The 57,671-nt window shown below is 64.0% G+C and carries 48 protein-coding genes and 1 pseudogene; 19 read left to right on the top strand and 30 right to left on the bottom strand.

The annotated features are described in order from the left end of the window. Positions 1-11: 11 nt before the first annotated feature. The 9 genes and pseudogenes from ACXX81_RS19720 to cbiE form a co-directional block, all read right to left on the bottom strand. Positions 12-2,120: a TonB-dependent receptor gene (locus ACXX81_RS19720; protein ID WP_458572244.1), complete on the bottom strand. Its 2,109-nt coding sequence runs from the start codon at positions 2,118-2,120 to the stop codon at positions 12-14. 148 nt (positions 2,121-2,268) lie between these two features. Then, the gene (locus ACXX81_RS19715) at positions 2,269-3,651 is read right to left on the bottom strand and encodes a PepSY-associated TM helix domain-containing protein (RefSeq protein WP_458572243.1); all 1,383 of its coding nucleotides are present in this window, start codon (positions 3,649-3,651) and stop codon (positions 2,269-2,271) included. Positions 3,652-3,782: 131 nt separating this feature from the next. Beyond that, entirely contained in the window at positions 3,783-4,172 is a 390-nt protein-coding gene (locus ACXX81_RS19710) for a DUF2946 domain-containing protein (protein ID WP_458572242.1), read from the bottom strand. 11 nt (positions 4,173-4,183) lie between these two features. Further along, positions 4,184-4,657, bottom strand: a complete 474-nt coding sequence (locus ACXX81_RS19705; protein ID WP_209988063.1) for a copper chaperone PCu(A)C — start codon at positions 4,655-4,657, stop codon at positions 4,184-4,186. Positions 4,658-4,704: 47 nt separating this feature from the next. Then, positions 4,705-5,100: a DUF2946 domain-containing protein gene (locus tag ACXX81_RS19700; RefSeq protein ID WP_458572241.1), complete on the bottom strand. Its 396-nt coding sequence runs from the start codon at positions 5,098-5,100 to the stop codon at positions 4,705-4,707. A 97-nt stretch (positions 5,101-5,197) separates the two neighbouring features. Beyond that, positions 5,198-5,485 carry an addiction module antidote protein gene (locus ACXX81_RS19695; RefSeq protein ID WP_458572240.1) on the bottom strand — a complete coding sequence of 96 codons (288 nt, stop codon included), beginning with the start codon at positions 5,483-5,485 and terminating at the stop codon, positions 5,198-5,200. A 3-nt stretch (positions 5,486-5,488) separates the two neighbouring features. Further along, positions 5,489-5,644: pseudogene (locus ACXX81_RS19690) on the bottom strand (type II toxin-antitoxin system RelE/ParE family toxin); the annotation flags it as partial. Then, the gene (locus ACXX81_RS19685; RefSeq protein WP_231422425.1) at positions 5,645-6,364 is read right to left on the bottom strand and encodes a cobalt-precorrin-6A reductase; all 720 of its coding nucleotides are present in this window, start codon (positions 6,362-6,364) and stop codon (positions 5,645-5,647) included. Continuing rightward, the gene (gene cbiE, locus ACXX81_RS19680; protein ID WP_322212532.1) at positions 6,361-7,566 is read right to left on the bottom strand and encodes a precorrin-6y C5,15-methyltransferase (decarboxylating) subunit CbiE; all 1,206 of its coding nucleotides are present in this window, start codon (positions 7,564-7,566) and stop codon (positions 6,361-6,363) included. Before cbiE ends, ACXX81_RS19685 begins: the two co-directional genes overlap by 4 nt. A 38-nt stretch (positions 7,567-7,604) precedes the next feature. Between cbiE and cobG the strand changes: the two genes are divergently transcribed. The 5 genes from cobG to ACXX81_RS19655 all read left to right on the top strand — a co-directional run bounded on the left by cobG (position 7,605) and on the right by ACXX81_RS19655 (position 12,934). Then, the gene (gene cobG, locus ACXX81_RS19675) at positions 7,605-8,942 is read left to right on the top strand and encodes a precorrin-3B synthase (protein ID WP_458572239.1); all 1,338 of its coding nucleotides are present in this window, start codon (positions 7,605-7,607) and stop codon (positions 8,940-8,942) included. Next, on the top strand, positions 8,935-9,561 hold the full coding sequence (locus tag ACXX81_RS19670) for a precorrin-8X methylmutase (protein WP_458572238.1): 627 nt from the start codon (positions 8,935-8,937) through the stop codon (positions 9,559-9,561). The genes cobG and ACXX81_RS19670 overlap by 8 nt, the downstream gene beginning before the upstream one ends. Next, complete coding sequence (locus ACXX81_RS19665) at positions 9,561-10,292, top strand: precorrin-2 C(20)-methyltransferase (protein ID WP_231422429.1); 732 nt, start codon at positions 9,561-9,563, stop codon at positions 10,290-10,292. Before ACXX81_RS19670 ends, ACXX81_RS19665 begins: the two co-directional genes overlap by 1 nt. Next, positions 10,292-11,929 (top strand): precorrin-3B C(17)-methyltransferase, encoded by a 1,638-nt coding sequence (gene cobJ, locus ACXX81_RS19660; protein WP_458572602.1) that lies wholly within the window; start codon positions 10,292-10,294, stop codon positions 11,927-11,929. Before ACXX81_RS19665 ends, cobJ begins: the two co-directional genes overlap by 1 nt. Positions 11,930-12,154: 225 nt before the next feature. Continuing rightward, a complete protein-coding gene (locus ACXX81_RS19655) occupies positions 12,155-12,934 on the top strand; it encodes a hypothetical protein (protein ID WP_209988080.1) in 780 nt (259 codons plus the stop codon). A 425-nt stretch (positions 12,935-13,359) separates the two neighbouring features. Here the strand turns inward: ACXX81_RS19655 and ACXX81_RS19650 are convergent, their stop codons facing one another. From ACXX81_RS19650 to ACXX81_RS19595, 12 genes are all read right to left on the bottom strand, one after another. Beyond that, positions 13,360-16,131: a hybrid sensor histidine kinase/response regulator gene (locus ACXX81_RS19650; protein WP_209988082.1), complete on the bottom strand. Its 2,772-nt coding sequence runs from the start codon at positions 16,129-16,131 to the stop codon at positions 13,360-13,362. Between the two features lie 100 nt (positions 16,132-16,231). Continuing rightward, on the bottom strand, positions 16,232-17,524 hold the full coding sequence (gene purD / locus ACXX81_RS19645) for a phosphoribosylamine--glycine ligase (RefSeq protein ID WP_209988085.1): 1,293 nt from the start codon (positions 17,522-17,524) through the stop codon (positions 16,232-16,234). A gap of 167 nt (positions 17,525-17,691) precedes the next feature. Then, positions 17,692-19,299, bottom strand: a complete 1,608-nt coding sequence (gene purH / locus ACXX81_RS19640; RefSeq protein ID WP_458572237.1) for a bifunctional phosphoribosylaminoimidazolecarboxamide formyltransferase/IMP cyclohydrolase — start codon at positions 19,297-19,299, stop codon at positions 17,692-17,694. Positions 19,300-19,380: 81 nt separating this feature from the next. After that, a complete protein-coding gene (gene fis, locus ACXX81_RS19635; RefSeq protein WP_003221275.1) occupies positions 19,381-19,701 on the bottom strand; it encodes a DNA-binding transcriptional regulator Fis in 321 nt (106 codons plus the stop codon). Next, on the bottom strand, positions 19,698-20,711 hold the full coding sequence (gene dusB, locus ACXX81_RS19630; protein ID WP_231422431.1) for a tRNA dihydrouridine synthase DusB: 1,014 nt from the start codon (positions 20,709-20,711) through the stop codon (positions 19,698-19,700). The genes fis and dusB overlap by 4 nt, the downstream gene beginning before the upstream one ends. Before the next feature lie 186 nt (positions 20,712-20,897). Then, a complete protein-coding gene (locus ACXX81_RS19625) occupies positions 20,898-22,094 on the bottom strand; it encodes a DUF3426 domain-containing protein (protein ID WP_458572236.1) in 1,197 nt (398 codons plus the stop codon). 30 nt (positions 22,095-22,124) lie between these two features. Next, the gene (gene prmA / locus ACXX81_RS19620; RefSeq protein WP_231422433.1) at positions 22,125-23,003 is read right to left on the bottom strand and encodes a 50S ribosomal protein L11 methyltransferase; all 879 of its coding nucleotides are present in this window, start codon (positions 23,001-23,003) and stop codon (positions 22,125-22,127) included. A 293-nt stretch (positions 23,004-23,296) separates the two neighbouring features. Then, positions 23,297-24,658: an acetyl-CoA carboxylase biotin carboxylase subunit gene (accC, locus tag ACXX81_RS19615; protein WP_046033970.1), complete on the bottom strand. Its 1,362-nt coding sequence runs from the start codon at positions 24,656-24,658 to the stop codon at positions 23,297-23,299. 17 nt (positions 24,659-24,675) lie between these two features. After that, entirely contained in the window at positions 24,676-25,137 is a 462-nt protein-coding gene (gene accB, locus ACXX81_RS19610; RefSeq protein WP_015373672.1) for an acetyl-CoA carboxylase biotin carboxyl carrier protein, read from the bottom strand. Positions 25,138-25,161: 24 nt separating this feature from the next. Beyond that, the gene (aroQ, locus tag ACXX81_RS19605; RefSeq protein WP_015373673.1) at positions 25,162-25,617 is read right to left on the bottom strand and encodes a type II 3-dehydroquinate dehydratase; all 456 of its coding nucleotides are present in this window, start codon (positions 25,615-25,617) and stop codon (positions 25,162-25,164) included. A 307-nt stretch (positions 25,618-25,924) separates the two neighbouring features. Then, complete coding sequence (locus ACXX81_RS19600) at positions 25,925-26,968, bottom strand: methyl-accepting chemotaxis protein (RefSeq protein ID WP_416350668.1); 1,044 nt, start codon at positions 26,966-26,968, stop codon at positions 25,925-25,927. Positions 26,969-27,939: 971 nt separating this feature from the next. Beyond that, entirely contained in the window at positions 27,940-29,610 is a 1,671-nt protein-coding gene (locus ACXX81_RS19595; RefSeq protein ID WP_458572235.1) for a diguanylate cyclase, read from the bottom strand. 300 nt (positions 29,611-29,910) lie between these two features. Here ACXX81_RS19595 and ACXX81_RS19590 point away from each other — a divergent pair, with 300 nt between their 5' ends. The 5 genes from ACXX81_RS19590 to ACXX81_RS19570 all read left to right on the top strand — a co-directional run bounded on the left by ACXX81_RS19590 (position 29,911) and on the right by ACXX81_RS19570 (position 35,158). Continuing rightward, on the top strand, positions 29,911-30,978 hold the full coding sequence (locus tag ACXX81_RS19590; RefSeq protein ID WP_209988107.1) for a DUF2333 family protein: 1,068 nt from the start codon (positions 29,911-29,913) through the stop codon (positions 30,976-30,978). Between the two features lie 2 nt (positions 30,979-30,980). Then, positions 30,981-31,517 (top strand): NUDIX hydrolase, encoded by a 537-nt coding sequence (locus ACXX81_RS19585; protein WP_458572234.1) that lies wholly within the window; start codon positions 30,981-30,983, stop codon positions 31,515-31,517. 183 nt (positions 31,518-31,700) lie between these two features. Beyond that, a complete protein-coding gene (locus tag ACXX81_RS19580; protein ID WP_209988113.1) occupies positions 31,701-32,072 on the top strand; it encodes a translation initiation factor Sui1 in 372 nt (123 codons plus the stop codon). Between the two features lie 142 nt (positions 32,073-32,214). After that, positions 32,215-34,128 carry an arginine decarboxylase gene (gene speA, locus ACXX81_RS19575; RefSeq protein ID WP_003233168.1) on the top strand — a complete coding sequence of 638 codons (1,914 nt, stop codon included), beginning with the start codon at positions 32,215-32,217 and terminating at the stop codon, positions 34,126-34,128. Positions 34,129-34,264: 136 nt separating this feature from the next. Beyond that, positions 34,265-35,158, top strand: a complete 894-nt coding sequence (locus ACXX81_RS19570; RefSeq protein ID WP_458572233.1) for an alpha/beta hydrolase — start codon at positions 34,265-34,267, stop codon at positions 35,156-35,158. Here ACXX81_RS19570 and ACXX81_RS19565 read toward each other — a convergent pair. After that, a complete protein-coding gene (locus tag ACXX81_RS19565) occupies positions 35,103-36,440 on the bottom strand; it encodes an MATE family efflux transporter (RefSeq protein ID WP_322212542.1) in 1,338 nt (445 codons plus the stop codon). The genes ACXX81_RS19570 and ACXX81_RS19565 overlap by 56 nt on opposite strands. Positions 36,441-36,913: 473 nt before the next feature. On the opposite strand from ACXX81_RS19565, the gene ACXX81_RS19560 reads away from it, so the two are divergent. After that, positions 36,914-41,809 (top strand): alpha-2-macroglobulin family protein, encoded by a 4,896-nt coding sequence (locus ACXX81_RS19560; RefSeq protein ID WP_458572232.1) that lies wholly within the window; start codon positions 36,914-36,916, stop codon positions 41,807-41,809. 57 nt (positions 41,810-41,866) lie between these two features. Here the strand turns inward: ACXX81_RS19560 and ACXX81_RS19555 are convergent, their stop codons facing one another. Then, positions 41,867-42,160, bottom strand: a complete 294-nt coding sequence (locus ACXX81_RS19555; protein ID WP_003233162.1) for a hypothetical protein — start codon at positions 42,158-42,160, stop codon at positions 41,867-41,869. Positions 42,161-42,369: 209 nt separating this feature from the next. Between ACXX81_RS19555 and pbpC the strand changes: the two genes are divergently transcribed. The 5 genes from pbpC to ACXX81_RS19530 all read left to right on the top strand — a co-directional run bounded on the left by pbpC (position 42,370) and on the right by ACXX81_RS19530 (position 47,121). After that, complete coding sequence (gene pbpC / locus ACXX81_RS19550) at positions 42,370-44,685, top strand: peptidoglycan glycosyltransferase PbpC (RefSeq protein WP_458572231.1); 2,316 nt, start codon at positions 42,370-42,372, stop codon at positions 44,683-44,685. A 159-nt stretch (positions 44,686-44,844) separates the two neighbouring features. Continuing rightward, positions 44,845-45,153 (top strand): MazG-like family protein, encoded by a 309-nt coding sequence (locus tag ACXX81_RS19545; RefSeq protein WP_003233158.1) that lies wholly within the window; start codon positions 44,845-44,847, stop codon positions 45,151-45,153. Then, the gene (locus ACXX81_RS19540) at positions 45,146-45,895 is read left to right on the top strand and encodes a methyltransferase domain-containing protein (RefSeq protein WP_209988128.1); all 750 of its coding nucleotides are present in this window, start codon (positions 45,146-45,148) and stop codon (positions 45,893-45,895) included. Before ACXX81_RS19545 ends, ACXX81_RS19540 begins: the two co-directional genes overlap by 8 nt. A 24-nt stretch (positions 45,896-45,919) precedes the next feature. Next, positions 45,920-46,540 (top strand): DUF4136 domain-containing protein, encoded by a 621-nt coding sequence (locus ACXX81_RS19535; protein WP_209988130.1) that lies wholly within the window; start codon positions 45,920-45,922, stop codon positions 46,538-46,540. A gap of 23 nt (positions 46,541-46,563) precedes the next feature. Further along, positions 46,564-47,121 carry a DUF4136 domain-containing protein gene (locus ACXX81_RS19530; RefSeq protein WP_209988133.1) on the top strand — a complete coding sequence of 186 codons (558 nt, stop codon included), beginning with the start codon at positions 46,564-46,566 and terminating at the stop codon, positions 47,119-47,121. Between the two features lie 63 nt (positions 47,122-47,184). On the opposite strand, the gene ACXX81_RS19525 is transcribed toward ACXX81_RS19530, so the two are convergent. After that, positions 47,185-48,033: a MaoC family dehydratase gene (locus ACXX81_RS19525; RefSeq protein ID WP_458572230.1), complete on the bottom strand. Its 849-nt coding sequence runs from the start codon at positions 48,031-48,033 to the stop codon at positions 47,185-47,187. 2 nt (positions 48,034-48,035) lie between these two features. Next, on the bottom strand, positions 48,036-49,379 hold the full coding sequence (locus ACXX81_RS19520; RefSeq protein ID WP_231422441.1) for a 3-oxoacyl-ACP reductase: 1,344 nt from the start codon (positions 49,377-49,379) through the stop codon (positions 48,036-48,038). 105 nt (positions 49,380-49,484) lie between these two features. On the opposite strand from ACXX81_RS19520, the gene ACXX81_RS19515 reads away from it, so the two are divergent. Both ACXX81_RS19515 and ACXX81_RS19510 read left to right on the top strand, forming a co-directional pair. Beyond that, the gene (locus ACXX81_RS19515) at positions 49,485-50,762 is read left to right on the top strand and encodes an acetyl-CoA C-acetyltransferase (protein ID WP_458572229.1); all 1,278 of its coding nucleotides are present in this window, start codon (positions 49,485-49,487) and stop codon (positions 50,760-50,762) included. Between the two features lie 134 nt (positions 50,763-50,896). Beyond that, positions 50,897-51,796: a PA4780 family RIO1-like protein kinase gene (locus ACXX81_RS19510; protein WP_057009670.1), complete on the top strand. Its 900-nt coding sequence runs from the start codon at positions 50,897-50,899 to the stop codon at positions 51,794-51,796. An 80-nt stretch (positions 51,797-51,876) separates the two neighbouring features. On the opposite strand, the gene cueR is transcribed toward ACXX81_RS19510, so the two are convergent. The 3 genes from cueR to ACXX81_RS19495 form a co-directional block, all read right to left on the bottom strand. Next, complete coding sequence (gene cueR, locus ACXX81_RS19505; protein WP_322212547.1) at positions 51,877-52,278, bottom strand: Cu(I)-responsive transcriptional regulator; 402 nt, start codon at positions 52,276-52,278, stop codon at positions 51,877-51,879. Next, positions 52,275-54,467, bottom strand: a complete 2,193-nt coding sequence (locus tag ACXX81_RS19500; protein WP_458572228.1) for a heavy metal translocating P-type ATPase — start codon at positions 54,465-54,467, stop codon at positions 52,275-52,277. Before ACXX81_RS19500 ends, cueR begins: the two co-directional genes overlap by 4 nt. Before the next feature lie 72 nt (positions 54,468-54,539). After that, on the bottom strand, positions 54,540-54,920 hold the full coding sequence (locus ACXX81_RS19495; RefSeq protein WP_458572227.1) for a hypothetical protein: 381 nt from the start codon (positions 54,918-54,920) through the stop codon (positions 54,540-54,542). A gap of 204 nt (positions 54,921-55,124) precedes the next feature. On the opposite strand from ACXX81_RS19495, the gene ACXX81_RS19490 reads away from it, so the two are divergent. Beyond that, entirely contained in the window at positions 55,125-56,318 is a 1,194-nt protein-coding gene (locus ACXX81_RS19490; protein WP_209988152.1) for a multidrug effflux MFS transporter, read from the top strand. A 4-nt stretch (positions 56,319-56,322) separates the two neighbouring features. On the opposite strand, the gene ACXX81_RS19485 is transcribed toward ACXX81_RS19490, so the two are convergent. Together ACXX81_RS19485 and ACXX81_RS19480 are read right to left on the bottom strand one after the other, a co-directional pair. Beyond that, entirely contained in the window at positions 56,323-57,336 is a 1,014-nt protein-coding gene (locus tag ACXX81_RS19485; protein ID WP_458572226.1) for a zinc-binding alcohol dehydrogenase family protein, read from the bottom strand. Between the two features lie 37 nt (positions 57,337-57,373). Beyond that, positions 57,374-57,667: a putative quinol monooxygenase gene (locus tag ACXX81_RS19480; protein WP_231422446.1), complete on the bottom strand. Its 294-nt coding sequence runs from the start codon at positions 57,665-57,667 to the stop codon at positions 57,374-57,376. Positions 57,668-57,671: the final 4 nt, after the last annotated feature.

The following is a 57,671-nucleotide window of genomic DNA, read 5'->3' as shown; positions in this document are numbered from 1 at the left end:
TGTAATGCCGGTCAGAAGGTGTAGTCCGCCGTGACGAACAGCGAGCGCGGCTCGCCTAGGATCCACTGTTGGCCGTCGTTGTACTGGCTGACGGCGTAGGTGCGGTCAAACAGGTTGTTCAGTTGCAGGCCCAGGGTGGTGTTGCGCAGGGCCTTCCATGACACGCTGGCGTCCACCACGGTGTAGCTCGGCAGCTCGTTCTGATTGGCCATGTCGGCATAACGTGCATCGACATACCGCACGCCGGCACCGGCGCGGATGCTATCGCTCACGGCCTTGCTCAGCCACAGGTTGGCGGTACGGCGCGGCACGTCCACCGGGCGGTTGCCGTCGCGCGATACCTGCACACCGCCGACGTCCTGCTGGAAGTCGTCGTACTGCGCACGCACGAGGGCGGCGTTGGCGTGCAGCTGCCAGGCATTGGGCAGTTGCAGGTCGAGGCTGGCTTCCAGGCCACTGGAGGATTGCTGGCCGACTTGCTGCTTGAGGTTCGGGTTGCCCGGAACGTCGGTCAGCAGCTTCTTTTTCACAATGTGGTAGGCCGCCAGGGCCCAGTCGCCGCGTCCGCTCCAGAACGCCTGCTTGATGCCGATTTCGCTTTGTCTGGCCGTGGACAGGTCGAACTGCTGCTGGCCCGGGCTCAGCGAGATCAGGCCGCCGACGCCGTCGGTGCTGGTGGCGTACTGGCCATAGAGCGAGGTGTCCGGCGTGATCGCATACACCAGCCCGGCCTTCCAGTTGTTGCCGGTCAGCGTTCTGCTTGTTTGGCTGCCATCGCGCAAATCATCGCGATCGACATGGGCGTAGTCGCGGCGAATGCCGGTAACCAGTGCGAGCTGGTCGGTGAGCTGCAGGCGGTTTTCGGCAAAACCTGCGACGGTTTTGGTGGTGGTGGCGAACAGCGGTTCGAACGGATCGGCGCTGGCAAACGGCCCCGGTTGCGGGTGGTTCACGTCGATGGGCTGGCCGTTGGCAAAGGTGTCGTCAAACGGCGAGTTGCTGGCCAGGCGAAAGCGGATGCGGTTGTACTCAATGCCGGTCACGGTCTGGCTGTCGAGACCGAACAGCGTGTGCTTGAAGGTGACGGTCTGGCGATCACCCACCTGTTGCTGATTGTGCTTGATGCCGAAGTTGCCGCTGCGGGTGAGTTGGCCGTTGGTGAAGTTGTAGTTCTCGGCGTTCTGCCAGCGGCGCTGGTTTTTCAGGTAGAACAACTCGTTGGTGGCGCTGACGCTGTCGTTGATCTGCCACTCGCTGGTCAGGCGCGTCCACTGGTCGTTGTAGTGTTGGGTGTCGTTGCTGACGTTGTAGTTCTTGTCGCGCAGGCCCTTGTGCAACTGGCCGTTGATCAAGGGGGTGCCGAAGTAGTTTTGCGGTTGCTGGTCGCCGTAGTCGCTGGCGAGGGTGAAGCTCAGGGTGTCGGCCGCTTGCCAGCGCAGGGCGCCGCTGACGAAGTCGCTGGCCGAATCGCCACGGTCGATGAAACCGTTGCTGCGCAGGCGATTGAGGTTCAGGCGGTAGCTCAAGGTGTCGCTCAGCGAGCCGCCGCTGTCGAGGGCTTGCTGCTGGCGGTCGTAGGAGCCGTAGCCGAGGCGCACGTGGTTTTCGATTTCGCCTTCGAACGGTTTTTTCGGCACCGTGTTGATCACCGCGCCGGTGGCGCCTTCGCCGTACAGCACCGAAGCCGGGCCGCGCAGCACGTCTACGCGCTCCACCGACCAGGTGTCCACCGGGAAGGTCGAAGTGCCCATGCCCATGTACATGCGGTTGCCGTCGTACAGCTGCATCACCGAACCCTGGCCGGTAAAACCGCGCGCCGACAACGAGGTGCCGCCGTCGCCCGGCGAGCCGGTGCGGCTGATGCCGGTGGCACGGGAGATGGCGTCCTGCACACTGGCATCGCCACGCTGGCGAATCTGCGTGCCGGTCTGGCTTTCGACGCTGCCCGGGGTTTGCAGGGCGCTGAGGTTAAGGCGCGAGCCAGCGGTGGTCGGGGTGTTCAGGTCGACCCGTTCGTCATCCACGGCGGGCGCGGTGACGGGGCTGGCGGGCAGAGTCAGGGCCTGGGCGCTGTTGTGCAAGGCGAGCAGGCACAGGCCGGACGCTAGGTACTTGTTCATCGGTCGATCAGTCTTCCTGGGGTGTGCTCGCCGCAGGGCGCGGCGAGCAACGATAACGCACAAAGTGTTATAAGTTAACACTTATCGGCTGCGTGACTAACGTCCGCGCAGCCTACACAAGCCTTGTGGCGTGGGCATCTCGCCGGTTTCATGCAGAACCTGAGGCGGATTCACCTTGAGCAAAAAGACGCGACAGCACCAGGCGATCGACTGCCCACACGGCGATCAACGAAGCGCCCACCAACGGGAAAATGATCGCCAGGCCGAGCATGATCAGCATCGCGGTTTTCCATTTCGGCAGGTCATGGCGCAGCGGCGGAACGCCCAGCCCGCCCATGGGCCTGCGCTTCCACCAGATCACCACGCCACTGACCGCGCTGAGCAGAATCATCAGGCAGATCAGCAGTACGATCAGCTGGTTGACCCAGCCGAACATCTTGCCCTCGTGCAGCATCACACCGGTCTCGGTGGCGCGTGCCGCCAGGTTGTAATGCTGCCAGCGCACGTCGGCGAGGACCTTGCCGGTGTACTGGTCCACGTGCAGGGTGGCGTCATTGCGCGGGTCGTCGGCGAACACCGAGACGGTGAACACGCCCGTGGCGGTGGTGGGGAAGGTGATGCTGTAGCCGGGTTCGACCTGGCGTGCAGTGGCCAGGTCGACCACCTGTTGCAGGCGCACGCTGGGCGCGGCGGGGCCTGCATGCATGGCGCCGTGGTTCATGTGTTCGGCATGGTCGCCGGACATCGGCATCGGCGTGTTTTCCATCGCCCACGGCACCGTCTGCTGGCTGGCGCTGTTGAGGATGCGCGCCTGCTGGTCGGACTGCGGCACGTTGTTCCACATCGCCGCCGGGAAGGTGTTCCACAGGGCGGCGTATTGCTTGCCCCAGAAGCCGGTCCAGGTCATGCCGCTGAGCAGCATCACCAGCAGGAAGGCCGCGCCCCAGAAGCCGGCGACGGCGTGCAAGTCGCGCCACAGCAGGCGGCCCCTGGCGTTCAGGCGCGGCCACAAGACCCCAGCCGATGACTTGCCACGCGGCCACCACAGGTACAGGCCGGACACCACCAGCATGACCCCCCAGCCGGCGGCGAGCTCCACCAGGCGGTCGCCGGTGGTGCCGATCATCAATTCACCGTGCAGCGCACGGGCGATGGCTTGGAGGTTGTATTTGGCGTCCTGCTCGCCGAGCACGTTGCCGCGATAGGGGTCGACGAACACGGTTATTTCGCGGCCGCTGTTGTGCATGACGAATTGCGCGCTGCGGGTGGCGTCGGTCGGTGGCAGGTACTTGCTGATCGTCGCCTGCGGGTAGGCGGCCCTGGCGCGTTGCAACTGTTCATCGGCGCTGAGGGCGTGTTCGGCGCTTTTTACGTTGAGCAGGTCGGCGTACATCAGCGGGTCGAGCTGGGGTTTGAACAGGTAGATGATGCCGGTGAGGGCCAGCAGCACCATGAACGGGGCCACGAAGAGTCCGGCGTAGAAGTGCCAGCGCCAGGCGAGGTTGTAGAAGGATACTTTTTGGGGGGTCATCAGGGGCTCCGCAAGCCATGAATATTGGATGCCGATTGGGCCGTCATCGGGAGCAAGCCCCCTCCCACACATTTACAGGTGCGAAGGGGGCTAGCTCCCGATGCTTTTTACAAGCACAGGGTGTGAAGGGCCTACGCGGCAGCGGGCGGAGCGCGGCTACGGGCGCCGGGGAAGGTACTTTGCCGGGCATGGCCCAGGCGCGGAGCGGGGGTAAGGGCGGCTATCGGCGGCGGAATGTCGAGGGCGACCCAGGACACGCCGCCGGGCAGGGCAGGGCAACTGAACAGCAGGTCGCAGTAGCCGCATTTTGCCCAGAGTGCGTGATGATCGTCGGGGGCTTGAGGGTGATGGGAGTTGCCGTGGTGTGCCGGCATGTCCATGGACATGCCGACGTGATGGTTCATCGGCATCGCCTGGGAAATCAGCGGACCGATAAAGATCATCAGCATGGCGAACAGGCTGACCCAGCCGCCGCGTGTCAGGCGGTGGCGTGCAGACAACCCGGCGCGAGGGGCGCCCATCGATCAGCGACCTATTGGGCGTGGTTATGCGCGTGGGGCGGTGCCTTTTGTACCGACACCTGCACCTCGACCCTGCCGGCCTTTTCGAAGGTCAGGGTCAGCGGGAAGTGCTTGCCATCGGCCAACAAACTGCGGTCCTTGAGGCCCAGCAGCATCACGTGATATGCCATGGGCGCGAAGGTCAGCTCGCCGTGGGCCGGCACCGCGACGCTGGTCACTTGCTGCATCTTCATCAGGTCGCCCTGCATCACATGCTCATGCAACTCGGCCTTGTCGGCCACGGGGGTTTCGACACCGAGCAGGCGGTCCGGGGTTTTGCCGTCGTTATGGATCACGAAATACGCTGCGACGGTGGGCGCATTCGGTGGCAGCTCCTGGGACCAGGGGTCGCTGACCAGCAGCTCGCCGGCCTTGTAGTCATCGGCATTGGCGGCGCTGAACACGGGCATCAGCAATGCGGCCAGCAGCAGGGAAGATTTGAGCATGACAGTTCTCCAGAACGGTTTTGAACGCAGTTCACGAGCGAAGCAAATCAGACCGTGGGAGAGGCGCGGGGGTTGAGGCTCGGCCATTGACGGCGCGGGTTTGGGGCGTATGGCGACGGCGGTGAAAGGCCCTGGGAGGCTTCAAAACGAGCGACGTACAACTGCGGCACATGCCCCGGCAGCGCCACCCATGGCGTCGAGCCCGAGCAGCACCAGCAATGCTGCATCGTGGAGTGATCGTCCTGCTGCGGCGCCGGGATCTCCAACTGGCCCAGGGCGACGGTCTTGAGGCTTGCGCCAGTGGACGAACAGAACCCGCCCCAGAACAGCTGCTTGACCGGATCGTGCGTTGGCTGCATCGCATTGGCCAGCGGCATGGCAAACGCATTGAACAGCACTGCAAGGCAGGCGATCCAGGCAAGTGCAAAGCGTTGACGGGCCATGGCGGACAATCCGTGGGGGTAAGCGATCAGGCGGGTATTTAGCCTGAACGGGGTGGATAAGTAAAAAGGGCTGGTGTGGTGGGCTGGCGCAGTGCAATCAGATGGCAGTGGCGTGAAGCTTGAGTCCCAGCGCCTTCATGACTTTCATGATAGTCGCGAACTCGGGATTGCCAGTGCTGGAGAGGGCTTTGTATAAACTTTCGCGGCCCAGGCCTGTATCGCGGGCTATCTGGGTCATGCCTTGGGCGCGGGCGATGTTGTTAAGGGCTGAGCGAATAAGCAATCCATCACCGGAATCCTCTTCGAAAGAGGCTTCAAGGTACTCGGCCATATCCTCGGGGGTGTTGAGGTGCTCGGCTATATCGAAATCTTTGAACCTGGTCATGCGTCACTCCGGTTTTTCAAATTCAGCTGCGATGTGTCTCGCGCGTTGTATATCGCGTTTTTGCGTTGATTTATCGCCACCCATCAACAGCAGGTAAATAACTTCATCTATGCGCTTGAAGTACACCCGATATCCAGGACCGTAGTGGATGCGCATTTCTCAGTGAGAGTGGATTGCCTGCAGCACCGCATCCACCGCTGTGAATTCTCGATCCACTCCTGCCAACACTGGCCGCTTCAACACCAGCACCGGCACCCCCAACTCCCGCGCCACTTCCAGCTTCGGCTCGGTGGCCGTGCTGCCACTGTTTTTGCTGATCAGCACATCAATTCGCTGGCGCGCAAACAACTGACGCTCATCCTCCAGCAGAAACGGCCCGCGCGCGCCGATCACTTCGCAGCGCTCATTGCCCGGGTACACCTCCAGCGCGCGCAGGGTCCAGAACTGGTGGTCAGGGATTTCGTCGAGGTGCTGCAACGGCTCGCGGCCCAGGGTGAACAACGGTCGTTTGAACGGTTTCAACGCTTCAACCAACTGCGTCCAGTCACTGACTTCGCGCCAGTCGTCCCCGGGCTGCGGCTGCCAGGCCGGACGCCGCAGCGCCCAGCACGGCACCCCGCAGGCGCGCGCCGCCTGGGCCGCGTTGTGGCTGATCTGCGCCGCATACGGGTGGGTCGCGTCGAGAATCAGGCTGACGCCTTCGGCGCGCACAAACTGCGCCAGGCCGTCCGCACCGCCATAACCGCCCACGCGCACCTGGCAGGTCAGGTCGGTGGGCACGCGCCCAACCCCCGCCAGACTGTAGATATGCTGCGGCCCCAGCGTCCGCGCGATGGCCAGCGCCTCGGTCACGCCGCCCAGCAGCAAAATCCTGTTCATGACGGCTTGACCATGTCCAGCAGGGTGATCGGCAGCGCCTGGCGCCACGTATCGAATTCCCCCAACGGCTGCGCCTGGGCCACGTGGATGCGCGTGAGTTCGCCGCCATGCCGGGCGCGCCAGTTCATCAGGGTCATTTCGCTTTGCAGAGTTACTGCGTTGGCGACCAGCCGCCCGCCTGGGCGCAATTGCTGCCAGCAGGTTTCCAGCACGCCCTCGCGGGTGACGCCGCCGCCGATGAAGATCGCGTCCGGCGCCGCAAGCCCCGCCAGAACCTCGGGTGCCTTGCCGCGAATCAGTTGCAGGCCCGGCACGCCAAGGGCATCACGGTTGTGTTCGATCAGGCCCTGGCGACCAGTATCTGCTTCAATCGCCAACGCGCGGCAGCTCGGGTGCGTGCGCATCCATTCGATGCCGATGGAGCCACTGCCCGCGCCCACGTCCCACAGCAGTTCGCCGGGCAGCGGCGCGAGGCGCGCGAGGGTCATGGCGCGCACGTCACGCTTGGTCAGTTGACCGTCGTGCCGGAACGCCGAATCCGGCAGGCCGGCAAGGCGTGACAGCCCCGGCGTGTCGCTGCAGGCCTGGCAGTCGATGGCGACCAGGTTCAAATCGGCGACCCGGTCCAGCGTCCACGACTGCGCGAGCCCATCGATGCGCTGCTCATCCGCGCCGCCCAGGTGTTCAAACACGCTCAGTCGGCTTGATCCAAATCCGGCCTGTGCCAGCAACGCGGCGATCAACCCAGGGCTGCTGCCGTCGTTGCTTAACACCAGCAAACGCACGCCGCTGGCCAGATGCGCGTTGAGCGCCGCCAGCGGCCGGGCGACCACGGATAACGTCACCACGTCCTGCAACGGCCAACCCAGCCGCGCCGCCGCCAGCGAGACGGACGACGGCGCCGGCAACACCAGCAGTTCGTCAGCCGGCACCTGCCGCGCCAGGCTGGCGCCCACGCCGTAGAACATCGGATCGCCGCTGGCCAGCACGCACACCGGCTCACCGCGCCGTGCCAGCACCGGCGCCAAAGAAAACGGGCTCGGCCACACGTGCCGCTCGCCGCGAATACACACCGGCAGCAGGTCCAACTGGCGCTGACCACCTATAATCCGCGTAGCGCGCAACAGGGCGTGCCGGGCGTTTTTGCCCAGCCCCTTGAAGCCGTCTTCACCGATGCCTACAACCGTCAGCCAGGGCGACATATCCATTCCTTGAGCGACATCCGACGGGCAGGCTTTTCATGCCGCCGGACAAAGCAGGCATAATACCGCGCCTTTACCCGTCAACCGGTAGCCCCGTGAACCCATCGCCCGCCCTGAACACCTTGCGCCCCTCGGCTTGTCCGGGGTTGCTGCGTATCGTCCAGGCGCTGGATGGCGGCATCTGCCGGATCAAACTGGCCGGCGGTTCGATCACCGCCACCCAGGCCCACGCGGTGGCGGACGCGGCCCGGGCCTACGCGGGCGGCGTGATCGAGGCGACCAACCGCGCCAACCTGCAGATTCGCGGGATCGGCGCCGAGCAGGACGCCTTGATCGCGGCCCTGCTGGCTGCAGGCCTTGGGCCGAATAATGCGGCGGGTGACGACGTGCGTAACCTGATGCTCAGCCCCAGTGCCGGCATCGACCCGCAGATGCTGTTCGACACCCGCCCGCTGGCCGCGCAGATCCTCGCCACGCTGGAAAACCATCCGCGCTTTCATGAGCTGTCGGCCAAGTTCGCCGTGCAACTGGACGGCGGCGAGGCCCTGGCGATGCTCGAACACCCGCACGACGTGTGGTTGTCGGCGTTTGAACGCGGCGGCGATACCTTGCTGGCATTCGGCCTGGCCGGCTGCCCGGGGCTGGATGCGCCACTGGCGGCCGTGCGTCTTGAGCAGGGGCATGCCCTGGTGGTCGCCGTGCTGGAAGCGTTTCTGGCGCTGGCGACGCCGCAGCAAACACGCATGCGTCATCTGGCTGTGGATAACCTGGTGAGCCGCCTGAGCCTGCCGCTGTTGCCGGCAGATGGCTTCAAACGCGCGGCCAGTAGCGCCTTGCTGCACCTGGGCAGTTATCCACAACGGCAGAAAAACCGGTGCTATGTCGCCGCCGTGGCGCCGTTGGGTCGTCTGGATTCGACGATGCTCAACGGCGCCGCACAACTGGCCAGCGAGCACGGCGACGGCACCTTGCGCTTCACCCCCTGGCAAGGCGTGCTGCTGCCCAACCTCACACAACCTCAAGCAGTGACTGCAGGTTTGGCGCAACTGGGCTTTCTCTGCTCGGCCGACGCCCCCCTCGCCCGGGTGATCGCCTGCACCGGCTCCAGCGGCTGCGCCAAGGGCCTGGCCGACACCAAGGCCGACGCCCTCGGCCTGCCGCCCGGCCATGACGTGCACCTGTCCGGCTGCTCGCGCTCCTGCGCCGCTGCGCACATCGCGCCAGTCACCTTGCTGGCGGTGAGCCGCGGCCACTACGACCTCTATTTTCGCGATGCAGCCCAGCCGGGTTTCGGCCGGCTGCACGCGCGCAACCTTTCCATTGAAGCGGCGGGCGCCGTGCTGCGCGCTCGTCCACGGAGCAACACCGATGATTGATTACATCCGCGACGGTCAGGAGATCTATCGCAACTCCTTCGCCATCATTCGCGCGGAAGCCAAGCTGGAGCGCATCCCGGCCGACCTGGAAAAACTCGCGGTGCGGGTGATTCATGCGTGCGGCATGGTCGGCGCCATCGACGGCCTGCAGTTCTCCGAAGGTGCGGGCAAGGCCGGGCGCGCTGCGCTGGCGGCCGGCGCGCCGATCCTGTGTGACGCGCGGATGGTCTCCGAAGGCGTGACCCGCACGCGCCTGCCGGCCAACAATCAGGTGATCTGCACCCTGCGTGACGACAGCGTGCCGCAGTTGGCGCGTGACTTGGGCAACACCCGCTCTGCCGCCGCGCTGGAGCTGTGGCGCCCGCACCTGGAAGGCAGTGTGGTGGTGATCGGCAACGCACCGACCGCGCTGTTTTACCTGCTGGAGATGCTCGATGCCGGCGCGCCGAAACCGGCGCTGATCCTCGGCTTCCCTGTCGGCTTCGTCGGCGCCGCCGAATCCAAGGCGATGCTTGCCGCCGACAGCCGTGGCGTGCCCTTCGTGATCATGCAGGGTCGCCTCGGTGGCAGCGCCATGGCTGCCGCCGCCGTCAATGCGCTTGCCACGGAGGTGGAGTGATGCCGGCACGCGGACGCTTGATCGGCCTGGGCGTCGGCCCCGGCGACCCGGAGCTGATCACCGTGAAGGCCCTGCGCCTGCTGCGCGAATCCCCGGTGGTGGCGTACTTCGTGGCCAAGGGCAAGAAAGGCAACGCGTTCAGCATCATCGAGGACCACCTGGTGCCCCAGCAGACCCTGATGCCGCTGGTGTACCCGGTGACCACCGAAGCGTTGCCGGCGCCGCTGTCCTACGAACAGGTGATCAGCGACTTCTACGACACCGCCAGCCTGCACGTGGCCGCGCATCTCGATGCCGGCCGCGATGTGGCGGTGATCTGCGAGGGTGATCCGTTCTTCTACGGCTCCTACATGTACCTGCACGACCGCCTTGCCGAGCGCTACGAAGCACAGGTCATCCCCGGCGTGTGCTCGATGCTCGGTGGCGCTTCGGTGCTCGGTGCGCCGTTGGTGTACCGCAACCAGAGTCTGTCGGTGCTGTCGGGCGTATTGCCCCATGAAGACCTCAAGCGCCGGCTGGCCGATGCCGACGCGGCGGTGATCATGAAGCTGGGCCGCAATTTCCCCAAGGTGCGCCAGGTGCTGGAAGAATTGGGGCTCGCTGAGCGTGCGCTGTACGTGGAGCGCGCAACCATGGCCAATCAGAAAATCGTGCCGCTGGACCAGGTGGTGCCGATGTCGTCGCCGTATTTCTCGCTGATCATCGTGCCCGGTGAACGGTGGCAAGGGTGATCGATCCCGCGATTGTTATCCTTGGCCAGGGCAGCCTCGCCACCGCGCGCGCTATCCAGCAGGTGTACCCCGCTGCATTGATCCACGGCCTGGCCGGACGCGTCGACGGCGCGGACGTAAATTACAGCGAATTCGGCGCCACGTTGCGCCAGCTCTACCAGCAGGGCACGCCGCTGATTGCGCTGTGCGCTGCCGGCATTGTGATTCGCACCCTGGCGCCGCTGTTGTTGGAAAAGGGCGAAGAGCCCGCCGTGCTGGCGGTGGCCGAGGACGGCAGTGCGGTGGTGCCGCTGCTCGGTGGCCTGGGCGGTGTGAATGTCATGGCGCGCGAGATCGCGGCGGCGTTGAACGTGGCGGCGGCGATCACCACCAGTGGCGAGCTGCGTTTCGGCACCTGCCTGCTCAACCCGCCCCAGGGTTATGAACTGGGAGACCTGGCGCTGGGCAAGCGCTTTGTCAGCGATCTGCTGGCCGGTGAACGTGTGCGCATCGAAGGGGCGGCGCCATGGTTGAACGAGGCGAATCTGCCCCAGGATCAACAGGCTCATCTGGCGATTCACGTGGGCAGCGCCGCGCGCGCGCCTGCGGCCAATGAACTGCTGATCTACCCGAAAAATGTGAGCGTCACCTGCAAACCGGGCGCGCAGTTGGCCGAGCGGGTGCGCACCGCGCTGCAACAGGCCGGCATCGCGCTGCAATCGCTGGCCTGTCTGTTGGCCAGTGACACGCAGATGGCGGACGCGTCGTTGCACGAAGCCGCAACGCAGTTGGCGGTGCCGCTGCGGTTCGCCAGCGTCAGCGAGGACGCCGATATCGTGATCGATGTTGCCGAGCAGCCGCTGGAGCTGTCCCTGGTCGGTCGCGCGCGTGGTCGTCTCGCAGTGATCGGTCTTGGCCCCGGCGCCGCCGAGTTGATGGTGCCGGCGGTGAAGGCCGAGCTGGCGCGCTGCACCGATGTGCTGGGCTATGAAACCTATGTGCGCATGGCCGGGCCGTTCCGCGACGATCAGGTGCAGCACTGCACCGACAACCGCGAAGAAATGCAGCGCGCACGGCACGCCTTCGAACTGGCCGTGCAAGGCCGTTCGGTGGTGGTGGTGTCGTCCGGCGACCCGGGCGTATTTGCCATGGCCGCGGCCGTACTCGAGGCGCTGCACGAATCCAGTGACCCCGCGTGGCATCAGGTCGACCTGCAGATTTTGCCGGGGGTGTCCGCCTCGCTGGCGACCGCCGCCCAGGCCGGAGCGCCGCTGGGTCATGACTTCTGCGTGATGTCGCTGTCGGACAACCTCAAGCCCTGGTCGATCATCGAAAAACGCCTGGACCTCGCGTCCCAGGCCGACCTGGCGCTGGCGTTCTACAACCCGATCTCCCGCGCACGGCCGTGGCAACTGGGGCGAGCGCTGAACATCGTCGCACAGCACCGCACGCCCGAAACGCCGGTGGTGCTCGGCCGCGATATCGGGCGACCGGGCCAGACCCTGCGCGTCACCACCCTGGGGCAACTCACGCCCGAGCAGGTGGACATGCGCACCATGGTGCTGATCGGCTCGTCCACCACCTGCACATTTCCGCGTGCCGGTGGCGGTGAGTGGGTGTACACGCCGCGCTGGTACGGCGACAAACCCAACGCCTGATACCGTGGGAAAGCTCCGATTGATTCTCGGGTTATACCGGTGGGTGGTCGGGGCTTTTTCTTTTTTCATCGATGAAACAGGCGCGACCTGACGCTGCGCCCGGCAATTGCTGGGCGGCGTGTTGCGGTGCGCGCAGGCAAGGGATAAGTGTCGTCTGGCAAGCGCGCCCGTCACTGGACTAGGGTGGAGGCAGCCCCAATGTGGGGCACTTGTGGAGAGCTGAACATGGAGCGACATCATAGAAGGATCAACAGTACAAAAAGGCGCAAGTTGATTGCGGCCTACAAGCTTCCGGCGGCGTTCGGTGCGCAGGCTTTGTCGGCGCCCGACCCCGACGACGATTCGAACGCGGCGGTGGTCAATAACAGCGTGATCTCGTTTGCCGAGGGCCTGTCCGGCCTGAGCCGCGAATACATTCGCAAAAGTTATTTGCTGGCCAGCAGTTATGTCAGCGATGTGTTGAAGATTCATCGCGGCACCGAGGCGTGGTATGACGAGTTCATCAAGGTGATGATCAGCCTGGGCTGGCTGCCGATGCGCAGCAGCTTCGAGCGGGTCTCCAGCAGCGGCAAGGGCCTGACGGTGCAACTGGCGGTGCTGAACATGATTGCCGCGATGCTCGCCTCGACCGCACTGGCCGGGCCGGTGCTGGCGGCCTTGCCCAAGCTGGCGGCGGATGCGCTGGAGGCCATGAAGCAGCAACCCGCCTCGTTCGAGTTGTTCAAACGCAACAGTACGCTGCGTCAGGGCGGAGACTTTGGCGTGGCGTCGTGCACCGAAGCCAACGGCGAAGTGATGATGGTGCTGGTGACCTACAGCAGCCAGGGCGTGAGCAAACAGGTAGGGCTGCCGTTTCTGGAATGGGACAGTTCCTCGTTCGAGGCCTTCAGCGGGCAGACCTGCCTGGTGCTCAATACCTCGCTGGTCAACGAAAAGACCATCCAGCTGATGCGCGAGAGCGCGGGAGACAAGGTGCAGTCGGCTATCGCCAGATACCGCATCTGAGGCATTTATCAGGCCTGTGGGACCAACGGTGGGAGGGGCTTGCCCGCGAAGACGATTTTTCGGTGTACATATCCGTTTCTGCGGTAACGGCGACTTGGGGGGCCGCTTTATAGCCGACCGGTTTGGTTTGCCGAACGCTACACAAAATGTGGGAGGCTCCGCCAAGTCTTCGACTTAGCGCTGTCGCGCAGCAAACCGGGGCCTCTGTGGCGAGCGGGCTTGCCCCGCGTTGGGGCGCGAAGCGCCCCCAATCAAAGAACACGCGGTGTACCTGACACTGCGCAGAACATGGTTTTGGGGCTGCTGCGCAGCCCAACGCAGGACAAGCCTGCTCGCCACAGGGAATCTGCACTTAACTGAACGGCATCAGGGCAAGCCCGCTCGCCACAGCGGCTAGAGTTTGCTGCAAGACAACCCCGTTGAAGTCAGGAAGGCGTGTGTTCCGGGCGCTGTTGGCGCTGCGCCACCCAGAACTCCACCAGCTCACGCAACTGCGACAACTCCACCGGCTTGGCCATGTGCCCGTCCATTCCGGCCTGGCGTGCGCGTTCCTTGTGTTCCGAGAGGATATGCGCAGTCAGCGCCACCACCGGCGTGCGGATGCGCTGGTGGCTGACTTCCCACGCGCGCAGTTGCTGGGTGGCGGAGAAGCCATCGAGGATCGGCATTTCGCAGTCCATCAACACCAGATCGTAGCGCTGGGCCTTCATCGCTTGCAGGGCTTCTTCGCCGTTGCTGGCGGTGTCCGGGTTGAGGTTGAGCTTGCCAAGCATGCCGCGAATCACTTTGGTGGAGATGCTGTTGTCTTCGGCCACGAGGATGCGGAAGTCGGCTGGCACGGTAATCGCGGCCGGTGCGCTGAGTTGCGCGCGTGGCTGAGTGTTGCCTTTGTTGCGCTGGGTCAGTTCGTCGGCCAGGGTGGTCTTGAGTGTATAACCGGCCACCGGCTTGGCGAGGATGCGCTTGATCCCGCTGTTGCGCGCGATGATCTTGCTCGGCGCGTTGCTGATGCCGGTGAGCATGATCAGCAGGATGTCGTGGTTCAAGCTCGGGTCTTCCTTGATCTTCGCCGCGAGCTGCATGCCGGTCATGCCGGGCATGTTCTGGTCCAGCAGCACCACGTCGAAGTAATCGCGCAGGTGCGCCTTGGTGCGCAGCAGCGCCAGGGCCTCCTTGCCGGACGACACGGCGCTCACGTTCAGCCCCCAGGCGCTGCATTGCTGCACCAGCACTTTGCGGCAGGTGTCGTTGTCGTCCACCACCAGCACGCGCGCATCTTGCAGCGGGCCGTCGAGGTCGCAGGTCGGGTGTTGCAGGCGCTGCGGGTCCAGCGGCAGGGTCAGCCACAGGGTGCTGCCCTGGTGCGTGCCACTCTTGATGCCGAACTCGCCGTTCATCAACAGGATCAACTGGCGGGCAATCACCAGGCCCAGGTGGCCGCTCAGGCGCGTGGCCGACACGAAGTTCTTGCTGTGCAGTTCGCTGTGCAGCAAGGCGTCACGTTCGGCGGCATCCATCGGCAGGCCGCTGTCCTGCACGGCAATGCGCAGGCGTGGCTGGGTGTTGCGGTCTTCCAGTGCGATCACGATCAGCACTTCACCTTCGTCGGTTTTCTGCAGGGCGTTTTCCAACAGGCTCAGCATCGCCTGGCGCAGGCGCGTGGGGTCGCCGCTGATGACGCGGGGGACCTGAGGCTGGATAAAGCTGATCAGCTCGACGTTCTGCTGTTCGGCCTTGGCGCGGAAGATGCTCAGGCAGTCGTCGATCAGTGCGTTGAGGTCGAACTGCACGTCATCGAGCTCGATCTGCCCGGATTCGAGCTTGGAGATGTCAAGAATCTCGTTGATCAGCGTGAGCAGTTCGTTGCCGGCGCTGTGGATGGTCTGCACATAGTCGCGCTGCTTGACCGACAGCGGCGTGCCCAGCAGCAACTCGGTCATGCCCAGCACGCCGTTCATGGGGGTACGGATTTCATGGCTGATCTTGGCCAGGAACTCGGCCTTGGCGGCGATTTCGGCGTTGCTCGCGGCCAGGTCGCGGCTGAGACTGAAACGGGTTTCGACAATGGCGCGCTGGCGTTCGCCCAGCGCCAGGCTCATCAGCAGACCGCTTAGGCAGATAAAGCCGAGCAATGTCACGATCAGCCCCTGCGGCGCCACCAGCGTCAGGCCGAGCAGGGCGGGCAGGATGATCAGTGTGCCGATGTTGAACACCACCATCGCCGCCACGAACAGGCGCGCCGGGCGGTAGCCTTTTTGCCAGTGATAGGCCGAGACGAACAGCATGCTCAGGCCGGCCAGGGCCACCAGGGCGTAGGTGATGATGTTCAGCGGCAGGGTGTTGACGAACAGCAGCAACAGACCGCAGAGCACGATCACCAGGATATCGGCCATCAACAGCTTGTTCAGCGGGTGCGGGCCCAGCGGCATGAAGAAACGGTAGGCATACATCAGCCCGCAAGGGGCGGTGAGCAGCAGGGCGAGGTAGGCGCCGGGGGTCTGGATCGCGTGCCAGTTGGGCAGCCACGGTCCCACCAGGTTGAGCAGCAGCGCCAGGCTGAGCATCAACAGCACTTCGCAGGCCGCCAGCCACAGGCTGCTGCGCGAGCGGTGATAGGCGAAACGCGTGAGGTTATGCAGGATCAACATCGCCAGTACGCCGAACAGCAGGCCGTAGATCAGCGTCTGGTTCTGGTTGGCGGCGGCCAGTACCGCCGGCTCCAGGGTGATATAGGGGCGCAGTTCGTGTTCCGACACCATGCGCAGGTACACCTCCAGAGGCTTCTGGCTCTGGGGCATCGGCAGCATGAAGTCACTGCTGGGCAGCGGGCGCTCCGATTGCGGCTGGCGGGTGCCGGTGTTCTGCTGTTCGACCAGGGCGTCGCCGTCCAGCACGTACAGGCTCAGGTGCGACAGGTCAGGGGCGAACACCCGCAGCAGTTGCTCGTGCTTGCCGGGTTGCAGCTTGAAGCGTACCCACAATGCACCGTCCGGCGGAGCAGCGGTGATCCGGTCCAGTTCGGTGGGGCTGAATTGATTGGTGTAGCGCGGGGACCGTATGTCGCTCAGTTGCAGGTCGGCCTGTTCGTCGAGCAATATCGCCCAACCACTGCCTTGTGCGGCCGCCTGGGCCGGGAACAAGCAGAGCAATGTCAGCAGGCTGACAGTGAAACCTATGGCGATCCTGAGCCAGCGCAAGGCGAAATCCCTTCGTAGGTTGGTGCACGGGTGAACTATGCGCGGGGAGGCATGAGTACGGCAAGGGCCGCAGGCCCTCACCTAACCGAACGGATAGCGGTTACGCGTTCTCGCCACGTTCACGGGCAATGGCGCGGTAGCCGATGTCCGTACGGTAAAAACAGCCTTTCCAGTCGATCTTCGCCGCCAGCTTGTACGCCTGTTGCTGCGCGGCATCGACACTGGCACCCATCGCGGTGGCGCACAATACGCGGCCACCGGCGGTCACGACCTTGCCATCCTTGAGCGCGGTGCCCGCATGGAACACCTTGCCTTCCAGCGTAGCAGCGTCTTCGAGACCTCCAATCACGTCGCCCTTGGCATAGTCGGCGGGATAACCCCCGGCGGCCAGCACAATCCCGACGCTCGGGCGCGGGTCCCACTGCGCTTCAACCTTGTCCAGCGCCTGGGCCAGGGCGGCTTCCACCAGCAGCACCAGGCTGGACTGCAGGCGCAGCATCACCGGCTGGGTTTCCGGGTCGCCGAAGCGGCAGTTGAACTCGATGACTTTCGGGTTGCCGGCCTTGTCGATCATCAGGCCCGCGTACAGGAAACCGGTATAGACGTTGCCTTCGTCGGCCATGCCGCGCACGGTCGGCCAGATCACCAGGTCCATGACGCGCTGATGCACTTCGCTGGTGACCACGGGGGCAGGGGAGTAGGCGCCCATGCCGCCGGTATTCGGACCGCTGTCGCCGTTGCCGACGCGTTTGTGGTCCTGGCTGGTGGCCATCGGCAGCACGTTCTTGCCGTCGACCATCACGATAAAGCTGGCTTCTTCGCCGTCGAGGAACTCTTCGATCACTACCCTGGAACCTGCGTCACCAAAGGCATTGCCGGCGAGCATGTCGCGTACCGCGTCTTCGGCTTCCTGCAGGGTCATGGCGACGATCACGCCTTTACCGGCGGCCAGACCATCGGCCTTGATCACGATGGGCGCGCCTTTTTCCCGCAGGTAAGCCAGGGCCGGCTCGATTTCGGTGAAGTTCTGATAGTCGGCGGTGGGGATCTTGTGACGCGCCAGGAAATCCTTGGTGAAGGCTTTCGAGCCTTCCAGCTGCGCGGCGCCCGCGGTGGGGCCGAAGCAATCCAGGCCACGGCTGCGGAACAGATCCACCACGCCCGCCACCAGCGGTACTTCCGGGCCGACGATGGTCAGCGAAACGTTCTTTTCGGCAAAGTCGGCCAACTGCTCAAGGGCCAGTACGTCGATGGCGACGTTCTCGCACTTGGCTTCAATGGCGGTACCGGCGTTGCCGGGTGCCACGAAGACTTTCTGGACGCGTGGGTCCTGGGCAACTTTCCAGGCCAGGGCGTGTTCACGGCCACCGCTGCCAATGATCAAAACATTCATTTCAAAAACCTCAAATTCTGTAGGCGCTGCAGGAGCGCTTTTAAATGTGGGAGGGGGCTTGGCCCCCGATAGCGGTGGTTCAGTAGCACATTAGTTGACTGATGCACCGCCATCGGGAGCAAGCCCCCTCCCACACAAGCCCGCTCCCACATTTCGATCAAGTTGGATCAGTGACGGAAGTGGCGCATGCCGGTGAAGACCATGGCAATGCCGGCCTCATCCGCAGCGGCGATCACTTCAGCATCCCGCATCGAGCCGCCCGGCTGGATCACGGCGGTCACGCCTGCCTTGGCGGCGTTATCCAGGCCATCACGGAACGGGAAGAACGCGTCGGAGGCCATCACCGAACCCGCCACCTGCAGACCGGCGTGCTCAGCCTTGATCGCAGCAATGCGCGCCGAGTTCACGCGGCTCATCTGGCCGGCGCCGACACCGATGGTCTGGCGGTTCTTCGCGTAGACGATGGCATTCGATTTAACGTACTTGGCCACTTTCCAGGCGAAGATCAGGTCGTTGATTTCCTGCTCGGTCGGCGCTCGTTGGGTCACGACTTTCAGGTCGTCACTGCCGATCATGCCGATGTCGCGGCTCTGTACCAGCAGGCCGCCATTGACGCGCTTGTAGTCCCAGGCAGCGGCACGCTCGGCCGACCATTCGCCGCAGGCCAGCAGGCGCACGTTGGCTTTGCCTGCCACGATGGCGCGGGCTTCTGCGCTGACGCTTGGGGCGATGATCACTTCGACGAACTGACGCTCGACAATGGCCCTGGCGGTTTCGGCGTCCAGCTCACGGTTGAAGGCAATGATGCCGCCGAAGGCCGACTCGGTGTCGGTGGCGTAGGCCAGTTCGTAGGCCTGGCGAATCCCGCCTTCCGCGTCGGGGCTTACCGCCACGCCGCACGGGTTGGCGTGCTTGACGATCACGCAGGCTGGCTTGACGAAGCTCTTCACGCATTCCAGCGCGGCGTCGGTGTCGGCCACGTTGTTGTAGGACAGCTCTTTACCTTGCAGTTGGGTCGCGGTGGCAATGCCGACTTCGGCAGGCTTGGCTTCCACGTAGAACGCCGCGCTCTGGTGCGGGTTCTCGCCGTAGCGCATTTCCTGAGCCTTGATGAACTGGCTGTTGAAGGTGCGCGGGAATTGACTGCGGCCTTCGGTGCTCAGGGTGTCGGCGGCCTGATTCACAGTGCCCATGTAGTTGGCGATCATGCCGTCGTAGGCGGCAGTGTGTTCGAAGGCCTTGAGCATCAGGTCGAAGCGCTGGGCGTAAGTCAGGCCGCCGGCCTTGAGGCCTTCGAGCACCTGGGCGTAGTCGCCGGCGTTGACCACGATGGCCACGTCTTTGTGGTTCTTGGCCGCCGAGCGGACCATGGTCGGGCCGCCGATGTCGATGTTTTCGATGGCGGTCGGCAGGTCGCAGCCGGGCTTGTTGATGGTGGCTTCGAACGGGTAGAGGTTGACGGCCACCAGGTCGATCGGCTTGATGCCGTGCTCGCTCATGATGGCGTCGTCGATACCGCGACGGCCGAGGATGCCGCCGTGGATTTTCGGGTGCAGGGTCTTGACCCGACCGTCCATCATTTCTGCGAAACCGGTGTAGTCCGCCACTTCCACTGCGGCCACGCCGTTGTCCTGCAGCAGTTTGAAGGTCCCGCCCGTGGAGAGGATTTCCACGCCCAGGGCTTCCAGCTCCCGGGCAAATTCGAGGATCCCGGTCTTGTCGGAAACACTGATCAAGGCGCGGCGGATCGGCAGGCGGGTAGTCTGGTCGGTCATTTCAATTTCCATCAAAAGCAAAGGAGTCAGCAAAAAAGGCGACCGGTTCTACGCGGGCGCCTTTCTGGTTTGATTGAATGCTTACAGCAAATCGTACTGCTTGAGCTTTTTGCGCAAGGTGCCACGGTTGAGGCCGAGCAGCTCACTGGCTTTGGTCTGGTTACCCTTGACGTAGTTCATCACGCTTTCGAGCAGGGGCGCCTCGACTTCGGAAAGCACCAGGTTGTACACGTCCGTGACGGAAGCGCCCTCAAGGTGGGCGAAATAATTGTGCAGCGCCTTCTCCACACTCCCGCGAAGGGTCTGGCCTTCTTCGCTCGGCGTGTTCAGGTGCTGTTTCAAATTGACGTTGTCGCTCACGGGTGCTGTTCCACTCACTAAAGTCTCGGTCATCATCGTCATGCGGCCACCCATTCTCCGTCCCCTGCTCTCAGGCTCTTGTCTCGCTCGGTAAAGAACTCACGAACGGCGGTGACCTGTGCTTGCGTTTCATCCAAACGATTGAACCCGGCGCGAAACTCCCTGGCGCCTGGCAGGGTTGCGAGATACCAACCCACATGCTTGCGAGCAATACGCACGCCCATCACATCGCCGTAAAACGTGTGAAGGGCCGCCAGATGCTCTAGCAGAATACGTTCCACCTCGGGCAACTCCGGTGCCGGCAATACCTCGCCAGTGCGCAGGAAGTGCTCGATCTCACGAAAGATCCATGGCCGCCCCTGGGCGGCCCGGCCAATCAACAGGCCATCGGCGCCGGTGGCGTGCAGCACGCGCCGGGCTTTCTCGGCCGAGTCGATATCGCCATTGGCAAACACCGGCATCGACACCGCCTGCTTGATCGCGGCAATGGTGTCGTACTCGGCAACACCTGTGTACAGATCGGCGCGGGTACGACCATGCACCGCCAGCGCCGTAATGCCTGCCTGTTCAGCGATCTTCGCCACTGTCAGGCCGTTCTTGTTGTCCCGGTCCCAGCCGGTACGGATCTTCAGGGTGACCGGCACATCGACTGCGGCCACAACGGCCTGCAGGATCTCGGCAACCAACTGCTCGTCCTTCAACAGCGCGGATCCGGCGGCCTTGTTGCAGACCTTCTTGGCCGGGCAGCCCATGTTGATATCAATGATCTGTGCACCCAGTTCCACATTGGCCCGGGCCGCGTCCGCCAGCATCTGCGCATCGCCACCGGCGATCTGTACCGAGCGCGGCTCGGGATCACCTTCGTGGATCATGCGCATCCGCGATTTGCGGGTGTTCCACAAGCTCATGTCGCTGGTGACCATTTCCGAGACTACAAGACCCGCACCCAAACGTTTGCACAGCTGACGAAAGGGCTGGTCGGTGACGCCCGCCATCGGGGCGAGGATCAAGCCGTTCTGCAATGTGTATGGGCCGATGCGTACCGCCGACATAGGACTTCCCTGTAGTGGGGCCGGATCATTAGAGTTCGAAAAAGGGTTGGCATGATACCCGCTCTCGATGACTGGATAAAGGCTGAATTGGATAAAATCTGAACAGTTATTTCTTTATCGCCGTCGGTTCGGTAACCGGCGATTCTGGCAGGTATCTGCCACCAAAGCCCCGCAGAGCGGGCCGTTTCACTCGGGCGAATGAAAGCTCAGGCTGTAATTTACGGCTTTGTTGCCGGGGTCGAGGATATCCAGCGAGATGTGGATCGGCGTTTGTGATGGCATTTCGCTCACTCCGGCCAGCTCGCCGCTCAGGTATTCGGCGGGCTTGAAGCGACGACTGGCGATCAGGCCGCCGTTCATGTCGGCAAAGCGCAGTTCCAGCAAGGGAAAAGGCTGGGAGAACGCCGCACGGTTGTAGATGATCGCATCCACCACCAGCGCCCCGGCGAATTCAGGGTGGCTGCGCACCACCAGGTTGCTGCTCTTGATGTGCGCAATATCGACCCGCGATGGCACCTTGCAGCCAAGCACCGGGCACACTTGCTGGAACCACGGGCGGTAGGCGTCCTGGCGCGCGAGGTCGTCGAACTGGTAGGCGATGAACTGACCGGCGAGGCCGGCAGCGGCGATCAGCACCAGCAGAATCCACAGCAGGCGACGGCCCGGTGTCGATGCGCGTTTCTGCGCGTACAAGTGCAGCGGGTCGTCTTCCAGGTCCAGCAGTTGCTCGTCGTGAACACGGGTTTCGGCGCGCGGGCGCTTGCGGCGCAGCGGCGGGCGTTGTTCCTGCGGCTCGGCCGCGTGGGTCAGGAGTGTGAACGGTGGGTCGGGATTTTCATCATCCAGGGCGGGTTCGTCGTCGAGGGCTTCGGCGCGCCGCGACATCGACGGTTCGGTGCGCTGCCGGCCACTGCTCGGCTCCGCGGGCTCGTCGACAACCGGGGCGCGTTCCTGCGGCGGCTCGCTGAACAGGCTGGCGGCCCATTTTTCTTCCTCGGCCTTCACGGTGTTGCGGCTGGCGCTGAGGGCATCGTCCTTTTGGCGACGGTCGGAGCCGGCGTGACGACGCTCCGCGCCCAGCGGTTTTTCGCGCTGCTCCAGCTTGGCCAGCTCTTCGTCCAGGTCCAGGTTGTCCAGGTCCAGCTCTTCAGCGTTCCACTGTTTCTGGCTGATGGCGCGCGGTGATTCGGGCGCCGGTTCAACGGCCACCGGCAGGTCGGCGTCGCCCGCCTCGGCGCGCTGTTCGAGCAGTTGGCGCAGGGCGTTGAAGACCTGAAGGCACGATCCGCAACGCACCACGCCGCGAGCCGCGCTCAATTGAGCGTGGTTGACGCGAAAGCGCGATTGGCAATGCGGGCACTGGGTGACGAAACTGTCGGTCATGCGGCCATCCGATTCAGGCAAGCGCTCATTCTAGCGCCGACGTCCGCTGATGCGTACCCAGCCATCGCGGTTGGCGATCGGATCCAGCTCAAAATCCTTCGCGTAGGCGGCGGCAACGTCTTCGCCCTGCTCGGCGAGGATACCTGACAGCGCCAGGCGCCCGCCCGGTTTGACCAGACTCGACAACTGCGGCGCCAGGGCAACCAGCGGCCCGGCGAGGATATTGGCCACCAGCACATCGGCCTGCACCTGCGGCAGGTCCTGGGGCAGGTACAGCGGGAATTTGCCTTCGGCAATGTGGTTGCGTCCGGCGTTGTCGCGCGACGCTTCCAGTGCCTGCACGTCGATATCGGTGCCCACGGCCTCCCTGGCGCCCAGCAACAGTGCGGCAATGGCCAGGATCCCCGAGCCACAGCCGAAGTCCAGCACATTGCAATCGGTCAGGTCCTGGCCGTCCAGCCATTCCAGGCACAGCGCGGTGGTGGGGTGGGTGCCGGTGCCGAATGCCAGACCCGGATCCAGCAGCAGGTTGACCGCATCGGGTTCTGGCGCGGCATGCCAGCTCGGCACGATCCACAGGCGCTGGCCGAAGCGCATCGGCTGGAAGTTGTCCATCCAGCTGCGCTCCCAGTCCTGGTCTTCGATCACTTCGCTGTGATGCTCGGGCAGCGGGCTGCCGGTGAGCAGTTGCATATGGGCCAGCACGGCGGCGGCATCGGTGCCGTCTTCGAACAGCGCCAGCAAATGGGTGTGGGACCACAGCGGGGTGGTATTGAGTTCGGGTTCGAAGATCGGCTGGTCTTCGGCGTCCATGAAGGTCACCGACACGGCACCCACTTCGAGGAACGCGTCTTCGTAGGTTTCGGCTTGTTCTGGGCTGATGGCGAGACGGACTTGCAGCCAAGGCATGGCGGGCACCTTTGGAAAAATGAGTGTGCAGCGGGGAGGGGGCTGCGAAAGCGCGCAAGTTTACGCGAGCAGCGGGCTTGTGGCGAGCGGGCTTGCCCCGCGTTGGGGCGCGAAGCGGCCCTGAAATCGGCACTCTCGGTTAGGCCGGCAAACCGGGAATGCCCTATTGGGAGTGCTTCGCACTCCAACGCGGGGCAAGCCCGCTCGCTACAACAAGCCCGCTCGGCACAGGTATTTTGCCAACCCTCAAAAACAACAAAGCCGCCCGAAGGCGGCTTTGTTGGTTGGAGCACTTACTGGTTGGCCAGCTTGTGTTCCAGGTAGTGAATGTTCACACCACCTTCGCAGAAGCCTTCATCACGCACCAGATCCCGGTGCAGCGGGATGTTGGTCTTGATGCCGTCGACCACGATTTCGTCCAGAGCGTTACGCATGCGGGCCATGGCCTCGTCGCGGGTGGCGCCCCAGGTGATCAGCTTGCCGATCAGCGAGTCGTAGTTGGACGGAACCTTGTAGCCGCTGTACAGGTGCGAATCCACACGTACGCCGTTGCCGCCGGGCGCGTGGAAATGCTTGACCAGGCCAGGGCTTGGGATAAAGGTTTTCGGGTCTTCGGCGTTGATCCGGCACTCCAGCGAGTGACCGTGCATCTTCACGTCGTCCTGGGTGAAGGACAGCACGTTGCCGGCGGCGATGCTCAGCATCTCCTTGACGATGTCGATACCGGTGACCATCTCCGACACCGGGTGCTCTACCTGCACACGCGTGTTCATCTCGATGAAGTAGAAGCGGCCGTTCTCGTAGAGGAACTCGAAAGTACCGGCGCCACGGTAGTTGATGTCGATGCACGCCTTGACGCAGCGAGCCAGTACTTCCTGGCGGGCTTTTTCGTCCAGGCCGGGTGCCGGGGCTTCTTCCAGTACCTTCTGGTGACGACGTTGCAGCGAGCAATCGCGGTCGCCCAGGTGGATGGCGTGGCCCTGGCCGTCGGACAGTACCTGCACTTCCACGTGACGTGGGTTGGTGAGGTACTTCTCCAGGTAGACCATCGGGTTGCCGAACCAGGCGCCTGCTTCGGAGCGGGTCTGCTTGGCGGCTTCGATCAGGTCTTCTTCCTTGTGCACCACGCGCATGCCGCGACCACCACCACCACCGGCGGCCTTGATGATCACCGGGTAACCGACTTCGCGACCAATGCGCAGGGCGGTTTCCTCGTCTTCCGGCAGCGGGCCGTCGGAGCCTGGAACGGTTGGCACGCCAGCGGCGATCATCGCGTCCTTGGCCGAGACCTTGTCGCCCATCAGGCGAATGGTGTCGGCTTTCGGGCCAATGAAGGCAAACCCGGATTTTTCCACCTGTTCGGCGAAGTCGGCGTTTTCCGCGAGGAAGCCGTAGCCCGGGTGGATGCCATCAGCGCCGGTCACTTCAGCGGCCGCGATGATGTTCGAGACTTTCAGGTACGAGTTCGTGGCCAGCGGCGGGCCGATGCAGATGCTTTCGTCCGCCAGTTTCACGTGCATCAATTCGGTATCGGCCGTCGAGTAAACAGCGACGGTCTTGATGCCCTCTTCCTTACAGGCGCGCAGGATACGCAGCGCGATCTCGCCGCGGTTGGCGATCAGGACTTTTTGCAGTTTCTTCGCAGGTTTCAACATCGAAGGCGCTCCGCGGTTCAAACGATGGTGAACAGCGGCTGGTCGTACTCAACCGGCTGACCGTTTTCTACCAGGATGGATTCAATGACGCCGGCTTTTTCAGCGGTGATGTGGTTCATCATCTTCATCGCTTCAACGATGCAGATGGTGTCGCCCACTTTCACGGTCTTGCCGACTTCAACGAAGGCTGGCGAGGTCGGTGCCGGGGTGCGGTAGAAGGTACCGACCATTGGCGACTTGACCACGAAGCCGTTCAGCACAGGCTCTGCCGGTGCGGCAGGCGCAGCGGCAGCAGGTGCGGCGGCCGGAGCAGCAGCGGCCGGAGCCGGCGCTTGCATTTGCGGCGCGTAGAACTGTTGGGCCGGGGTCTTGCTGTGACGGCTGATCCGTACGGACTCTTCGCCTTCCTTGATTTCCAGCTCGTCGATACCGGATTCTTCCAGCAGTTCGATCAGTTTCTTGACTTTACGGATATCCATGAATCATCAACTCCCAAGGGTCGGTCAGGGGCGCTTGGCCGGTTGTTCAAGTTGTTCCAGGGCGGCCTCCAGGGCCAGCCGGTAACCGCTGGCGCCAAGGCCGCAGATCACACCTACCGCTACATCGGAGAAGTAGGAGTGATGGCGGAAAGCTTCGCGTTTGTGCACGTTCGACAAATGCACTTCGATGAATGGGATGCTCACCGCCAGCAGCGCGTCACGTAATGCAACACTTGTGTGCGTAAAAGCGGCGGGATTGATCAGGATAAAATCCACGCCTTCGCCACGCGCGGCATGGATGCGATCAATCAGTTCGTACTCGGCGTTGCTTTGCAGGTAGAGCAAATGGTGGCCGGCTTCACGGGCCCTGCGTTCCAGGTCGAGGTTGATCTGGTCCAGGGTGACTGCCCCGTAGACGCCCGGTTCGCGGGTGCCAAGCAGGTTCAGGTTGGGTCCGTGAAGAACCAGAAAGGTCGCCATCGGCTGTTCCTTGTTATTGATGTGGGTACGGCAGAACCCGGCGACTATGCCGCAAAGCCTTTGTGACTGTCCAGTTCTATGCAGTAGGCAGCACGATTAGCGAGGATAGCGAAAAATTTGTGACTAAGAGCTTGATTCCAGTCATCGGTAACATTGTCTCCAATTCTGTGGAGATCACATTGGGGGAGGGGCTTGCCCCCGATAGGGGTGTATCAGCTACAGATACTGAGACTGACACACTGCAATCGGGGGCAAGCCCCCTGCCACCTTTTGACCTCCATTGAGTTTTGGATCAGCAGTGGGCAGGTTAGACGCGGAAGGCTTTGACCGCCGTGTTCAGTTGCCCTCCGAGCACCAGCAAGTGCTCGCCCTGGCTGCGGCCCTGGCCGATACGCAGCAGATTGTCCTCACCCAGTTGGTGAATCCGCTCGCTGTTGTCGCGTATCTCGCTCACCGCGCCACTTTGCTGTGCGGTCACGTCGGCAATGCGCACCGCCGTCCCGGAAATGGTCTGGATCGCCTCGACGATCTCATCCAGTGCGCCATCCGCCGCCTGGGCTTGCTGGGCGGTGGCCTCGGCGTGTTCGACCTGCGCGCGCATGCCTTGCACCGACTGATGGGCAGCGGTCTGCAGGCCGGCAATCAGGCTCTGGATCTCGGCAGTGGCGCCGGCGGTGCGTTGGGCCAGCGAGCGCACTTCGTCGGCGACCACGGCAAACCCGCGCCCGGCCTCACCCGCGCGCGCGGCTTCGATGGCCGCGTTGAGCGCCAGCAGGTTGGTCTGGTCGGCAATCGAGCGGATCACCGTGAGCACGCCGCCGATGGTGGCCGATTCTTCCGCGAGTTTCTCGATCATCTGCGCGTTCTGCTGTACCTCGTCCACCAGCGCATGCAGCCCGGTCAGGCTCAGGCCGATCACGCGCTGGCCCTGTTCCACCGCCTGGCCGGCGCTGCGACTGGCGCCGGCGGCCTGGCTGGCATCGTCGGCGACCTGCTGGATGGTTGCCTCCAGTTCGCCCAGCGAATCGCGAATCTGCGCGGTGTCCCCGGCCTGGCGTTCGGCGCCGTCGTGCAGGCCGCTGCTCAGCTCGGCCAGGGTGCGGCTGGTGCCGGCCACCGCTTCGGCATTGCCGCGAATGGTGCCCACCAGCTCCACCAGGTACGTGCGCAGACGGTTGAGAGACGCTTCGATGTCATGCAGTTCGCGGTTGGTCCTGCCCAGGGCAATCGGCTGACTGAAGTCGCCTTCGGCCCAGGTCGACAGGGCCGGTGCCAGGCTGGTCAGTTTGCGCGCCAGATGCCGTTGCAGGGTGTCGATCAGCAGCGCAATCAGCAGGATCAGGCCGATCATCAGCCCTTGCATCAGGCGCACCTCGCCCTGGATCTTGCCGTGCTGGGCGCGCACCACCGGTTCCAGCCCGGCAATGGCCTGCTGCACCGCGGCGATTTTCAGGTGGGTGGCGGCGCTGAGGTCAGTGCGTTGCTGGATCTGTTCGCGGGTGCGCTTGAGTTCGGCGGGGTAGCGGGTGAGCAGGCTGTTGAGTTCACGCTTGAGGTCGACGCCGGTGTCCTGGGTTTCGGTCTTCGTGGTGTTTTCCAAACCCATCATCGCTGAAAAGTCGTCGGTATTGGAGTCGGCGCTGGCCTTGACGCCCAGCAGCGGCAGGTGTTCCAGCACCTCGGCCTGGGTGCGCATATTGCCGACTTCGCGCTCCACATCGTCGGCCAGTTCCGCGCGCCCGCTGCTCACCAATTTGTCGCGGGCCAGGGATAACCGGCCCAGGTGTTGCGACGCTGCCAGCAGCGGCGGCAGGTAGCGTGCGGCATCTGCCGAGTTTATGCCGCTGGCGTACTGGCTGAGCTGGTCAAGGTTGGCGCCCAATTCGCGCTCGGCTTGCAGCAACAGCGCCTGCGGGTCGCCGGCCAGTTTGCCGGCGGCCAGCAGCTCGGTTCTGCTGAAGGCTTCCAGGTTGGTCAGGCTGGGGCGCAGGTTTTGCGCAAGCTCGGCGGGCAATTCGTCGAGCTGTTGCAACAGGGTTTCCAGGCTCTGGCTGGCGCTGCTCAGGCGCAGGGCATCACCGCTGGCCAAGTAGTCGTCGATATTGCGCGCGGCCTGGTTCTGGAACGTCTGTGACAGGCCCAGGTAACGCTCCATGAGCAAATAGGGACGCTCCAGCGCGCGTTGCGACCACCACAGCGTCGCTCCCAGCGCCAGGCACACGGCCAGCAGCAGCAGGGTATTAAGATTGGTCAGCAGCTTCAGGCGCATGCGGGGTTTCTACCGACAGCAAAAGGTAAGCGCCTGAAGTTATTGCGTTTCCATTACATCCTTATGACGGAATCAGTCGATTCCGGTGAAAAGATGGCACTTTGATTCGGTGCGTGCGCGGCATGCACACGATTGCGTCCAGCGTGCTTGGCGCGGTACAGCGCTTCGTCGGCCTGGGCGGCCATCATCAGGCTGTCGGAATCATCGCACAGCTCCACCAGCCCGGCGCTGAAGGTGCACCACAAATCCTGCGGCTTGGCCGGGTAGTGGATTTCGGCGAAGCGCTCGCGAATTTCATCCAGCACTTTGCTGGCCGATTCCAGGTCGGTGTCGGGCATCACGATGGCAAACTCTTCGCCGCCGTAGCGCCCGATGTAGTCGGTCTTGCGCAGGCGCTGCTTGAGAAACAGCGCCAGGCTCTTGATCACGCGGTCGCCCATGGGGTGGCCGTGGCTGTCGTTGACCCGCTTGAAGTGGTCGATGTCGAGCATGGCAAAGCTCAGCGGCTTGTTCTCGCGGCGCGCGCGAAAGCTGCAGTCTTCGAGCAATTGCAGGATATGGGTGTGGTTGTACAGCCCGGTCAGGCTGTCGCGCACCATCCTCGCCTTGAGGTTACGGGCGCGGGCGGCGCGGTTGCGCACGGTGGTGATCAGGTGGCGCGGCTTGATCGGCTTGGTGAGAAAGTCGTCGCCGCCTTCGCTCATGGCGTCCAGCTGCTTGTCCAGGTCGTCTTCGGCCGACAGGTAGATGATCGGCACGCTCACGTAGCGGTCGTTGTGGCGGATGACCTTGGCCAGTTCGGTGCCGGTGCAGGCGGGCATGTACATGTCGAGGATGATCAGGTCGGGCTGGAAATCGGCCAGCTCGGCCATGGCCTGGATCGGCTCGATCAGCGTGCGGGTGACGATGCCGGCGCTGTTGAGCAGCCGCTCGGTGTGCAGCGCCTGGGCCCGCGAGTCGTCGATGATCAACACTTTATAGGGCTCGTACTGGGCGACGCAGGTGAGCACCTCGATCTTTTCCAGCAGGCTCGATGCTTCGAGGGTGCCGGTAAGGAATTCCTGGCCGCCGGCACGCACCGCCGCCAGGCGCGTCGGGGTGTCGGTTTCATGCAGGCTGAAAAACAGCAGCGGCAGTTTCTGCTCCAGTCCCTCCTGGGCTTCGGCGGCGAGCTTGAGGCCCAGGCCTGCGCCGCAGAAGTCCACGTCCATCACCAGCGCCGATGGCAGGCGCTCGGCCATGGACGAGCGAAACGCCGCCACGCTGTCCAGGGATTGCGCGCTCAGGCCAAAGAATTCCAGCTGCTTGGCCAGGCGCTCAGCGCGGTCGTGATCGGCCAGCATCACGTAGATCGGCTTGCGCATCGGCGGCAGGAACGTCTGCTCCAGTTGGTCGCCCTGGCGCAGGCCGGTGCGCGACAGGCGCTGCATCAGGCGGTTGAGATCGGTGATCAGGTGGCTGCTCAGGCGGCCGCGATTTTCGTCCACCGCTTTCAGCGATTCACCGATATGCCGCGCCAACTGGCAGTGCTCGGGCTGTTCGAAGCGCTCGGCAAAGCGCAGCAGGCGCAGGTTGGCCTCGCTGAGTTCGCAAAAGTCAGCCTCGGACCATTCGCTGCGTTGCAGGCGCTGCCAGATCTCGAGAATTTGACGCGCCTGATGAATTACCCGCTGGGCAAAATGCTGCTTGAGGCGTTCACGGCTGGGGTCTTCTGACTCGGTCATATCCTGACTACTAGTTAGGCTGCATGCTGAGGTCGACTGATGGCGCTATGCTAGCACCTCTTTCGGTCGGATGAGTGTTGTATGTCAATAAACTGCGCGCCGCTGATATTCAGTCACGGTCCTGCTCGTCGCGTCGCGCAAAAAAAAGCGTGCATCCTTTATAGTCGACTGCCCGGCAACCGCCAGTTTGCGCAAAGCCTGCGCACTGACGGGCACGATGGGTTAGGGTTGTGGTCGGAATATTTGAACGCACGCCGCCTTTTGAAGTGCATGAACTCAAGTGATTGAAAGGATATCGCCATGCTGGATTGGAAAAACCGCGCAGGCAGTGCCAAAGGCCCCGCCCCTGAGCCCAAGTCGACCCAACGCGGCTATTTGCGCAGCGTACTGATGAGCCGCGCCGTGCTCGCTGTGCTCGGCTTGTACCTGCTGGTCACCGGTGCCCTGGGCTGGTATTGGAGCGAAGAACCTGCGCTGTTTCCGGTGCAGCAGAATGCCCAGCTTGCCGCCGAGCAGGAAGGCAAGCAGATGGTGATCGGTTACACCACCGTCGAAACCCTCAAGACCGTTGTCGGCACCTTGCTGAACAAGCCAGGTGGCTACATTTCCAACGACCGCTTCCCGCCCGGCCTGTGGATGGACAACATGCCGAGCTGGGAATACGGCGTGCTGGTGCAGGTGCGTGACCTGACCCGTGCCCTGCGTAAGGATTTTGCCCGCTCCCAGTCGCAATCGGCCGAAGACGCTGACCTGGCCAAGGCCGAGCCACGCTTCAACTTCGACAACAAGAGCTGGGTGCTGCCCTCCAGCGAGTCGGAATACCAGCAAGGCATCAACTCCCTGAGCCGCTACGAAGCGCGTCTGTCCGACCCGAACCAGCGCGGCGCGCTGTTTTATGCGCGTGCCGACAACCTCAACAACTGGCTGGGCGATGTTGCTACGCGCCTGGGCTCGCTGTCGCAACGCCTGTCGGCCAGCGTGGGCCGGGTGAAACTCAACACCGCGCTGAAAACCGAGGCGCTGGCGCCAGGTGAAGTGCCGCAGGTCGACGAAGAAGTGGTGGAAACCCCATGGATGCAGATCGATAACGTGTTCTACGAAGCGCGCGGCCAGGCCTGGGCCCTGTCCCACCTGCTGCGTGCCATCGAAGTCGATTTTGCCGACGTGCTGGCCAAGAAAAACGCCACCGTCAGCGTGCGCCAGATCATTCGTGAGCTGGAGGCCTCGCAGGAACCGGTGTGGAGTCCGATGATTCTTAACGGCAGTGGCTTCGGGGTACTGGCGAATCATTCGCTGGTGATGGCCAACTATATTTCCCGAGCAAACGCTGCAGTGATCGATTTGCGTCAGCTCCTCAATCAGGGTTGATGATGGACGCTATTCAAAAAGAGGCCGCACACCGAGCGGCCTCGGATGCTGAATTGATCTGCTGGGTGGACGAGCAGGACAACCTGCTCGGCCACCTTGTACGTTCCGACCTTCGCCAGCGCGGCCTGATCGGCCGTTGCACCTTCATCTTTTTGTTCAATGCCAAAGGCGAGCTGTGTGTGCATCGGCGCACCCTCAGCAAGGCGCTGTATCCCGGGTTCTGGGACACGGCAGCCGGCGGCATGGTGGCGGCAGGGGAGAGCTACGCCGTGTCGGCGGCCCGCGAGCTTGCAGAAGAGCTTGGGGTGAGCGGGGTCGAACTGGTCGAACATGACCACTTCTACTTCGAAGACGGCGACAGCCGCCTGTGGTGCACATCCTATTCCGCCATCTGGGACGGACCGCTGTTGCTGCAGCCAGAAGAGGTCATGGAAGCGCGCTTTCTGCCCCTGGAAACCGTGCTCGCAGAGGCTGAGCAAAAGCCTTACTGCCCGGACGCCCAGGAGGGCTTGCGACGCTATCTGGCTTCACGTCGCTAAAGCGGCATGAATTGGCGCCATTTGGCCCTTAGCAAGCTGCGTTTTTGCCGTTACACTGCGCGCCTTTTCACCCGAACCGCCTTGGCGATTCGGTAGCGCTGCCCCTGCCTGAGTGGGGCTTCGCGGTCGATATTCGCCCTGTGCTAACGTCGATCAGTCTCCATCCTCCCAAGAGGATTGCCGGTGGCCAAAAAAGCCGCATCCTTCGCCGCCCTCGGTGGCCTGGTATTTTCCACCGACGCAGGTCGACACTGCCCGGACTGTCGCCAGCCCGTGGACGCCTGCCTCTGCAAACAAACCCTGATCCCCGAAGGTGACGGCATTGCCCGCGTGCGCCGCGAAAGCAAAGGCCGTGGCGGCAAGACGGTGACCACCATCACCGGCGTGCCCCTGGCCGAAGACGCGCTCAAGGAGCTGGCCACCACGCTGAAAAAGCGCTGTGGCACCGGCGGCGCATTGAAGGACGGGGTCATCGAGATCCAGGGCGATCACGTCGAACTGCTGTTGGCCGAGCTGATCAAGCTCGGTTACAAGGCCAGGAAGTCCGGCGGCTGAAGGCCGCTTGCCAACCTGTGTCTAAACTCTGCCCCGCAGGCGAGGTCTCACCTGCTTACAGGCAAATCGTCATTTTCATTCTTTAGACTGCGCCAGCCTCCGCTTGAGGTGGCGCTTTCGCCTTCATTTATAGGGGACTTCGATGTCCGTACGACGCACACGCAAAGACGATGGCAGCCAATGGACCGTTGCGGACAGCCGCAGCGTTTACGGGATTCGCCATTGGGGGGCCGGGTATTTCGCGATCAATGAAGCCGGTCGCGTCGAAGTCCGTCCGAACGGCCCGAACAGCACCCCCGTCGACCTCTACGAGCAGGTCGACCAACTGCGCAAAAGCGGCCTGTCGCTGCCGTTGCTGGTGCGCTTCCCCGATATTCTGCAAGACCGCGTGCGCCAGCTGACCGGTGCCTTCGATGCGAACATCGAGCGCCTGGAATACCAGAGCAAATACACCGCGCTGTACCCGATCAAGGTGAACCAGCAGGAAGCGGTGATCGAAAACATCATCGCTACCCAAAATGTGTCCATCGGCCTGGAAGCCGGTTCCAAGCCGGAGCTGCTGGCCGTGCTGGCCCTGGCGCCAAAAGGCGGCACCATCGTCTGCAACGGCTACAAGGACCGCGAGTTCATCCGCCTGGCGCTGATGGGCCAGAAGCTCGGTCACAACGTGTTTATCGTGATCGAGAAAGAATCCGAAGTTGAGCTGGTGATCGAAGAGGCCGCGTCGCTGAAGGTCAAGCCACAGGTGGGCCTGCGCGTGCGCCTGTCGTCCCTGGCGTCGAGCAAGTGGGCGGACACCGGTGGCGAGAAGTCCAAGTTCGGTCTGTCGGCGGCGCAATTGCTGTCGGTGGTCGAGCGCTTCCGCGCGGCCGGCCTGGACCAGGGCATCCGCCTGCTGCACTTTCACATGGGCTCGCAGATCGCCAACCTGGCCGACTACCAGCACGGGTTCAAGGAAGCCATTCGTTACTACGGCGAACTGCGCAACCTCGGCCTGCCGGTGGACCACATCGACGTCGGCGGTGGCCTGGGCGTGGACTACGACGGTACCCACTCGCGCAACGCCAGCTCGATCAACTATGACATGGATGACTACGCCGGCGTGGTGGTGGGCATGCTCAAGGAGTTCTGCGACGCGCAGAGCCTGCCGCACCCGAACATCTTCTCCGAAAGCGGCCGCTCGCTGACCGCCCACCACGCCATGCTGGTGGTGCAGGTCACCGACGTCGAGAAACACAACGACGAAATCCCGACCATCGAAAACAAGGAAAGCCTGCCGGAAACCGTGCAATGGCTGGTGGACCTGCTGGGGCCGACCGACATCGAGATGGTCACCGAGACCTACTGGCGCGCCACCCACTACATGAGCGACGTGGCCACCCAGTACGCCGACGGCAAACTGACCCTGGCCGAAAAAGCCCTGGCCGAACAATGCTACTTCGCCGTGTGCCGCCGCCTGCACAACTCGCTCAAGGCGCGTCAGCGTTCCCACCGCCAGGTGCTGGACGAACTCAACGACAAGCTGGCCGACAAGTACATCTGCAACTTCTCGGTCTTCCAGAGCCTGCCGGACACCTGGGCCATCGGCCAGGTGCTGCCGATCCTGCCGTTGCACCGCCTCGACGAAGAGCCGCTGCGCCGCGCGGTGCTGCAGGACCTGACCTGCGACTCCGACGGCAAGATCAAGCAGTACGTCGACGAGCAGAGCATCGAAACCAGCCTGCCGGTGCACGCCCTCAACGAAGGCGAAGACTACCTGCTGGGTATCTTCCTGGTGGGCGCATACCAGGAAATTCTGGGCGACATGCACAACCTGTTCGGTGACACCGACTCGGTGAACATCTACCAGCGCGAAGACGGTTCGGTGTACAGCGCCGGCATCGAGACCCACGACACCATCGAAGACATGCTGCGTTATGTGCATTTGTCGCCGGAGGAGTTGATGACCCACTACCGCGACAAGTGCGCGAGCGCGAAGATCTCCGCGTCGGAACGCACGCAGTTCCTGGACGCGTTGCGTTTGGGCCTGACGCGCTCTTCGTACCTGTCCTCGTAACCCATGCGGGAGGGGGCTTGCTCCCGATTGCGGTTTGTCAGTTGATGCATGTGTTGACTGACACACTGCCATCGGGAACAAGCCCCCTCCCACATTTGAAGCACTGCTGATCCTGAAATTTTGTGGGGGCTGAGCAATGTCGCGCAAATGGCTGCAAATGTTCACCCTGGCGATGGCTGCCTTCATGGCCGCCTGCTCGCCCATCAAAGTGCTCAACGCACTCACGCCCTCCAGCACCTTCACCAAAACACTCGCAATCGCCTATGGCAGCGACCCCCGGCAGAAGCTCGATGTCTACCGGCCACTCCCGGCCGTCTCGAATGCCCCCGTGGTGGTGTTTTTCTACGGCGGCAGCTGGAACAGTGGCTCCAGAGAAGATTACGGTTTTGTCGGCGAAGCCCTGGCTTCGCGCGGCATTGTGGTGGTGATTGCCGATTACCGGCTTTACCCGCAGGTGCGTTACCCCGCGTTTCTTCAGGACGGCGCCAAGGCAGTGGCCTGGGCCGTTCAGCACAGCGCGGACAACGGCGCCGACCCTAGGCGCCTCTACGTGATGGGCCACAGCTCCGGCGCCTACAACGCTTCGATGCTGGCGCTGGATGCACGCTGGCTTAAAGAGGTGGGCCTGGCACCGTCGGTATTCAAAGGCTGGATTGGCCTGGCCGGGCCTTATGACTTTCTGCCGATTGAAAATCCGGACGTGAAACCGGTGTTTTTCTTCCCTGATTCACCGCCGGATTCGCAGCCGATCAACCATGTCAGCGCTGCGGCGCCGCCCAGCCTGTTGATTGCTTCCAACGATGACAACCTGGTCAATCCCACGCGCAATACCGGTGGGCTGGCTGAACGACTGGCGGCGGCAGGCGTGCCGGTGCAGACGTTTTACTTCGGTCGCACCAACCACCAGACGCTGGTGGCGGCCCTGTCCAAACCCCTGCGTTGGCTGGCGCCGGTGCTGGAGCGCGTCACGGCATTCATCCAAGCCAGCGACCCTGTCGATTCAAGCGCCAGGCAATTGCCCACAAGGTAAGGCTGCGCACGGCCATGAACAGCAGGAAGCTGATCCACAGGCCGTGGTTGCCGTAACCCTGCAACAGCCAGGCGATGGGCAGCAGGATCAACACCGTCAGCAGCATGCCGTTGCGCATCTCCCGCGCGCGGGTGGCGCCGATAAACAGCCCGTCGAGTACGTAACTCCACACCGCAATCAGCGGCAGCACGGCCAGATAGGGCAGGTAGCGGTCGGCGGTGTCGCGCACGCTGGGGATGTCGGTCTGCATGGCGATAAACAGATGGCCGGCGAAGGTGAACAGCAGGGCGAACCCGACGCTGGCGATCAGTGACCAGCCGCAGGCGACGATCAGTGAGCGGCGCAGGGCCTGGCGGTCGTGGGCGCCGATGGCGTGACCGCACAGGGCTTCCACCGCGTGGGCCAGGCCGTCCAGCGCGTGGGCGGTCAGCAACAGGCCATTGAGCAGCAGCGCATTGGCCGCCACCGTGGCATCGCCCAAGCGCGCGCCTTGCACGGTGATCATGAAAAACACCGACTGCAAGGCCAGGCTGCGGATAAAAATATCGCGGTTGACCGCCAGCAGCGGGCGCCAGTTCTGCCACACCTTGAGCGCGGCCCAGGCGATCTGTCCGGGGTAGGCGCGCAGGGCTTTTTGCGTCAGGGCCAGGCCCAGCAGGGCGCCGGTCCATTCGGCGATCACCGACGCGCGGGCGGAGCCGACCACGCCCCAATCCAGGCCGAGCACGAACCACAGGTTGAGTGCGATGTTCACCAGGTTGGTGGTCAGCAGAATCGCCAGCGGTGCACGGGCGTTCTGCGTGCCGAGAAACCAGCCGACCAGGGCGTAGCTGGCCAGCGCGGCAGGCAGGCCGAACAGGCGGGTGTGGAAAAACTCGCGGGTGAGCTGGCCCAGTTCGGGCGAGGGCTGCATCCATTCCAGCGCCAGATGGCTGAGGGGTATGCCCACGGTGCCGAGCAGCATCGCCAGGCCCAGCGCCAGCAGCAGACCCTGCAGCAGAATTTGCCGCAACGCCGCGCCGTCATTGCGCCCGGCAGCCTGGGCGGCAAAGCCGGTGGAGCCCATGCGCAGAAAGCCCATGGCCCAGGCGAGGAAGGTATACAGCGTGGCCCCGACCGCGACGGCGCCCAACTGATGGGCGTGAGGCAAGTGGCCGATGACCATGCTGTCCACCAGCGCCACCAGCGGCACGGAAATATTCGAAAGAATCATCGGCGCCGCCAGCGCCCAGACACGGCGATGAGTGGGGCGGTCGCGCCAGTCGTTCAGTAAGGTCGGCATGGGGACTCCTTCGGGGAGCGGCATTGTAACCTCGTATTAACCACACCAAGGAACCAATGTGGGAGGCAGTGTCGCGCAGCAAACAGAGTCTCTGTGGCAAGCCCTAATGCCGTTCAGTTAAGGAAAATGTGTGGGCTTATTGTGGCGAGCGGGCTTGCCCCGCGTTGGGATGCGAAGCGCCCCCAATCGAGCAAAACGCGGTGTACCTGATACGGCTCAGCGCCTGGCTTTGGGGCTGCTGCGCAGCCCAACGCAGGACAAGCCTGCTCGCCACAGGGAGTCTGCGCTTAACTGAACGGCATTATGGCAAGCCCGCTCGCCACAGGAGTGGGCTTGCCTGACGTTTCAGGTTTTAAAATCAACCCGTTATTTTGTGTTTGATAAAAGGTCTCTCCACCTTTTGATCTCCAGCGGCAGTCTCGCTACGGCTGATATATAGTTCACACCCGGTTCCCTCTCACTACGAGTGCCCCATGCTTAACAAAGGATTGTTCCTGGCCTGTGCGCTGGCCCTGCTGAGCGCCTGCGATTCCTCCGATAAACCGGCTGCACCGTCTGCGCCCAGCGCGGCGGCGGTGCCCAAGTCGGCCAAGGCGGCGCCGGATGTGGCGGCGTTGAAGCAACGCTACGCCGGGCGCGAGTTGAGCGTGGTGGACGTGTCCGAAGTACAGCTGGACGGGGCCAGTACCTTGTCGGTGAGCTTTTCCATCCCGTTGGATCCGGACCAGAAATTCGCCGACAAGCTGCATCTGGTCGACAGCAAGTCCGGCAAGGTCGATGGCGCCTGGGAGCTGTCCGACAACCTCATGGAACTGCGCCTGCGTCATCTTGAGCCGCAGCGCAAACTGGTGCTCACCGTCGACCCCGGTGTGAAGGCGGTGAACAACAATCTGCTGCCCGCCGAATACAGCGCGCGCCTGGAAACCCGTGACCTGCAGGCCACCGTCGGCTTCGCCAGCCGCGGCACTCTGTTGCCCACGCGTCTGGCCGAAGGTTTGCCGGTGATCGCGCTGAATGTCGACAAGATCGATGTGGAGTTCTTCCGCATCAAGCCCGAATCCCTGCCCACGTTCCTCGCGCAATGGGGGCGCAACACCAGCCTGCAAAGCTATGAATCCCAGGAACTGCTGCCCCTGGCCGACCTGGTCTACGGCGGCCGCTTCGACCTGAACCCGGCGCGCAACACCCGTGAAACCCTGTTGTTGCCGATCGCCGGCCTCAAGCAATTGCAGCAGCCAGGCGTGTACCTGGCGGTGATGCGCGCGTCGGGCACCTACAACTATTCGCAACCGGCCACGCTGTTCACCTTGAGTGATATCGGCCTGTCGGTGCACCGCTACGCCAATCGCCTGGATGTGTTCACCCAGGCGCTGGAAGGCGGCAAGGCGCTGGAGGGCGTCGAGCTTGAAGTGCTGGACGCCGAGGGCCGCGTATTGGGTCAGGGCAAGACCGAACAGGGCGGCCACGCCGAGTTGCCGCTGCCGAAAAAGGCCCAGGTGCTGCTGGCCAAACAGGGCGAGCAAACCAGCCTGTTGCGTCTGGACAGCGCGGCGTTGGACCTGGCCGAATTCGATATCGGCGGGCAACCGTCACACCCGTTGCAGTTTTTTGTGTTTGGCCCGCGCGACCTGTATCGCCCCGGCGAAACCGTGCTGCTCAATGCCCTGCTGCGCGACAAGGACGGCAACGCCGTCAAGCCGCAGCCGGTGAGCGTCGAGGTGCGCCGCCCGGACGAACAGGTGAGCCGCAAATTCGTGTGGGAGGCCGATGCCTCTGGCCTCTATCAATACCCCTTGCAACTGGCCGGCGAAGCGCCGACCGGGCGCTGGCAACTGGTGTTCGACCTGGGCGACGGCAAACCGCAGTTGTATGAATTTCTCGTCGAGGATTTCCTGCCCGAGCGGTTGGCGCTGGAACTCAAGGGCAGCGACACCGCGCTGAGCCCGGCGGACAACCCGGTCATCCAGGTAAATGGGCGCTACCTGTACGGCGCCCCGGCGTCGGGCAATCGGGTCAGCGGCCAGGTCTACGTGCGCCCGCTGCGCGAAGCGGTCAAGTCGCTGCCGGGTTACCAGTTCGGCTCGGTCACCGAAGAAGAGCTGAGCCAGGATTTCGAGCTGGACGAAAGCGTGCTCGACGCCAAGGGCCAGCAGGCGTTGACCCTGGAAAGCAAATGGGCCGAGGCCAAATCACCGCTGCAGCTGATCGTGCAGGCCAGCCTGCAGGAGTCCGGCGGACGCCCGATCACCCGGCGTCTGGTGCAGCCGATCTGGCCGGCCGAGCAGCTGCCGGGCCTGCGCGGGCTGTTTGACGGCAAGGAAACCAATGGTGACGGCCCGGCGGAATTCGAAGTGCTGGTGGCCAACCAGGCGGGGCAGAAACTTGCCGCGCAGAACCTCAAGGTGCGCCTGGTGCGCGAGCGTCGTGACTACTACTGGAACTACTCCGACAACGACGGCTGGAGCTATCACTTCAACGAAAAATTCCTCAACCTCGACGAGCAGACCCTCAATATCAAGGCCGGCGATACCGCCAGGGTCAGCTTCCAGGTCGAGTGGGGCCCTTACCGCGTCGAGGTTGAAGACCCACAGACCGGGCTGGTCAGCAGCCTGCGGTTCTGGGCCGGCTACCAGTCCCAGGACAACACTGAAGGCGGCGCCGTGCGGCCGGATCAGGTCAAGCTGGCGCTGGATAAACCCGCCTATGGCGACGGCGACACCGCCAACGTCACGGTGACGCCGCCGGCGGCCGGTAAGGGCTACCTGCTGGTGGAATCCGCCGAAGGGCCGTTGTGGTGGCAGGAAATCGACGTGCCGGCCGAAGGCAAAAGCTTCGCCGTTAAACTCGACCCGACATGGGCGCGGCATGACCTGTACGTCAGCGCCCTGGTGGTTCGTCCCGGCGAGCGCAAGGCCAATATCACCCCCAAGCGCGCCGTGGGCCTGCTGCACCTGCCGCTGGATCGCACCCAGCGCAAACTCGGCCTGACCCTCACAGCGCCGGAAAAAATGCGCCCCAAACAACCGCTGACGGTGAAAATTGCCGCCAAAAATGCCGACGGCAGCGTACCCAGGCAGGTGCATGTGCTGCTGGCGGCGGTGGACGTGGGCATCCTCAATATCACCGAATACCCGACGCCCGACCCGTACTCCAGCCTGTTCGGCCGCAAGGCCTACGGGGTCGATCAGTTCGACATCTACGGCCAGTTGATCGAAGCCGGGCAGGGCCGTCTGGCCAGCCTGGCGTTCGGTGGCGACGCCGCGCTGGCCAAGGGCGGCAAGCGCCCGGACACCAGCGTGACCATCGTCGCCCTGCAAAGCGCGCCGGTCACCTTGAACGAGCAGGGTGAGGGCGAAGTCAGCGTCAATATCCCCGACTTCAACGGCGAACTGCGCCTGATGGCCCAGGCCTGGAGCGATGACCGCTACGGCATGGCCGAGGGCAAGACGGTGATCGCCGCACCGCTGATCGCTGAATTGTCGGCGCCGCGCTTTCTGGCCGGTGGCGACCAGACCACCCTGGCGCTGGACCTGTCCAACCTGTCAGGCAAGGCGCAGAAACTGGAAGTGCAGTTGAGCGCCGAAGGGCAACTGGAGCTGGTCAATGGCGGTGCGCAAACCGTCGAGTTGAAACAGGGCCAGCGCACCACGTTGCACATTCCGGTGAAAGCCTGGGGCGGCCTGGGGCAGGGCAAGGTCAAGGTGAGCGTCAATGGCCTGGACTTGCCGGGCGAAAACCTGCCGCCGTTCAGCCGCGAATGGACCCTGGGCGTGCGCCCGGCCTACCCGGCGTTGCTCAAACACTACCGTGCGGTGCTCAAGGACCAGCCGTGGAGCCTGCCGGCGGGTGCGCTGGATCAGTTCGATGCCTCCGGGCGTGAGGCGCTGTTGAGCCTGTCGAGCCGGCCGCCGTTGAACCTGGGCGCGCAAATCGCGGCGCTCAAGGCGTATCCCTACGGTTGCCTGGAGCAAACCGCCAGCGGTCTGTACCCGTCGCTGTATGCCGATGAGGCGTTGCTCAAGCGCCTGAGCATCAAGGGCGAACCGGACGCCGAGCGCAAGCGCAAGATCGAGCTGGGCATCGAGCGTCTGCTGGGCATGCAGCGCTATAACGGCAGCTTTGGCCTGTGGGGCGCCGATGGCGAGGAGGAATACTGGCTGACCGCCTACGTCACCGACTTCCTGCTGCGCGCCCGCGACCAGGGTTTTGCCGTGCCGCCTGACGCCTTGAAAAAAGCCAGTGAGCGCCTGCTGCGCTATGTGCAGGAGCGCAACCTGATCGAGGTGGACTACAGCGACAACGCCGAACACACCCGCTTTGCCGTGCAGGCTTACGCCGGCATGGTGCTGGCGCGCAGTCAGCAGGCGCCGTTGGGCGCATTGCGCAGCATTTTCGAGCGACGCAGCGACGCGCGCTCCGGGTTGCCGCTGGTGCAATTGTCCATCGCTTTGCAGAAGATGGGCGACCAGCCACGTGCCGATCAGGCATTGCAGGCAGGGCTCGCCGCCCAGCGCAGCGCCAAGGAATGGCTGGCCGACTACGGCAGCCCGCTGCGCGATCAGGCGATGATCCTGGCGTTGCTGGAGGAAAATGACTTGGCCAAGGGTACGCGTGAAGAGCGCCTGTTCAGCTTGTCGGACCAGTTGGCGGCCAGTCCGTACCTGTCGACCCAGGAGCGCAATTCACTGTTCCTGGCCGGGCGGCTCGGGTTTGCCCAGCCCGAGGCGAACTGGCAGGTCGCCTTGACCGGCAGCGGCGGTGCGCAGGCACTGAACAACCAGCACTCGACTGTGCAACTGGATGACAAGTCGCTGTCGGGCGACCTCAGCCTGAGCAATGGGGGTGAAACGCCGGTGTATCAGCAACTGACGATCTCGGGTTATCCACAAGTGCCACCGGCGCCGGGCGGCGACAACCTGAATATCCGCCGCGAATACCTGGGCATGAACGGCCAGCCGTTGAACCTGCGTAACCTCAACAGCGGCGACCTGGTGCTGGTGCACTTGACGGTCGGTGCCAAACAGCGCGTGCCGGATGCGCTGGTGGTGGACCTGCTGCCGGCCGGTCTGGAGCTGGAAAACCAGAACCTGGCGCAAAGCGCCGCCAGCCTTGAGAACGCCAGCAGCCAGGTGAAGGAATGGCGCGAGTCGATGCAGAACGCATCGCTCAAACATCAGGAGTTCCGCGATGACCGCTATGTGGCGGCGCTGAGCCTGGACGGCTACGGCGCCACGCACCTGCTGTACCTGGCGCGTGCGGTCACCCCGGGCACCTACCGTGTGCCGCCGCCGCAGGTGGAGTCGATGTACCGGCCGAACTGGCAGGCGGTGGGCGAGACTCCGGCAGACATGGTGATCAAGGGCCGCTGACGGCCCGATGTGTAAGGGGGCAAATGTGGGAGGGAGCCAGCGCTCTCCCACAGGGGATCAGTGCACCACCCAGCTGAGCAACCACAACCCCAGCATCAGCCAGATGATCCCCATGATGATCGAGGCGCGCATGAACGCACGTACCGCCGAGTACAGCAGCATCAGGCCGATGATCAGGGTGATGATGCTGATGATCGAGGTGTCCATGCCCAGGGTGCGCGACAGGCCTTCGACAAAGTTGCCGCCGGCATGGGTCAAGGCCCCGAACAGGCCGCTGAGGCCGTCGACGATAAACCGGATCACCGAACCCAGTGCCTGGCCCAACCATTCGAAGAAGCTTTCTACCTGCATGTGTGTGTCCTGATGAGAAGGTGGGCGTGTTTGTGCCTTTGGTTGCCGATAACGCGGGCTAGTTCCCTGCAAGCATAGAGGTTTGGCGGTTTGAGTTTTCGATTAATCATGCAATTCAACGTGGGAGGGGGCTTGCTCCCGATAGCGGTGTGTCAGCGGTGAATAAGTTGGCTGGAAGGTCGCCATCGGGAGCAAGCCCCCTCCCACAGGTGCTGCGCTGGGCCTTTGCGATTGTGTTGTTGGTGATAGCGCTGCTATGGCTGGCCGACCGCCTCTGGCCCTTGCCGCTGCCCCGCGATGACCTCGCCCGTGTGGTGCTGGCCGAGGATGGCACGCCCTTGTGGCGCTTTGCCGATGCCAACGGTGTATGGCGTTACCCCGTACAAACCGGTGAAGTCTCACCGTATTACCTCGATGCACTGCTCACCTACGAAGACCGCTGGTTCTACGAGCACCCCGGCGTAAACCCGCTGGCGCTGGTGCGCGCCACCTGGCAGAACCTTACCGGCGCACGGGTGGTGTCGGGCGGCAGCACCCTGTCGATGCAGGTGGCGCGCCTGCTCGACCCGCATTCGCGCACTTGGCACGGCAAGTTGCGTCAGCTGTGGCGCACCGCGCAGCTGGAGTGGCACCTGTCCAAGGAGCAGATTCTTAACCTCTATCTCAACCGCGCGCCGTTCGGCGGTACCTTGCAGGGCGTGGCGGCGGCCAGTTGGGCGTACCTGGGCAAGTCTCCGGCGCAGCTCACCCGTGCCGAAGCCGCCTTGCTCGCGGTATTGCCCCAGGCGCCCAGCCGCCTGCGCCCGGACCGCCACCCACAGCGTGCCCAGCAGGCCCGGGACAAAGTGCTGCGCCGCCTCGCCGAGTTCCAGGTGTGGCCGCAGGCGGCGGTCGATGAGGCCCTGGAAGAACCGTTGCTGCTGGCGCCGCGCCTGGAACCGAGCCTGGCGCCGTTGCTCGCGCGTCGCCTTAACCGCCCGGACAGCCCGCCGCTGATCCGCACCACGCTGGATGCCACCCTGCAGCGCCGTCTCGAAGACCTGTTGCTGGGCTGGCGCGCGCGCCTGCCCGAGCACACCTCGGCCGCGATTCTGGTGGTGGAGGAAGAAACCATGGCCGTGCGCGCTTACCTGGGCTCGGTGGACATCAACGACGCCAGGCGCTTCGGCCATGTGGACATGATCAGCGCCCTGCGCTCGCCCGGCTCGACCTTGAAACCGTTTCTGTACGGCATGGCCCTGGACGAGGGGCTGATTCATTCCGAATCGCTGTTGCAGGACGTGCCCCGGCGCTATGGCGATTATCGCCCGGGCAATTTTTCCATGGGCTTTACCGGCGCGGTGCCGGCCAGTACCGCGCTGTCCAGTTCGTTGAATCTGCCGGCGGTGCAGTTGCTGGAAGCCTACGGGCCCAAGCGGTTTGCCGCGCAGATGCGCATCGGCGGCGTGCCCCTGGCATTGCCGGCGCTGGCCGAGCCAAACCTGGCGCTGATCCTCGGCGGCGCGGGCAGTCGCCTTGAGGATTTAGTGAGTGGCTACAGTGCGTTTGCCCGCGACGGCAAAAGCGCGACCCTCCGTTTGCAGCCGGACGACGTCTTGCGCGAGCGTCCGTTGCTGTCGCCGGGGGCCGCCTGGATTGTGCGGCGCATCCTCAGCGGCCAGGCGCGGCCCGACCGTGACCCGCGTGCCGAACTGGTGCAACGCCCGACGCTGGCCTGGAAGACTGGCACCAGCTATGGCTTTCGCGATGCCTGGGCGATTGGCGTGGGGCCGCGCTATCTGATCGGCGTGTGGATCGGCCGGCCGGACGGCACGCCGGTGCCGGGGCAGTTCGGCCTGGCGTCGGCGGCGCCGTTGATGTTGCAGGTGCACGATGTGCTGGCCAACCGCGACAGCCAGCGCGGCATCAGTGCGCCGGTCAAACCGGTGCCGGCCAATGTCGGGGTCGCGGCGATCTGCTGGCCGCTGGGCCAGCCCATGAGCCGCAGCGACCCCAATTGTCGGCGCCAGCGCTTTGCCTGGACGCTGGACAACACCACGCCGCCGACCCTGCAGGCGCTGGACCAGCCGCTGAGCGTGGGCCTCAAGGAAAGCGTGTGGGTCAACGCCAAGGGCTTGCGCGTCGACGCCCATTGCCCCGGCGCGGTCGCCCGGGACATTGCCCTGTGGCCCGCGCCGCTGGAACCGTGGCTGCCGAAGGTGGAGCGCCGTGAAGCGCGGATTCCGGCGGCGGACCCGGATTGCCCGCCGCCGGCACTGGCGGCGGCGTCGCCGTTGTCGATTGTCGGCGTGCGCGAAGGTGACCAGCTGCGCCTGCCGGCCGCCAGCCAGCAGGCGCTGCGCCTGAAGCTATCGGCGCTGGGGGGCAGTGGTCGGCGCTGGTGGTTCCTCAACGGTGCGCCGCTGGGGGACAGTGCCAACCAGGACAGCATCAATGCCAGCTTTGATCGGCTCGGGCGTTATCAGCTCAGTGTGCTGGATGAGGCCGGGCAGACGGCCAGGATTGAGTTCAGCGTTGTTGATTAAGGCCTCATCGGGAGCAAGCCCCCTCCCACATTGTGTGGTGTGAATACCTTCAACTGTGGGAGGGGGCTTGCTCCCGATAGCGTCCTGAAGGCCAGCGCAGGCTATTCACTTGCCTTCAAGCTCCATCCCCCTGAAGCTATACCCCTTCAGGAGCCCAGCATGAACCTCGAACACCTCACCGAACGCCTGCACCGCATCCGCGATACCAACGACTGGAAGCAGTTCCACAGCCCGAAAAACCTGGCCATGGCTGCCAGTGTGGAAATGGCCGAGCTGGTGGAAATCTTCCAATGGCTCAGCGAAGACCAGTCGCGCCAGCTACCGCCGGAAAAGCTCGCCCATGCCGGGCAGGAAGTCGGCGATATCGTGTTGTACCTGCTGCTGCTGTGCAGCGAACTGGGCCTGGACATGGACGCGGTGGTGCGCGCCAAGCTGGCCGACAGCGAACGGCGGTTTGCCCATGAGTGACCGCCACTTCGACCAGTTGGCCACGCGCTTCGCCGAGAAGATCTACGGCGGCGCCAAAGGCGCCATCCGCCTGGCGGTGCTCCAGGCCGACCTCGCCGAGGCCTTGCCGCAGCGCCCATTGCGGGTGCTGGACATCGGCGCGGGGCTGGGCCACATGTCGCTGTGGCTGGCCGAACGCGGCCACACGGTGACGCTGGCCGAACCCGCCGCGCCAATGCTCGACGGCGCGCGCCAGCGTTTCGCCGAGGCCGGGCAGAGCGCAACCTTCATTCATGCGCCCTGGCAGGATCTGCCCGGCCAGCTCACCGAGCGCTACGACCTGGTGCTGTGCCACGCCGTGCTGGAGTGGCTGGCCGAACCTCACGCGATCCTGCCGGTGCTGCACCAGTTGACCGTGCCGGGTGGCTGGCTGTCGCTGGCGTTCTACAATCGCGATGCGCTGATCTACCGCAACCTGCTCAAGGGCCACTTTCGCAAGATGCGCAACAATGACATGGCCGGTGAGAAGCAGAGCCTCACCCCCCAGCAACCCCTCGATCCACGGGAACTGGCGGCGCAACTCGCCGGCGCGTGGCAGGTCGAAAGCCAAAGCGGTGTCAGAGTGTTTCACGATTACATGCCGGTGGAATTCCAGGCCCGCGCCCAGTTGCAGGACCTGGTCGAGATGGAGCTCGCTCATCGTCGTCACCCAGCCTTTGCCGGACTTGGGCGCTATTTGCACTGGATGTGCCGTCCGGTTTAAGCACGCCAGTGTGCGGAGGTCCAAATGCGTCGTCTCGGTTTGATCCTGTTATCCCTGGGGTTGGGCGCCTGTTCCAGCCCCAACCCTTACGTGGCCAGTTCGGCGCCGATGCCGCCGGCACCTGCGCAGGCGGCCAACGTGTTCGATGCCAGCGCGTATCCGGCGCCCGTGCGCGACTACGGCGCCTACCGCAATTGGGCCTGGCGCAACGGCCAGCTCCCGGCGGGCAGTGCCTGGGCGGATTCGGCGCAGATTGCCGAGGCGGTCAGCGGTGCGCTGGACCAGCGTGGCTTGCGCCCGCTGCATGATAACCGTGCGCCGGACCTGTTGGTCAGCGCCGACGTGCACACGGAAAGGCGCCTGCGGCAGGTGCGCGATGATTATGAATACGGCGGGGGTTACGGCGGCGGCTACGGCGGTTACAACCGCTATGGCAATCGCTACGGCATGTACAACTCGGCACCGCTGGTGCGCACCTATGAAGTGCAGGTGGTTGTGGTGCGGGTCGACCTGTTCGACGCGCGCAGCGGCCAGCCGGTGTGGAGTGCCAGCGCGGAGACCGGCAGCTCGGGCAGCCTGGGCGAGCGCGCCGATGCGTTGCGCCAGGCGGTGCAAAAGGCGCTGACGGCGTATCCTCCGCATTAACGCTAGGGTCTGGGAGAATCACCATGTTTGGACGTATCGCTGTGCTTGCCGTTGTCCTGCTGCTGGGCGGTTGCCAGAGCGGCCAGGTCAACCACGATTTTGACGCCAGCCGAGACTTCGGCGCCTACCGCAGCTGGGCCTGGAAAGACCCGGCCCTGCAATACAGCCCGGATGATCCGCGCATCAAGAGCGACCTCACCGAACAGCGCATCCGCCAGGCCGTGGGCGAGCAACTGGACCAGCGCGGCCTGCGCGCTGCCGCGCCAGGCGCGCGGGCCGACCTGCGTGTGCAGGCCTACCTGATCGTCGAAGATCGCCAGCAACAAGTCACCACTAATTACGGCGGCCCGTGGGGCAACCCGTGGAACGGCTACTGGGGCGCGCCGATGTACAACGAAACGCGCAACCTCACCTACAAGGTGGCGACCCTGCAGATCGATCTGCTCGACGGCAAGGACGGCAAGCTGGTGTGGCGCGGCAGCGACGAGCAACTGATGGCCAGCTCGCCCAACCCGCAGGATCGCGACAAAGCCATACGCACCACGGTGGCGCGAATCCTCTCCAGCTACCCGCCCCGTTAAAGACACCCCAGCTCCAGTATGTGAATGGGGTTCATGTGGGAGGGAGCAAGCCCCCTCCCACATTCAAGCAATGGGTCGCCAGGTGCCGACCATGTGTTCGATATCACCCGCACCTTTGAGCTGCAATTCACCGCTGGCCCCCGGTGCGCTGGCAGATAGCGTCACTTCGCCGGGCAGACGCACCGGCTTTTTGAACGCCACGTCGATCTCCACATTCGCCGCAGGCAAGTGCTCTCCCAGCGCGGCAAGCAGGCGCGCCTTGTTCCACAAGCCATGGGCGATGGCCTGGGGGAAGCCGAACAGTTTGGCGGTGAGCGCGCTCAGGTGGATCGGGTTGTAGTCGCCGGACACCCGTGCATAGCGTCGACCTATGTCGGCCGGAGCTTTCCAGCGGGTCAGTTCGCTGACGTCCACGGGCGCGGGCCGCGTGTCATCCGGCGCTTCACCGTCGAGCTTGACGCCTCGGCACAGCATGCGGCTCTCGGCTTGCCACAGCAGGCCGAGGGCATCGTGGGCGGTGGTCACCAGATCGAAAGTGGCACCCTTGGCGTGGGGCTGGAGATTTTCGGCATGCACCGCCAGGGTCAGCTCGCTGACACTGCCCAGGGGCCGATGCAGGCGAATGCGATTACTCAGGTGGATCAGCCCCAGCAAGGGAAACGGGAACTGCCGGTCGGTGAGCAGTTGCATTTGCAGGCCGAACGCGAGGATATGCGGGTAAGTCGCCGGCAATATCGGCCCGTCGGCAAAACCGCAGACCTTGCGATACGCCGCCACGTGCCGTGGCTCAAGGCTGACCCGGCAGCGCAGGCCCTTGTCGGGCAGCGTGCTGCCGCTGATCTTGCGCTTGAGCGCCGCGCGCCAGTACAGCGGCGGAAGAAACGGCGGGCTGTCCAGTGTTTGCCAATCCATGCTTACGCTCCCAGAAGACTTTGCCCACAGACCCGCAGGGCCTGGCCGGTGACCGCGCCGGACCCCGGCTGGCCAAGCCATGCCACGGCTTCGGCGACATCCTGGGGCAGGCCGCCCTGGCCCAGTGAACTCATGCGTCGCCCGGCCTCACGCAGGCCGAACGGAATATGCGCGGTCATCTGGGTTTCGATAAACCCCGGCGCCACGGCATTGATGCTGATGCCTCGTTGTTGCAACAGCGGTGCCCAGGCCTGGGCCAGGCCGATCAGGCCGGCCTTGCTCGCGGCGTAGTTGGTCTGCCCGCGGTTGCCGGCGATGCCGCTGATGGAGGCCAGCAGCACCACGCGCGCGTTGTCGTGCAGGGTGCCGCTGTCGAGCAGGGCCTTGGTCAGCACCTGCGGCGCATTGAGATTGACCGCCAGCACGGCGTCCCAGTATTCCGGGGTCATGTTGGCCAGGGTCTTGTCGCGGGTGATGCCGGCGTTGTGCACCAGGATGTCGAGGCCGTCGGGCAGGTGTTCGATCAGTTGGGCGGCGGCGTCTTCGGCGCAGATATCCAGGGTGATGGTGCGCGCGCTCAGGCGCGCGGCCAGGGCGTCGAGGTCGGCCTTGGCCTGGGGCACGTCCAGCAGGATCACCTCGGCGCCATCGCGGGCCAGGGTTTCGGCGATGGAGGCGCCAATCCCGCGTGCGGCGCCGGTGACCAGTGCCTTGCGCCCGGCCAGTGGGCGCGTCCAGTCCTCCACTGGCGTTGCGCAGGCTTGCAGGCGCAGCACCTGGCCCGAGATGTAGGCGCTTTTGGGCGAGAGGAAAAACCTCAGCGCACCTTCCAACTGGTCTTCAGCCCCCGCGCCGACATACAGCAACTGCAGCACACCGCCGCTGCGCAACTCCTTGGCCAGGGAACGGCTGAACCCTTCGAGGGCGCGCTGGGCGCTGGCGGCAAACGGATCGTCGAGGCTTTCCGGCGCGCGACCGAGGATCACCAGGTGGGCGCTGTGGTCGAGGTTCTTCAGCAGCGGCTGGAAGAACTCGCGCAGTTGCTTGAGCTGATCGGTGTGCTGCAAGCCGCTGGCGTCGAACACCACTGCCTTGAGTTTGGGACCGTGGCCGGGAATCCAGGTCGAGGCCTCGGTGCCATAGCGGTAAGTGGCGTCGGTAAATTTGTGGGCAAACGCCTGCACCTTGTCGGCCAGCGCGCCGCCGCTCAGCAACAGCGCACCCTCCACCGGGCGCAGGCGCCCGGCTTGCCAGCGTTCCAGGCGCACCGGTGACGGCAGGCCAATGGCGGCGACCAGGCGATGGCCGAGGCTTGAGTTGGCGAAGTCGATATAACGGTCAGACATGGAACGCTCTCCGAAGGCTGGGGTTCAAAAGGTTGACCATTCCAGGGTAGCAGTCGTTCGACTAGGCTCAGTGATCCAGCCCGCAACCGACAGAGGGAGCTTCTTATGACTCAATTGCGCCGTGTGGCGATCATTGGCGGTAACCGCATTCCGTTCGCCCGCTCCAATGGCCCTTACGCCACGGCGAGCAACCAGGCGATGCTGACCGCTGCGCTGGAAGGCCTGATCGAACGCTACGACCTGCACGGCCAGCGCATTGGCGAAGTGGTTGCCGGCGCTGTGCTCAAGCATTCGCGCGACTTCAACCTCACCCGCGAGTGCGTGCTGGGCTCGCGGCTGTCGCCGCAGACGCCGGCCTATGACATCCAGCAGGCCTGCGGCACGGGGCTGGAGGCGGCGTTGCTGGTGGCCAACAAGATCGCTCTGGGCCAGATCGAGTGCGGTATTGCCGGCGGCGTCGACACTACTTCGGACGCGCCGATTGGCGTGAATGAAGGGCTGCGCAAGATCCTGCTGCAGGCCAATCGCGCCAGGTCCATGGCGGATAAATTAAAAGTCCTGTTACAACTTCGCCCGCAGCACCTCAAGCCCGAGCTGCCGCGCAATGGCGAACCGCGCACCAAAATGTCGATGGGCCAGCACTGTGAATTGATGGCGCAGACCTGGCAGATCCCCCGCGCCGAGCAGGACCAACTGGCCCTTGAGAGTCATCGCAAAATGGCCGCCGCCTATGCCGAAGGCTGGCACAACGATTTGCTCACACCGTTTATGGGGCTCACCCGTGATAACAACCTGCGCCCCGACCTGACCCTGGAAAAACTCGCCGCGCTCAAGCCTGCCTTCGAGCGCAGTGAAAAAGGCACGCTCACCGCCGGCAACTCCACGCCGCTCACCGATGGTGCGTCCCTGGTGTTGCTGGGCAGCGAAGCCTGGGCCCGTGAGCGCGGCTTGCCGATTCTGGCGTACCTGCGCGACGGCGAAGCGGCGGCGGTGGATTTCGTCAACGGCGCCGAAGGCCTGTTGATGGCGCCGGTGTACGCGGTGCCGCGGCTGTTGGCGAGGAATGGTCTGACGCTGCAGGACTTTGATTACTACGAAATCCACGAAGCGTTCGCCGCCCAGGTACTGTGCACGCTCAAGGCCTGGGAAGACGCCGACTATTGCCGGACGCACCTGGGGCTGGACACGCCGCTGGGGGCTATCGACCGCAGCCGGCTGAACGTCAAGGGCAGCTCCCTGGCCGCCGGGCACCCGTTTGCGGCCACCGGTGGGCGGATCGTCGCCAACCTGGCCAAGTTGCTCGACGCGGCGGGCAAGGGGCGCGGCTTGATTTCGATCTGCGCCGCAGGTGGGCAGGGGGTAACTGCCATCATTGAACGCTGATGGGCAGTGAAATTGGCACACAGGATGCATTCTTGGGTGGTCAAAGGTCGGTCGCCTCTCCCACCGGCGCGCCGATTGCCGTATAACGAGTGCCATACGCGTATTTGGTAATAAAGGACCCACAATAAAAGCTGATGAAGACTCCTAAACGCATTGAACCCCTGATCGAAGACGGTCTGGTCGACGAAGTGCTGCGCCCTCTGATGAGTGGTAAAGAAGCAGCTGTTTATGTGGTGCGCTGCGGCAACGAATTGCGTTGCGCCAAGGTTTACAAGGAGGCGAATAAACGAAGTTTTCGTCAGGCGTCCGAATACCAGGAGGGCCGCAAGGTCCGCAACAGCCGCCAGGCCCGGGCCATGGCCAAGGGCTCCAAGTTCGGCAAGAAAGAAACCGAAGACGCCTGGCAGAACGCGGAAGTGGCGGCATTGTTCCGTCTGGCCGGTGCGGGCGTTCGCGTGCCCAAGCCGTACGACTTCCTCGAAGGCGTGCTGTTGATGGAACTGGTGGCCGATGAATACGGTGATGCGGCGCCGCGTCTGAACGACGTGACCCTGGACCCGGATCAGGCGCGCGAATACCACGCCTTCCTGATCTCCCAGATCGTACTGATGCTGTGTACCGGCCTGGTGCACGGTGACCTGTCCGAGTTCAACGTACTGCTCACGCCGACGGGCCCGGTGATCATCGACCTGCCCCAGGCGGTGGATGCGGCGGGCAACAACCACGCGTTCAGCATGCTCGAGCGCGATGTAGGCAACATGGCGTCCTACTTCGGGCGCTTTGCCCCGGAGTTGAAGGCGACCAAATACGCCAAGGAAATGTGGGCGTTGTACGAAGCCGGCACCCTGCACCCGGCCAGTGTATTGACCGGTGAGTTCGACGAGCCGGAAGAGCTGGCGGACGTGGGCGGTGTGATCCGCGAGATCGAAGCGGCGCGGCTGGATGAAGCGCGCAAGCAGGCGATTCGGGCGGCGGATGATGCGCCACCGAGCAAGGGATCCGACGAGCCACCGCCGCCGCCCTGGATGCAGTGATCTTCAGATAAATGAAGATTAAAAATGTGGGAGGGAGCAAGCCCCCTCCTACATTGGTTCGTGGTGTGTCATTAAGATCTTCAGGCGCAACAGCTTCCGGACGCCAATTCCTTGAGGATCGGGCAGTCCGGCCTGTGGTCGCCCTGGCAGTGATCCATCAGGTCCTGCAGGGTGTCGCGCAGTTGCCCAAGCTCCAGAATCTTCTGGTTCAACGCCTCGATATGCTGACGCGCCAGTGCCTTTACATCGGCGCTGGCGCGTTGCCGGTCCTGCCACAGGGTCAGCAACTTGCCGACCTCTTCCAATGAAAACCCAAGGTCCCGCGAGCGTTTGATGAACGCCAGGGTGTGCAGGTCCTGCGCGCCGTATACGCGGTAACCACTGTCGGTGCGCTGGGCGGCTTCGAGCAGGCCGATGGCTTCGTAGTAGCGAATCATCTTTGCGCTCAGGCCACTGTGGCGAGCGGCTTGGCCGATGTTCATGGGTGTTTGTCCTCCAGGTGCTGCGGTTTCCAGGTGTTCAACAGTAGCGCATTGCTCACCACGCTGACGCTGGACAAGGCCATCGCCGCGCCGGCAATCACCGGGTTGAGCAGGCCGAATGCCGCCAGCGGAATGCCGATTACGTTAAACACAAAGGCCCAGAACAGGTTCTGGCGGATTTTTGCACAGGTTTTGCGGCAGATTTGCAGCGCCGCCGGCACCAGGCGCGGGTCGCCGCGCATCAGGGTGATACCGGCGGCGTGCATGGCCACATCGGTGCCACCGCCCATGGCAATGCCGATATCGGCAGCGGCCAGGGCCGGGGCGTCGTTGATGCCGTCGCCGATCATGGCCACTACGCCGGTTTTTTTCAGTTGCGCGATGATGGCGGCCTTCTCGGCGGGCAGCACCTGTGCGTACACGTCCTCAATGCCCAGCGCCTGGGCCACGGCCTGCGCGCTGCCGCGATTGTCGCCGGTGAGCAAGTGGCAGCCGATGTGTTGCGCTTTGAGCGCCTGCACCGCCGCCAGCGCGCCGGGCTTGAGCGTATCGCCAAAGGCGAACAGCCCGAGCACGCGCGGTTGCGCACCTTGCTCGATCAGCCAGGACAGGGTGCGGCCTTCGGCTTCCCAAGCGCTGGCGCGGGTTGCCAGTTCGCCTGCGCTCAAGCCGTGTTCCTGCAGCATGCGCGTGTTGCCCAACGCCAGTTGCCGACCGTCAACGGTGCCGGTCATGCCGCGCCCGGTGAGGGATTGGCTGGCACTCGCGTCGGCGACGGGCAGTCCCTGTTCGTTGCAGGCATCCAGTACCGCCCTGGCCAACGGGTGCTGGCTGCCACGTTGCAACGCGCCGGCCTGTTGCAGCAGCTGTGACGCGTTGCCCACCACCGCCACCAGGTGCGCGATGGTTGGCGCGCCGCTGGTGAGGGTGCCGGTCTTGTCGAACACCACAGTGCTTACGGCATGGGCGCGCTCCAGCGCTTCGGCGTCCTTGATCAGAATGCCGTGATGCGCGGCGACGCCGGTGCCGGCCATGATCGCGGTGGGCGTGGCCAACCCCAGGGCGCAGGGGCAGGCGATCACCAGCACGGCGACCGCATTGATGATCGCGGTTTCCAGCGGCGCGCCGTACAGCCACCAGCCCACCAGGGTGACCAACGCCAGCGCCAGCACCGCCGGGACGAACACCTGGCTGACTTTATCCACCTGTTTCTGGATGGGTGCCTTCGCCGCCTGGGCGTCTTCCACCAGGCGAATGATCCGCGCCAGCACGCTTTCTGCGCCAATGGCCAGGGTGCGCACCAGCAGGCGGCCTTCGCCGTTGATGGCGCCGCCGGTAACCGGGTCGCCCGGCTGTTTGGGCACCGGCAGGCTTTCGCCGCTGATCAGTGCTTCGTCGGCGTGGCTGTGGCCGTCCACCACTTCACCGTCCACCGGGAAGCGCTCGCCGGGTTTGACCATGACCAGGTCGTGGCGCTTGAGCTGGTGGATGGCGACGCTTTCTTCACGTCCGTCCCGCACGCGCACCGCCCGCTCCGGGCGCAGCGCCTCCAGGGCACGGATGGCGCTGGCAGTCTGGCGCTTGGCGCGGCTTTCCAGGTGTTTGCCGAGCAGCACCAGGGCGATCACCACCGCAGATGCTTCGAAATACAAGTGCGGCGCGGTGGCGCTCAGCCACTGATGAATGCTCAGGCCATACGCGGCGCTGGTGCCAATGGCCACCAGCAGGTCCATGTTGCCGCTGCCGGCCCGCACGGCCTTCCAGGCGGCGCTGTAAAAACGCGCGCCGAGGATGAACTGCACCGGCGTGGCCAGGGCGAACTGTGCCCAGGCCGGGAGCATCCAGTGCAGGCCGAAGGGTTGCACCAGCATCGGCAGCACCAGGGGCAACGCCAGCGCAATCGCCAGCAGCAACGCCCAACGCTCGCGGTGCTGGCGCCGGGCCTGGTCGGCCTGAGTATCAATGTCGGATTGGGGCAGGGTGGCGGTGTAGCCGGCCTTGTCGATGGCGGCGATCAATACGCCAGGGTCCATTGGGCCGAGTACTTGGACATGGGCGCGTTCGTTGGCCAGGTTGACGCTGACGCTGTGCACCCCCGGCACCTGGCCCAGCGCGCGTTCGACCCGGCCGGCACAACTGGCGCAACTCATGCCGCTGATGGGCAGGTCGAAGGTGGTGGATCGGTTCATGGGGCAAGTCCTCCAAGGGAAGTTGCCCCCAAGCATCAACCTTGACCTGTGGGGAAGGTCAAGGTTGATGTTTCAGTAATCGAGTTCGGCCGCCTTGAGGTACATGCCGTCCGGCCCCTGGGCAATACGCAACTTGCGTATGTCGCCGGCCTTGAGCGTGATGTTCTGCGCGGGCGGCGCAAGCAGGCCCGGCAGGCAACCCGGGGTCTGGCCCGGCAGCAGCTTGAGGCGCAGCGACACGTCGCCCGGCGGCAGGTTGAACGAGGTGGACTCTTCCTGGAACAGGCGGCCGGCCAGTTGGTCCTGGATGTAGAGGCCGATTTCGCAGGTGGTCGGCACTTCCAGGCGTTCACGGGAAATGATCAGCACTGCGTAATCCTGTGCGGCACTGGCCAGGGGCGCAGCGGTAGGCAGGCTCAGCAGGCCGGCAACGGCGAAATACGACCAGCGCATGGCGAATGCTCCGTGGTTCAGATGCAAAGAGAGGTGCAGCTTGGCCGACCGCGCGTGCAAATACCAGCCCGGCCGATGTTGCTGGAACTTGATGGGAAGAAGGCGACAGGGGCATCTGAACTTCAATAGTTAGCGAGCTATCGTTCTATCCAAGAAACCCACCCGCAGCTAGACTATCGGGCTGCCGACTCACTTGGGTGTCTGATGAACCTTCGCATAATCCTGATCCTGGGCGCCTTGAGCGCCTTCGCGCCGTTGTCGATCGATTTTTACCTGCCGGGCTTTCCGGCGATGGCCACGGCGTTTGCCACCGATGAAAAGCATATCCAGCTGACCCTGGCGGTGTATTTCGCAGGCCTGGCCATTGGTCAATTGATCTACGGCCCGCTGGCCGACCGCTTCGGGCGCCGGGTGCCGCTGCTCAGCGGCGTGATTCTGTTTACCCTCGCGTCTTGCGCCTGTGCGTATGCGCCGTCCCTGGAATGGCTGATTGGCGCGCGCTTCGTGCAGGCCCTGGGCGGGTGCGCGGGCATGGTGATTTCCCGCGCGGTGGTCAGTGACAAGTGCGATGCCATAGGCTCGGCCAAGGTGTATTCGCAACTGATGCTGGTGACCGGCCTGGCGCCGATCCTGGCGCCGTTGGCGGGCGGGGTCATGGTCGGCTTGTGGGGCTGGCAGTCGATCTTTCTGGCGTTGTCGCTGTTCAGCGCACTGGCCGCCATCGCGGTGGCGGTGGGGTTGCCGGAAACCTTCCCGGCCCATCAAGCGCGCCAACCGTTGTCCGGATCGTTGCGTCGTTACGCCGCGCTGCTCTCGGACCGTGTCTACCTCGGTTACGCGCTGACCGGCGGTATCTCGATTGCCGGGATGTTTGCCTACATCGCCGGGTCGCCTTTCGTCTTCATCAAGCTCTATGGCGTGGCGCCCGAGCACTACGGCTGGCTGTTCGGCTCCAATGCGGCGGGCTTTATCCTGATGGCGCAGGTGAATGCGCGGCTGCTGGCCAAGCGTGGGCCGGCGTTCCTGCTGTCGCGTACCGTATGGTTGTATGCGTTGGCGGCGCTGACGCTGTTGGGCATCGCCGCGTTGCGCACCGAGGCGCTGTGGCCGTTGCTGGTGCCGCTGTTTATCTGCATCGCCAGCCTGGGCTGTATTTTGCCGAACACCTCGGCCTGTGCCATGACCGGGCAGGGCGCCCGGGCCGGCAGTGCTTCGGCGTTGCTGGGGTGCATTCAGTTCGGCGTGGCGGCGGGGGCCGCGTCGTTGGTGGGGGTGTTGCACGATGGCACCGCGCTGCCGATGGCGATGGTCATCAGCCTGTGCGGTGTACTCGCGGTGACCATTGCCGTGTCGACCCAGCGCCTGCAACGGGCGCGGGCCGAGCAGGCGCAGGTCTGACCGATCAGAACCCTTCGAGCACGATCTTGCCCTTGGCCTTGCCGCTTTCGAGCAACGCGTGGGCGCGGCGCAGGTTGTCGGCGTTGATCACGCCGAAGTGCTCGCCCAGTGTGGTTTTCAGGGTGCCGTCGTCGATCAGGTCGGCGACGCGGTTGAGCAGGTTGTGTTGCTCGATCATGTCCGGTGTTTCGAACATCGAGCGGGTGTACATGAACTCCCAGTGCAGCGACAGGCTCTTGCGCTTGAGCGTGCTCACGTCCAGCGCCTTGGGGTCGTCGATCAGCGCCAGTTTGCCCTGGGGCTGCAGCGCTTCCACCAGTTGCGCCAGGTGATGCTCGGTCTGGGTCAGGCTGGCGACGTGGGTCACCTGCGGGTGGCCGGCCTGTTGCAGGGCCTGGCTCAGCGGTTGGCTATGGTCGATCACCAGGTGGGCGCCGAGGTCTTTGGCGCAGGCCTGGGTTTCCGGGCGCGAGGCGGTGCCGATCACTTTCAGTGCGGTAAGCCGGCTGGCCAACTGGGTGAGGATCGAGCCCACGCCCCCGGCGGCGCCGACGATCAGCAGGCTCTGGCCTTCATCTGTTTGACCTTCACGCACCTGCAGGCGCTCGAACAGCAGTTCCCAGGCGGTGATGGCGGTCAGGGGCAGGGCGGCCGCTTCGGCGAAACTCAGGCGTTTGGGCATGTGCCCGACGATGCGTTCGTCGACGGTGTGCAGCTCGCTGTTGCCGCCCGGGCGCACCAGGGAGCCGGCGTAGAACACCTTGTCACCGGGCTTGAACAGCGTCACGTCGCTGCCGACCGCCTTGACCACGCCCGCCACGTCCCAGCCCAGCACCTTGGCGGCGCCGTCCTGCGGGGTGACGTTCTGGCGGATCTTGGTATCGACCGGGTTGACCGAGATGGCTTTGACTTCCACCAGCAGGTCGCGCGGGCCGGCGACGGGTTCGGGCAGTTCGATGTCCTGCAGGGATTTTGGATCGTTGATCGGCAGTGAAGCGTAATAGGCGATGGCTTTCATGGGGGCTCCGCAAAAGGATGATGGGAAGGTGCGGTGATCAGGCGAGCAATGTCAGGCGCTTGAGTTCGAAATGTTCGATCACATCGGCGGCCTTGGCGCGAAAGCTCTGGATATGTGCGCTCTGGTCGTGGTCGGCCAGGGCGGCGTCGTCGCTCCAGCGTTCGAGCATGTAGAAGGTCTGCGGGTGTTGCAGGTCCTGGTGCAGGTCGTATTGCTCGCAACCGGCTTCAAGGCGGGTGGGCTCCAACAGCTCGCGCAGGAGTTTTTCCAGGGTGTCCTGCTGGTCGGGCTTGGCGATCAGCGTGGCAATGACGTTAAAGGCGGTGGACATGGTC

The sequence above is a fragment of the Pseudomonas sp. GNP013 genome (assembly GCF_054343995.1).
Note: the sequence above shows the minus strand (reverse complement) of the source record. Positions and strands in the feature narration are given on the sequence as shown.

Coding starts and splice junctions, on each gene's coding strand:
- ACXX81_RS19585 (WP_458572234.1), top strand. CDS start 30,981: ATGGACGCTATTCAAAAAGAGGCCGCACACCGAGCGGCCTCGGATGCT.
- cueR (WP_322212547.1), bottom strand. CDS start 52,278: ATGAACATCGGCCAAGCCGCTCGCCACAGTGGCCTGAGCGCAAAGATG.
- ACXX81_RS19500 (WP_458572228.1), bottom strand. CDS start 54,467: ATGAACCGATCCACCACCTTCGACCTGCCCATCAGCGGCATGAGTTGC.
- aroQ (WP_015373673.1), bottom strand. CDS start 25,617: ATGGCGACCTTTCTGGTTCTTCACGGACCCAACCTGAACCTGCTTGGC.
- ACXX81_RS19685 (WP_231422425.1), bottom strand. CDS start 6,364: ATGAACAGGATTTTGCTGCTGGGCGGCGTGACCGAGGCGCTGGCCATC.
- purH (WP_458572237.1), bottom strand. CDS start 19,299: ATGACCGACCAGACTACCCGCCTGCCGATCCGCCGCGCCTTGATCAGT.
- ACXX81_RS19540 (WP_209988128.1), top strand. CDS start 45,146: ATGAGTGACCGCCACTTCGACCAGTTGGCCACGCGCTTCGCCGAGAAG.
- ACXX81_RS19495 (WP_458572227.1), bottom strand. CDS start 54,920: ATGCGCTGGTCGTATTTCGCCGTTGCCGGCCTGCTGAGCCTGCCTACC.
- ACXX81_RS19705 (WP_209988063.1), bottom strand. CDS start 4,657: ATGCTCAAATCTTCCCTGCTGCTGGCCGCATTGCTGATGCCCGTGTTC.
- ACXX81_RS19490 (WP_209988152.1), top strand. CDS start 55,125: ATGAACCTTCGCATAATCCTGATCCTGGGCGCCTTGAGCGCCTTCGCG.
- dusB (WP_231422431.1), bottom strand. CDS start 20,711: ATGTCGGCGGTACGCATCGGCCCATACACATTGCAGAACGGCTTGATC.
- ACXX81_RS19510 (WP_057009670.1), top strand. CDS start 50,897: ATGAAGACTCCTAAACGCATTGAACCCCTGATCGAAGACGGTCTGGTC.
- ACXX81_RS19565 (WP_322212542.1), bottom strand. CDS start 36,440: ATGCCGACCTTACTGAACGACTGGCGCGACCGCCCCACTCATCGCCGT.
- ACXX81_RS19485 (WP_458572226.1), bottom strand. CDS start 57,336: ATGAAAGCCATCGCCTATTACGCTTCACTGCCGATCAACGATCCAAAA.
- ACXX81_RS19665 (WP_231422429.1), top strand. CDS start 9,561: ATGCCGGCACGCGGACGCTTGATCGGCCTGGGCGTCGGCCCCGGCGAC.
- ACXX81_RS19600 (WP_416350668.1), bottom strand. CDS start 26,968: ATGATCGGCCTGATCCTGCTGATTGCGCTGCTGATCGACACCCTGCAA.
- ACXX81_RS19710 (WP_458572242.1), bottom strand. CDS start 4,172: ATGGGCGCCCCTCGCGCCGGGTTGTCTGCACGCCACCGCCTGACACGC.
- ACXX81_RS19625 (WP_458572236.1), bottom strand. CDS start 22,094: ATGACCGACAGTTTCGTCACCCAGTGCCCGCATTGCCAATCGCGCTTT.
- ACXX81_RS19700 (WP_458572241.1), bottom strand. CDS start 5,100: ATGGCCCGTCAACGCTTTGCACTTGCCTGGATCGCCTGCCTTGCAGTG.
- cbiE (WP_322212532.1), bottom strand. CDS start 7,566: ATGTCGCCCTGGCTGACGGTTGTAGGCATCGGTGAAGACGGCTTCAAG.
- cobG (WP_458572239.1), top strand. CDS start 7,605: ATGCCGCCGGACAAAGCAGGCATAATACCGCGCCTTTACCCGTCAACC.
- speA (WP_003233168.1), top strand. CDS start 32,215: ATGTCCGTACGACGCACACGCAAAGACGATGGCAGCCAATGGACCGTT.
- ACXX81_RS19560 (WP_458572232.1), top strand. CDS start 36,914: ATGCTTAACAAAGGATTGTTCCTGGCCTGTGCGCTGGCCCTGCTGAGC.
- prmA (WP_231422433.1), bottom strand. CDS start 23,003: ATGCCTTGGCTGCAAGTCCGTCTCGCCATCAGCCCAGAACAAGCCGAA.
- ACXX81_RS19525 (WP_458572230.1), bottom strand. CDS start 48,033: ATGGATTGGCAAACACTGGACAGCCCGCCGTTTCTTCCGCCGCTGTAC.
- ACXX81_RS19480 (WP_231422446.1), bottom strand. CDS start 57,667: ATGTCCACCGCCTTTAACGTCATTGCCACGCTGATCGCCAAGCCCGAC.
- ACXX81_RS19715 (WP_458572243.1), bottom strand. CDS start 3,651: ATGACCCCCCAAAAAGTATCCTTCTACAACCTCGCCTGGCGCTGGCAC.
- ACXX81_RS19555 (WP_003233162.1), bottom strand. CDS start 42,160: ATGCAGGTAGAAAGCTTCTTCGAATGGTTGGGCCAGGCACTGGGTTCG.
- purD (WP_209988085.1), bottom strand. CDS start 17,524: ATGAATGTTTTGATCATTGGCAGCGGTGGCCGTGAACACGCCCTGGCC.
- ACXX81_RS19515 (WP_458572229.1), top strand. CDS start 49,485: ATGACTCAATTGCGCCGTGTGGCGATCATTGGCGGTAACCGCATTCCG.
- accB (WP_015373672.1), bottom strand. CDS start 25,137: ATGGATATCCGTAAAGTCAAGAAACTGATCGAACTGCTGGAAGAATCC.
- ACXX81_RS19670 (WP_458572238.1), top strand. CDS start 8,935: ATGATTGATTACATCCGCGACGGTCAGGAGATCTATCGCAACTCCTTC.
- ACXX81_RS19535 (WP_209988130.1), top strand. CDS start 45,920: ATGCGTCGTCTCGGTTTGATCCTGTTATCCCTGGGGTTGGGCGCCTGT.
- fis (WP_003221275.1), bottom strand. CDS start 19,701: ATGACGATGATGACCGAGACTTTAGTGAGTGGAACAGCACCCGTGAGC.
- ACXX81_RS19545 (WP_003233158.1), top strand. CDS start 44,845: ATGAACCTCGAACACCTCACCGAACGCCTGCACCGCATCCGCGATACC.
- accC (WP_046033970.1), bottom strand. CDS start 24,658: ATGTTGAAACCTGCGAAGAAACTGCAAAAAGTCCTGATCGCCAACCGC.
- ACXX81_RS19530 (WP_209988133.1), top strand. CDS start 46,564: ATGTTTGGACGTATCGCTGTGCTTGCCGTTGTCCTGCTGCTGGGCGGT.
- ACXX81_RS19570 (WP_458572233.1), top strand. CDS start 34,265: ATGTCGCGCAAATGGCTGCAAATGTTCACCCTGGCGATGGCTGCCTTC.
- ACXX81_RS19695 (WP_458572240.1), bottom strand. CDS start 5,485: ATGACCAGGTTCAAAGATTTCGATATAGCCGAGCACCTCAACACCCCC.
- ACXX81_RS19595 (WP_458572235.1), bottom strand. CDS start 29,610: ATGACCGAGTCAGAAGACCCCAGCCGTGAACGCCTCAAGCAGCATTTT.
- ACXX81_RS19655 (WP_209988080.1), top strand. CDS start 12,155: ATGGAGCGACATCATAGAAGGATCAACAGTACAAAAAGGCGCAAGTTG.
- ACXX81_RS19720 (WP_458572244.1), bottom strand. CDS start 2,120: ATGAACAAGTACCTAGCGTCCGGCCTGTGCCTGCTCGCCTTGCACAAC.
- ACXX81_RS19590 (WP_209988107.1), top strand. CDS start 29,911: ATGCTGGATTGGAAAAACCGCGCAGGCAGTGCCAAAGGCCCCGCCCCT.
- ACXX81_RS19520 (WP_231422441.1), bottom strand. CDS start 49,379: ATGTCTGACCGTTATATCGACTTCGCCAACTCAAGCCTCGGCCATCGC.